Source organism: Streptomyces sp. NPDC048521 (assembly GCF_043199855.1).
Classification (GTDB): Bacteria; Actinomycetota; Actinomycetes; order Streptomycetales; family Streptomycetaceae; genus Streptomyces.
The window spans coordinates 1-47,810 of sequence record NZ_JBICWR010000035.1 but is presented as its reverse complement, the minus strand read 5'-3'; the positions used below and the strand labels follow the sequence as shown (position 1 = coordinate 47,810).

The 47,810-nt window shown below is 71.3% G+C and carries 47 protein-coding genes and 2 riboswitches; of the genes, 31 read left to right on the top strand and 16 right to left on the bottom strand.

Annotation, left to right across the window (positions count from 1 at the left end):
- From ACGFRF_RS40735 to ACGFRF_RS40725, 3 genes are all read left to right on the top strand, one after another.
- A partial coding sequence (locus ACGFRF_RS40735) for a cbb3-type cytochrome c oxidase subunit I (protein ID WP_393749055.1) occupies positions 1 to 1,275 on the top strand: 1,275 nt, incomplete at its 5' end.
- Positions 1,272 to 1,670, top strand: coding sequence for a cytochrome c oxidase subunit 4 (locus ACGFRF_RS40730; RefSeq protein ID WP_393749053.1), 399 nt, complete (start codon positions 1,272 to 1,274; stop codon positions 1,668 to 1,670). The genes ACGFRF_RS40735 and ACGFRF_RS40730, both read left to right, overlap by 4 nt.
- A gap of 162 nt (positions 1,671 to 1,832) precedes the next feature.
- Positions 1,833 to 3,095, top strand: coding sequence for an Ig-like domain-containing protein (locus ACGFRF_RS40725; protein WP_393749051.1), 1,263 nt, complete (start codon positions 1,833 to 1,835; stop codon positions 3,093 to 3,095).
- 80 nt (positions 3,096 to 3,175) lie between these two features.
- On the opposite strand, the gene ACGFRF_RS40720 is transcribed toward ACGFRF_RS40725, so the two are convergent.
- On the bottom strand, positions 3,176 to 3,577 hold the full coding sequence (locus tag ACGFRF_RS40720; RefSeq protein ID WP_393749049.1) for a hypothetical protein: 402 nt from the start codon (positions 3,575 to 3,577) through the stop codon (positions 3,176 to 3,178).
- Positions 3,578 to 3,731: 154 nt separating this feature from the next.
- Here ACGFRF_RS40720 and ACGFRF_RS40715 point away from each other — a divergent pair, with 154 nt between their 5' ends.
- From ACGFRF_RS40715 to ACGFRF_RS40690, 6 genes are all read left to right on the top strand, one after another.
- Positions 3,732 to 4,352 carry a heme-copper oxidase subunit III gene (locus tag ACGFRF_RS40715; RefSeq protein ID WP_393749047.1) on the top strand — a complete coding sequence of 207 codons (621 nt, stop codon included), beginning with the start codon at positions 3,732 to 3,734 and terminating at the stop codon, positions 4,350 to 4,352.
- Positions 4,353 to 4,411: 59 nt separating this feature from the next.
- Positions 4,412 to 5,224, top strand: coding sequence for a c-type cytochrome (locus ACGFRF_RS40710; RefSeq protein WP_393749045.1), 813 nt, complete (start codon positions 4,412 to 4,414; stop codon positions 5,222 to 5,224).
- Positions 5,221 to 6,279, top strand: coding sequence for a Rieske 2Fe-2S domain-containing protein (locus tag ACGFRF_RS40705; protein ID WP_393749043.1), 1,059 nt, complete (start codon positions 5,221 to 5,223; stop codon positions 6,277 to 6,279). The genes ACGFRF_RS40710 and ACGFRF_RS40705 overlap by 4 nt, the downstream gene beginning before the upstream one ends.
- The gene (locus tag ACGFRF_RS40700) at positions 6,276 to 7,937 is read left to right on the top strand and encodes a cytochrome bc complex cytochrome b subunit (RefSeq protein WP_393749041.1); all 1,662 of its coding nucleotides are present in this window, start codon (positions 6,276 to 6,278) and stop codon (positions 7,935 to 7,937) included. The genes ACGFRF_RS40705 and ACGFRF_RS40700 overlap by 4 nt, the downstream gene beginning before the upstream one ends.
- Positions 7,938 to 8,058: 121 nt before the next feature.
- Positions 8,059 to 9,123 carry an anthranilate phosphoribosyltransferase gene (gene trpD, locus ACGFRF_RS40695; protein ID WP_393749039.1) on the top strand — a complete coding sequence of 355 codons (1,065 nt, stop codon included), beginning with the start codon at positions 8,059 to 8,061 and terminating at the stop codon, positions 9,121 to 9,123.
- Between the two features lie 85 nt (positions 9,124 to 9,208).
- A riboswitch (SAM riboswitch) is annotated at positions 9,209 to 9,325 on the top strand.
- A gap of 182 nt (positions 9,326 to 9,507) precedes the next feature.
- Positions 9,508 to 10,884 (top strand): aminotransferase class V-fold PLP-dependent enzyme, encoded by a 1,377-nt coding sequence (locus ACGFRF_RS40690; RefSeq protein ID WP_393749037.1) that lies wholly within the window; start codon positions 9,508 to 9,510, stop codon positions 10,882 to 10,884.
- An 89-nt stretch (positions 10,885 to 10,973) separates the two neighbouring features.
- Here the strand turns inward: ACGFRF_RS40690 and ACGFRF_RS40685 are convergent, their stop codons facing one another.
- Positions 10,974 to 11,255 carry an Lrp/AsnC family transcriptional regulator gene (locus ACGFRF_RS40685; protein ID WP_393749035.1) on the bottom strand — a complete coding sequence of 94 codons (282 nt, stop codon included), beginning with the start codon at positions 11,253 to 11,255 and terminating at the stop codon, positions 10,974 to 10,976.
- The gene (locus ACGFRF_RS40680) at positions 11,252 to 12,043 is read right to left on the bottom strand and encodes a rhomboid family intramembrane serine protease (protein ID WP_393749033.1); all 792 of its coding nucleotides are present in this window, start codon (positions 12,041 to 12,043) and stop codon (positions 11,252 to 11,254) included. Before ACGFRF_RS40680 ends, ACGFRF_RS40685 begins: the two co-directional genes overlap by 4 nt.
- A gap of 152 nt (positions 12,044 to 12,195) precedes the next feature.
- Between ACGFRF_RS40680 and ACGFRF_RS40675 the strand changes: the two genes are divergently transcribed.
- From ACGFRF_RS40675 to ACGFRF_RS40655, 5 genes are all read left to right on the top strand, one after another.
- Positions 12,196 to 12,435, top strand: a complete 240-nt coding sequence (locus ACGFRF_RS40675) for a hypothetical protein (protein ID WP_029382693.1) — start codon at positions 12,196 to 12,198, stop codon at positions 12,433 to 12,435.
- Between the two features lie 45 nt (positions 12,436 to 12,480).
- Complete coding sequence (locus tag ACGFRF_RS40670) at positions 12,481 to 13,824, top strand: NYN domain-containing protein (RefSeq protein ID WP_393749031.1); 1,344 nt, start codon at positions 12,481 to 12,483, stop codon at positions 13,822 to 13,824.
- Positions 13,825 to 14,035: 211 nt separating this feature from the next.
- On the top strand, positions 14,036 to 15,076 hold the full coding sequence (locus tag ACGFRF_RS40665) for an NlpC/P60 family protein (RefSeq protein WP_393749029.1): 1,041 nt from the start codon (positions 14,036 to 14,038) through the stop codon (positions 15,074 to 15,076).
- Between the two features lie 245 nt (positions 15,077 to 15,321).
- Positions 15,322 to 16,332, top strand: a complete 1,011-nt coding sequence (locus tag ACGFRF_RS40660) for an NlpC/P60 family protein (RefSeq protein ID WP_393749027.1) — start codon at positions 15,322 to 15,324, stop codon at positions 16,330 to 16,332.
- A 26-nt stretch (positions 16,333 to 16,358) separates the two neighbouring features.
- The gene (locus ACGFRF_RS40655; RefSeq protein ID WP_393749025.1) at positions 16,359 to 17,546 is read left to right on the top strand and encodes a hypothetical protein; all 1,188 of its coding nucleotides are present in this window, start codon (positions 16,359 to 16,361) and stop codon (positions 17,544 to 17,546) included.
- A 521-nt stretch (positions 17,547 to 18,067) separates the two neighbouring features.
- On the opposite strand, the gene ACGFRF_RS40650 is transcribed toward ACGFRF_RS40655, so the two are convergent.
- Positions 18,068 to 19,303 (bottom strand): glycosyltransferase 87 family protein, encoded by a 1,236-nt coding sequence (locus tag ACGFRF_RS40650; protein ID WP_393749023.1) that lies wholly within the window; start codon positions 19,301 to 19,303, stop codon positions 18,068 to 18,070.
- A gap of 141 nt (positions 19,304 to 19,444) precedes the next feature.
- Here ACGFRF_RS40650 and ACGFRF_RS40645 point away from each other — a divergent pair, with 141 nt between their 5' ends.
- On the top strand, positions 19,445 to 20,587 hold the full coding sequence (locus tag ACGFRF_RS40645; protein ID WP_393749021.1) for a glycosyltransferase family 4 protein: 1,143 nt from the start codon (positions 19,445 to 19,447) through the stop codon (positions 20,585 to 20,587).
- A 240-nt stretch (positions 20,588 to 20,827) separates the two neighbouring features.
- Here the strand turns inward: ACGFRF_RS40645 and ACGFRF_RS40640 are convergent, their stop codons facing one another.
- Positions 20,828 to 22,624 carry an AMP-dependent synthetase/ligase gene (locus ACGFRF_RS40640; protein WP_393749019.1) on the bottom strand — a complete coding sequence of 599 codons (1,797 nt, stop codon included), beginning with the start codon at positions 22,622 to 22,624 and terminating at the stop codon, positions 20,828 to 20,830.
- Between the two features lie 296 nt (positions 22,625 to 22,920).
- Here ACGFRF_RS40640 and ACGFRF_RS40635 point away from each other — a divergent pair, with 296 nt between their 5' ends.
- From ACGFRF_RS40635 to ACGFRF_RS40610, 6 genes are all read left to right on the top strand, one after another.
- Positions 22,921 to 23,718 carry a metallophosphoesterase gene (locus ACGFRF_RS40635; RefSeq protein WP_393749017.1) on the top strand — a complete coding sequence of 266 codons (798 nt, stop codon included), beginning with the start codon at positions 22,921 to 22,923 and terminating at the stop codon, positions 23,716 to 23,718.
- Between the two features lie 122 nt (positions 23,719 to 23,840).
- Positions 23,841 to 24,281: an SRPBCC family protein gene (locus ACGFRF_RS40630; RefSeq protein ID WP_393749015.1), complete on the top strand. Its 441-nt coding sequence runs from the start codon at positions 23,841 to 23,843 to the stop codon at positions 24,279 to 24,281.
- A gap of 119 nt (positions 24,282 to 24,400) precedes the next feature.
- A complete protein-coding gene (locus ACGFRF_RS40625; RefSeq protein ID WP_393749013.1) occupies positions 24,401 to 25,576 on the top strand; it encodes an ArsA family ATPase in 1,176 nt (391 codons plus the stop codon).
- 57 nt (positions 25,577 to 25,633) lie between these two features.
- Positions 25,634 to 26,122 (top strand): DUF5304 domain-containing protein, encoded by a 489-nt coding sequence (locus ACGFRF_RS40620; RefSeq protein WP_393749011.1) that lies wholly within the window; start codon positions 25,634 to 25,636, stop codon positions 26,120 to 26,122.
- 67 nt (positions 26,123 to 26,189) lie between these two features.
- On the top strand, positions 26,190 to 27,143 hold the full coding sequence (locus ACGFRF_RS40615) for an ROK family glucokinase (RefSeq protein WP_391839096.1): 954 nt from the start codon (positions 26,190 to 26,192) through the stop codon (positions 27,141 to 27,143).
- Between the two features lie 127 nt (positions 27,144 to 27,270).
- Positions 27,271 to 28,020, top strand: coding sequence for an endonuclease/exonuclease/phosphatase family protein (locus ACGFRF_RS40610; protein WP_393749009.1), 750 nt, complete (start codon positions 27,271 to 27,273; stop codon positions 28,018 to 28,020).
- 8 nt (positions 28,021 to 28,028) lie between these two features.
- Here the strand turns inward: ACGFRF_RS40610 and ACGFRF_RS40605 are convergent, their stop codons facing one another.
- Complete coding sequence (locus ACGFRF_RS40605; RefSeq protein ID WP_393749007.1) at positions 28,029 to 28,595, bottom strand: hypothetical protein; 567 nt, start codon at positions 28,593 to 28,595, stop codon at positions 28,029 to 28,031.
- Entirely contained in the window at positions 28,588 to 29,367 is a 780-nt protein-coding gene (locus tag ACGFRF_RS40600; RefSeq protein WP_393749005.1) for an alpha/beta hydrolase, read from the bottom strand. The genes ACGFRF_RS40605 and ACGFRF_RS40600 overlap by 8 nt, the downstream gene beginning before the upstream one ends.
- 195 nt (positions 29,368 to 29,562) lie before the next feature.
- Between ACGFRF_RS40600 and ACGFRF_RS40595 the strand changes: the two genes are divergently transcribed.
- From ACGFRF_RS40595 to ACGFRF_RS40580, 4 genes are all read left to right on the top strand, one after another.
- Positions 29,563 to 30,297, top strand: a complete 735-nt coding sequence (locus tag ACGFRF_RS40595; protein WP_393749057.1) for a lysophospholipid acyltransferase family protein — start codon at positions 29,563 to 29,565, stop codon at positions 30,295 to 30,297.
- A gap of 27 nt (positions 30,298 to 30,324) precedes the next feature.
- On the top strand, positions 30,325 to 31,560 hold the full coding sequence (macS, locus tag ACGFRF_RS40590) for a MacS family sensor histidine kinase (RefSeq protein WP_393749003.1): 1,236 nt from the start codon (positions 30,325 to 30,327) through the stop codon (positions 31,558 to 31,560).
- Positions 31,557 to 32,234, top strand: coding sequence for a response regulator (locus tag ACGFRF_RS40585; RefSeq protein WP_393749001.1), 678 nt, complete (start codon positions 31,557 to 31,559; stop codon positions 32,232 to 32,234). Before macS ends, ACGFRF_RS40585 begins: the two co-directional genes overlap by 4 nt.
- 113 nt (positions 32,235 to 32,347) lie before the next feature.
- Positions 32,348 to 33,376, top strand: a complete 1,029-nt coding sequence (locus tag ACGFRF_RS40580) for a 6-phosphofructokinase (RefSeq protein ID WP_393749000.1) — start codon at positions 32,348 to 32,350, stop codon at positions 33,374 to 33,376.
- A gap of 51 nt (positions 33,377 to 33,427) precedes the next feature.
- Here ACGFRF_RS40580 and ACGFRF_RS40575 read toward each other — a convergent pair whose 3' ends face one another.
- Both ACGFRF_RS40575 and ACGFRF_RS40570 read right to left on the bottom strand, forming a co-directional pair.
- Positions 33,428 to 35,344 carry an anthranilate synthase family protein gene (locus ACGFRF_RS40575; protein ID WP_393748998.1) on the bottom strand — a complete coding sequence of 639 codons (1,917 nt, stop codon included), beginning with the start codon at positions 35,342 to 35,344 and terminating at the stop codon, positions 33,428 to 33,430.
- Positions 35,345 to 35,441: 97 nt separating this feature from the next.
- Entirely contained in the window at positions 35,442 to 35,498 is a 57-nt protein-coding gene (locus ACGFRF_RS40570) for a trp operon leader peptide (protein WP_078493144.1), read from the bottom strand.
- 84 nt (positions 35,499 to 35,582) lie between these two features.
- Between ACGFRF_RS40570 and ACGFRF_RS40565 the strand changes: the two genes are divergently transcribed.
- The 3 genes from ACGFRF_RS40565 to ACGFRF_RS40555 all read left to right on the top strand — a co-directional run bounded on the left by ACGFRF_RS40565 (position 35,583) and on the right by ACGFRF_RS40555 (position 38,892).
- On the top strand, positions 35,583 to 37,061 hold the full coding sequence (locus tag ACGFRF_RS40565) for a hypothetical protein (protein WP_393748996.1): 1,479 nt from the start codon (positions 35,583 to 35,585) through the stop codon (positions 37,059 to 37,061).
- Between the two features lie 119 nt (positions 37,062 to 37,180).
- A complete protein-coding gene (locus ACGFRF_RS40560) occupies positions 37,181 to 38,530 on the top strand; it encodes a class II 3-deoxy-7-phosphoheptulonate synthase (RefSeq protein WP_393748994.1) in 1,350 nt (449 codons plus the stop codon).
- A gap of 137 nt (positions 38,531 to 38,667) precedes the next feature.
- Positions 38,668 to 38,892, top strand: coding sequence for a bacterioferritin-associated ferredoxin (locus ACGFRF_RS40555; protein WP_393748992.1), 225 nt, complete (start codon positions 38,668 to 38,670; stop codon positions 38,890 to 38,892).
- Here ACGFRF_RS40555 and bfr read toward each other — a convergent pair.
- On the bottom strand, positions 38,889 to 39,368 hold the full coding sequence (bfr, locus tag ACGFRF_RS40550) for a bacterioferritin (protein ID WP_393748990.1): 480 nt from the start codon (positions 39,366 to 39,368) through the stop codon (positions 38,889 to 38,891). The two genes, ACGFRF_RS40555 and bfr, sit on opposite strands and share 4 nt — an antisense overlap.
- A gap of 175 nt (positions 39,369 to 39,543) precedes the next feature.
- Here bfr and ACGFRF_RS40545 point away from each other — a divergent pair, with 175 nt between their 5' ends.
- Positions 39,544 to 40,176, top strand: coding sequence for a sulfite oxidase-like oxidoreductase (locus ACGFRF_RS40545; protein ID WP_393748988.1), 633 nt, complete (start codon positions 39,544 to 39,546; stop codon positions 40,174 to 40,176).
- A gap of 19 nt (positions 40,177 to 40,195) precedes the next feature.
- Here ACGFRF_RS40545 and ACGFRF_RS40540 read toward each other — a convergent pair whose 3' ends face one another.
- From ACGFRF_RS40540 to thiO, 6 genes are all read right to left on the bottom strand, one after another.
- Positions 40,196 to 40,726, bottom strand: coding sequence for a DUF4396 domain-containing protein (locus ACGFRF_RS40540; RefSeq protein WP_393748986.1), 531 nt, complete (start codon positions 40,724 to 40,726; stop codon positions 40,196 to 40,198).
- A 76-nt stretch (positions 40,727 to 40,802) separates the two neighbouring features.
- A complete protein-coding gene (locus tag ACGFRF_RS40535; protein ID WP_393748984.1) occupies positions 40,803 to 41,681 on the bottom strand; it encodes a deoxyribonuclease IV in 879 nt (292 codons plus the stop codon).
- A 57-nt stretch (positions 41,682 to 41,738) separates the two neighbouring features.
- Positions 41,739 to 43,664 carry a Stk1 family PASTA domain-containing Ser/Thr kinase gene (gene pknB, locus ACGFRF_RS40530; RefSeq protein WP_393748982.1) on the bottom strand — a complete coding sequence of 642 codons (1,926 nt, stop codon included), beginning with the start codon at positions 43,662 to 43,664 and terminating at the stop codon, positions 41,739 to 41,741.
- Between the two features lie 88 nt (positions 43,665 to 43,752).
- Complete coding sequence (locus tag ACGFRF_RS40525) at positions 43,753 to 44,547, bottom strand: thiazole synthase (RefSeq protein ID WP_393748980.1); 795 nt, start codon at positions 44,545 to 44,547, stop codon at positions 43,753 to 43,755.
- Positions 44,548 to 44,550: 3 nt separating this feature from the next.
- A complete protein-coding gene (thiS, locus tag ACGFRF_RS40520) occupies positions 44,551 to 44,763 on the bottom strand; it encodes a sulfur carrier protein ThiS (protein ID WP_393748978.1) in 213 nt (70 codons plus the stop codon).
- Positions 44,760 to 45,941: a glycine oxidase ThiO gene (thiO, locus tag ACGFRF_RS40515; RefSeq protein ID WP_393748976.1), complete on the bottom strand. Its 1,182-nt coding sequence runs from the start codon at positions 45,939 to 45,941 to the stop codon at positions 44,760 to 44,762. Before thiO ends, thiS begins: the two co-directional genes overlap by 4 nt.
- Positions 45,939 to 46,050: riboswitch (TPP riboswitch) on the bottom strand. (Overlaps the previous gene by 3 nt.)
- Before the next feature lie 53 nt (positions 46,051 to 46,103).
- On the opposite strand from thiO, the gene ACGFRF_RS40510 reads away from it, so the two are divergent.
- Complete coding sequence (locus tag ACGFRF_RS40510; RefSeq protein ID WP_393748974.1) at positions 46,104 to 46,454, top strand: hypothetical protein; 351 nt, start codon at positions 46,104 to 46,106, stop codon at positions 46,452 to 46,454.
- A gap of 32 nt (positions 46,455 to 46,486) precedes the next feature.
- Positions 46,487 to 47,722 (top strand): NAD(P)/FAD-dependent oxidoreductase, encoded by a 1,236-nt coding sequence (locus ACGFRF_RS40505; protein ID WP_393748972.1) that lies wholly within the window; start codon positions 46,487 to 46,489, stop codon positions 47,720 to 47,722.
- Positions 47,723 to 47,810: the final 88 nt, after the last annotated feature.

Here is a 47,810-nt window from a genome sequence, read left to right as displayed (position 1 = left end):
GGCTGGTTCGCCTACTCCCCGCTGTCGGACGCGGTCCGCTCGCCGGGTATCGGCGCCGACATGTGGATCATGGGTCTGGCCTTCTCCGGCTTCGGCACCATCCTCGGCTCGGTCAACTTCATCACCACGATCATCTGCATGCGCGCGCCGGGCATGACCATGTTCCGCATGCCGATCTTCGTGTGGAACGTGCTGCTGACCGGTGTGCTGGTCCTGCTGGCCTTCCCGGTCCTGGCGGCCGCGCTGTTCGCACTGGAGGCGGACCGCAAGTTCGGCGCCCATGTCTTCGACGCCGCCAACGGCGGCGCCCTGCTGTGGCAACACCTCTTCTGGTTCTTCGGCCATCCAGAGGTGTACATCATCGCGTTGCCGTTCTTCGGCATCATCAGCGAAGTGATCCCGGTGTTCTCGCGCAAGCCGATGTTCGGCTACATGGGCCTGATCGCCGCGACCATCGCGATCGCCGGTCTGTCCGTGACGGTGTGGGCCCACCACATGTACGTCACCGGTGGTGTGCTGCTGCCGTTCTTCTCCTTCATGACCTTCCTGATCGCCGTCCCGACCGGTGTGAAGTTCTTCAACTGGATCGGCACGATGTGGAAGGGCAGTCTGTCCTTCGAGACACCCATGCTCTGGGCGACCGGCTTCCTGATCACCTTCACGTTCGGTGGTCTGACCGGTGTCATCCTGGCCTCGCCGCCGATGGACTTCCACGTCTCCGACTCGTACTTCGTGGTGGCCCACTTCCACTACGTGGTCTTCGGTACGGTCGTCTTCGCCATGTTCTCCGGCTTCCACTTCTGGTGGCCGAAGTGGACCGGCAAGATGCTCGACGAGCGCCTGGGCAAGATCACCTTCTGGACGCTGTTCATCGGCTTCCACGGCACCTTCCTGGTCCAGCACTGGCTGGGTGCCGAGGGCATGCCGCGCCGGTACGCCGACTACCTGGCGGCCGACGGCTTCACCGCCCTGAACACGGTCTCGACCATCAGCTCGTTCCTGCTCGGCCTGTCGATCCTGCCGTTCCTCTACAACGTGTGGAAGACGGCCAAGTACGGCAAGCCGGTCGGCGTGGACGACCCGTGGGGTTACGGCCGTTCGCTGGAGTGGGCGACCTCCTGCCCGCCGCCGCGGCACAACTTCCTCACCCTGCCGCGGATCCGCAGCGAATCCCCGGCGTTCGACCTGCACCACCCTGAGATCGCCGCGCTCGAGCAGCTCGAGCACGCCGGTCATGGCACCGCCATCGCGGGCAGCAAGGAGGCCGGCAAGTGAAGATCCAGGGTCGGATGTTCATCTGGCTGAGCGTCTTCATCCTGATCATGGCCATCGTGTATGGCGTGTGGTCGAAGGAGCCGGCCGGTACCACCGCACTCTTCCTGGCCTTCGGCCTGAGCGTCATGATCGGCTTCTACCTGGGCTTCACCGCCCGGCGGGTCGACGCGGGTGCCCAGGACGACAAGGAGGCCGACGTCGCGGACGACGCGGGCGAGCTGGGCTTCTTCAGCCCGCACAGCTGGCAGCCGCTCATGCTGGGCGTCGGCGGTGCGATCGCGTTCCTCAGCATCGCGGTCGGCTGGTGGCTGATCTACTTCGCGGCACCGATCATCATGATCGGCCTGTTCGGCTGGGTGTTCGAGTACTACCACGGTGAGAACCGCACCCAGTAGGCACGCGAGAACACGCGCCGGGAGCCCGGACCCTCCGTCAGGGGGTCCGGGCTCCCGTCTTTCTCCGGACGCACCCGGCGTGTCCGTCCTTTGCCGCAATGTGCATCGCTCGTACGGGTTACCCGCCATGCCGGTACGGTCAACAGCTCATAGCGTGATCGTATGAACCACACTCCGCGGACCCGCACCGTCGTCAGCTGCACCCTGCTGGTGACCGCCCTCGGCGCGGGCGTCACCGCTTGCGGTTCGGACGGCAACCCCCTGTCGGCCAGGCCGTACGACGCGGCGGACCTGATCTCCTTCAACGGCCCCACCGGTGCAGAGAAGCGGGCCGACCCGGACAAGCCCCTCGAGGTCACCGCCAAGAGCGGTGAGGGCCGCATCACCGACGTCACCGCCCAGGACTCCACAGGGCGCTATGTGGCGGGCGAACTCGCCGCCGACGGCAGCCGGTGGCACAGCACCTCACCGCTGGCCGCCAACGCCCACTACACGGTCGTGGTGAGCACCGAGGACGAGGACGGCGCGCCCGGCCGCAAGGTCCTCACGTTCGACACCAGCAAGCCCACCAGCAAGAAGCGCCTGAGCGTCACGTTCGGGCCGGTCGCGGGCGAGTACGGCGTCGGGCAGCCCGTCACGGCCCAACTCGACCAGGAGATCAAGGACAAGGCGCAGCGGGCCGTCGTGGAGCGTTCCCTCAGGGTGGACTCCGTACCGGCCGTGCAGGGCTCCTGGTACTGGGTGAGCGGCAAGGAACTCCACTACCGCCCCAAGGAGTACTGGCCCGCCCACGCCACCGTCCAGGTGCACAGCAACCTGGACGGCATCAAGATCAGCGACCGGCTGTGGGGCGGGAAGTCCAAGGCGCTGAAGATCACCACGGGCGACCGGGTCGAGGTCGTCACGGACGCCGCCGCGCACCAGCTCACGTACTACAAGAACGGCCGGCAGATCGAGCAGATCCCCGTCACCACCGGCAAGCCCGGCTTCGAGACCCGCAACGGCGTCAAGGTCGTACTGGAGAAGCAGTACTTCGTACGGATGCGCGGCACCACCGTCGGCATCGCCGAGGGCACCTCCGACTCCTACGACCTGCCGGTCTACTACGCCACCCGGGTCACCTGGTCCGGCGAGTACGTCCACGCCGCCCCCTGGTCCGTGGGCTCGCAGGGGTATGCGAACGTCAGCCACGGCTGCACCGGCATGAGCACGTCCAACGCCGAGTGGTTCTTCGACAACGTCCGCGAGGGCGACATCGTCAAGGTCGTCAACTCCGACGGCGACCCCATGGAGCCCTTCGGCAACGGCTTCGGCGACTGGAACCTCGACTGGAAGAAGTGGCGCACGGGCAGCGCGCTGGTCAACGCCACCCCGGACGGCCCGGCCCCCGGGGACGCCGTGCGCCTGCAGCCGACCGCCGTGTGAGCGCCCCTGAGGGGTGCGGGGAACGGCGCGACAGGCCACACCGGACCGGCAGCCGCGCACGAGCCCCGCACCCCACCCCGCTAGGCGCTCAGCAACCGCTTCCGACGCAGCAGAGAGGCCAGCGCCGAGGCGAACTCCACCGGATCCACCGGCAACGTCACAGCGGCGTCGGCCCGGCTCCACGTGGCCAGCCAGGCGTCCTGGGGCCGGCCCATGAGCAGCAGCACCGGCGGCGAGTCGAACACCTCGTCCTTGATCTGCCGGCACATCCCCATGCCCCCCATCGGCACGGCCTCGCCGTCGAACACGCAGACATCGATGCCGCCCTTGTCCAGCTCGCTCAGCACCGCCGCGGGCGTGGCGCACTCCACGAACTCGATCTGGGGGACGTCCGGGGCGGGCCGGCGCCCGGCGGCCAGCCGTACTTGTTCGCGGGTGTTGGAGTCGTCGCTGTAGACCAGCACCGTGGCGGTCGGCTGCATTGTTCCTCCGAGACGTCAGCGTCGTACGGACAGGACGGACGGGGCCGTTTGGGCGGATGTTACTCCCATGAACACCACGTCAGTACCGGTTCGACGGGCAGCAACACTCCGAACGGCACCCCCCGGAGTGAGGGCTGGATAAGCGACCGACATAATGTCGGTCGTGGCGACAGCAACGACAGTAGAAACCGGGCACGCGCACCCGTCGGTCAACCGGCCGAACCTCACCAGCGTCGGAACCATCATCTGGCTGAGTTCCGAGCTGATGTTCTTCGCGGCCCTCTTCGCGATGTACTTCACCCTCCGGTCGGTGACCGGACCGGCTCACTGGAAGGAGCAGGCGCACGCGCTCAACGTGCCCTTCTCCGCGACGAACACCACGATCCTGGTGCTCTCCTCCCTCACCTGCCAGCTCGGCGTGTTCGCTGCCGAGCGCGGCGACGTGAAGAAGCTCCGTGGCTGGTTCATCCTCACCTTCATCATGGGTGCGATCTTCATCGGCGGTCAGATCTACGAGTACACGGAGCTGGTGAAGAAGGACGGCATCTCGCTGTCCTCCGACCCGTACGGCTCGGTGTTCTACCTGACCACCGGCTTCCACGGCCTGCACGTGACAGGCGGTCTCATCGCCTTCCTGCTGGTCCTCGGCCGCACCTACGCGGCGAAGAGGTTCACGCACGAGCAGGCGACCGCCGCCATTGTCGTGTCCTACTACTGGCACTTCGTCGATGTGGTCTGGATCGGCCTCTTCGCCACGATCTACCTGATCAAGTAGCCGGGACCGCTCCCGCATCCGAAGCATCGACGCAGAAGATCCTGACACCGGGGTAATCCGTGAAAAAGCTCTCCGCACGACGACGCCATCCGCTGGCGGCGGTCGTCGTCCTACTCCTCGCGCTGGCGGCCACTGGGGGGCTGTACGCCGCGTTCGCGCCCGCGGGCAAGGCGCAGGCCGATGAGACCTCCCAGTCCCTGACCATCAAGGAGGGCAAGAAGCTCTACGAGGTAGGCTGCGCCAGCTGCCACGGCACCGGTGGCCAGGGCTCCTCCGACGGGCCGAGCCTGGTCGGCGTCGGCGCCGCGGCCGTCGACTTCCAGGTCGGCACCGGCCGTATGCCGGCCGCCACCTCGCAGGGCGCCCAGGTCCCGCGCAAGAAGCCCGTCTACACGCAGGCCCAGATCGACCAGCTCGCCGCGTACATCGCGTCGCTGGGCGCCGGCCCGAACGTGCCGACCGAGCAGCAGTACGGTCCGGCAGGCGCGGACATCGCCAAGGGCGGCGAGCTCTTCCGCACCAACTGTGCGCAGTGCCACAATTTCACCGGCAAGGGTGGTGCGCTCACCAAGGGCAAGTACGCCCCGAACCTCGAGGGCGTCTCTCCCAAGCACATCTACGAGGCCATGCAGACCGGCCCGCAGAACATGCCGTCCTTCCCCGACACCACTCTGTCGGAGAAGAACAAGAAGGACATCATCGCGTACCTGCACACGGTCAACAGTGACGAGACGGACAACCCGGGCGGTATGGAGCTGGGCGGCCTCGGGCCGGTCAGTGAGGGTCTGTTCGCCTGGATCTTCGGTCTGGGCGCGTTGATCGCGGTCGCCGTCTGGGTCGCCGCTCGGACCGCAAAGGCCAAGAAGTCATGAGTAGCCAAGACATTCCAGAAGAGAACCTGCCCGCTGAGCAGGGCCACGCGCACGGCGCCGTGAGCGTCGCGGACGAGGAGAACCCGTTCGCCGACCCGGGTCTGCCGCCGCACGAGCACCGGATCCAGGACATCGACGAGCGGGCCGCCAAGCGGTCCGAGCGTGTGGTCGCCCTGCTGTTCACGGTGTCGATGCTGGCCACCGTGGCCTTCATCGCCGCGTACGTCGCGATCCCGCACGACAAGACGATCTTCGTCTTCCCGATCGGGCACCTCAGCGCGCTGAACTTCGCGCTGGGTCTGACCCTCGGTGTGGCGCTGTTCTGCATCGGCGCGGGCGCGGTCCACTGGGCCCGCACCCTGATGTCCGACGTGGAGATCGCCGACGAGCGGCACGCCATCGAGGCTCCGGCCGATGTGCGCACGAAGGTCCACGACGACTTCCGTCAGGGCGCCAAGGAATCGGCGCTCGGCCGCCGCAAGCTGATCCGCAACACGATGCTCGGGGCGCTCACCCTGGTGCCGCTCTCCGGCGTCATGCTGCTGCGTGACCTCGGCCCGCTGCCCCACAGCACGCTGCGCCACACGCTGTGGGCCAAGGGCAAGCGTCTGGTCAACATGAACACGAACCAGCCGCTGCGTCCCGAGGACGTCGCCGTCGGCTCGCTCACCTTCGCCATGCCCGACGGCCTGGAGGAGAAGGACGAGGAGTTCCAGACGGAGATCGCCAAGGCGGCCCTGATGATCGTCCGGCTGCAGCCCGGCAACATCAAGGACAAGCGCGAGCTCGACTGGTCGCACGAGGGCATCGTCGCGTTCTCCAAGATCTGCACCCACGTCGGCTGCCCGATCTCGCTGTACGAGCAGCAGACGCACCACGTGCTGTGCCCGTGCCACCAGTCCACCTTCGACCTCTCCGACGGTGCCCGAGTGATCTTCGGCCCCGCCGGCCACGCCCTGCCGCAGCTGCGCATCGGTGTGGACAGTGAGGGTTACCTCCAGGCGCTCGGCGACTTCGAGGAGCCCGTCGGTCCTGCATTCTGGGAGCGCGGATGAGTACTGCACCGAACGAGAAGAGCTCGTCTGCCGCCGACGCGGCGGGCCGCTCTCGCGGAAAGGCACCGGCCGGCGAGCGGATCGCCGACTGGGCCGACGGCCGGCTCGGGATCTACTCCCTGGCCAAGGCCAACATGCGCAAGATCTTCCCCGACCACTGGTCGTTCATGTTGGGCGAGGTCTGCCTCTACAGCTTCATCATCATCATCCTCACGGGTGTCTACCTGACGCTGTTCTTCCACCCGTCGATGAACGAGGTGGAGTACCACGGCAGCTACGTCCCGCTCCAGGGACAGCTGATGTCCGAGGCGTTCAGCTCGACCCTGCACATCTCCTTCGACGTGCGCGGTGGTCTGCTGGTCCGGCAGATCCACCACTGGGCCGCGCTGATCTTCCTCGCCGGCATGTTCGTGCACATGATGCGCGTGTTCTTCACCGGCGCGTTCCGCAAGCCGCGTGAGATCAACTGGCTGTTCGGCTTCCTGCTGTTCGTCCTGGGCATGTTCACCGGCTTCACCGGTTACTCGCTCCCGGACGACCTGCTCTCCGGCACCGGTGTCCGCTTCATGGAGGGCGCGATCCTGTCCGTGCCGATCGTCGGCACGTACCTGTCGTTCTTCCTCTTCGGCGGGGAGTTCCCGGGCCACGACTTCGTGGCGCGGTTCTACTCGGTCCACATCCTGCTGCTGCCGGGCATCATGCTCGGTCTGGTGGTCGGCCACCTGATCCTGGTCTTCTACCACAAGCACACGCAGTTCGCGGGCCCCGGAAAGTCCGAGAAGAACGTCGTCGGCATGCCGCTGCTGCCGGTCTACATGGCCAAGGCCGGAGGCTTCTTCTTCCTGGTCTTCGGTGTCATCGCGATCATCGCGGCGGTCGCGCAGATCAACCCGATCTGGGCCATCGGTCCCTACCGCCCGGACCAGGTGTCCACCGGCGCCCAGCCCGACTGGTACATGGGCTTCGCCGAGGGCCTGATCCGCTTCATGCCGGGCTGGGAGATCAGCTTCTGGGGTCACACGCTCGTCCTGGGCGTGTTCATCCCGCTGGTGCTCTTCCCGCTGGTCCTCGCGTTGATCGCGGTCTACCCGTTCCTCGAGTCCTGGGTCACCGGCGACAAGCGCGAGCACCACATCCTGGACCGCCCGCGCAACGCCCCGACCCGCACCGCCTTCGGTGTCGCCTGGGTGACCGTCTACATGATCACCCTGGTCGGCGGCGGAAACGACCTGTGGGCCACGCACTTCCACCTGTCGATCAACGCCGTCACCTGGTTCGTCCGGATCGGGTTCTTCGTCGGACCGGTCGTCGCGTTCCTCGTGACCAAGCGGATCTGCCTGGGTCTGCAGCGCCGCGACCGCGACAAGGTGCTGCACGGTCGCGAGACCGGCATCATCAAGCGGCTGCCGCACGGTGAGTTCATCGAGGTGCACGAGCCGCTCAGCCAGGAGCAGCTGCACACGCTCACCGCGCACGAGCAGTACCAGCCGGCCGAGATCGGCCCGGCGGTGGACGAGAACGGTGTCCAGCGCAAGGTGACGGGCTCGGAGAAGCTGCGTGCGAAGCTCTCCAACGCCTACTACGGCGAGGACAACCAGATCCCGAAGCCGACCGTCGAGGAGTACAAGGAGATCACGAGCGGCCACGGCCACCACTGATCCCCGCGTCGCCACGCCACGCTGAAGGGCCCCGTCCGGGTTGCGGACGGGGCCCTTCGCCGTGTCCCGGGCTGGATAGGGTGGTGTACGACCTTGCAGGACTGTGTACCAGGAGCGGCTGATGAGCGCTGTGACCCCCGCTGGAGGCGACACCGCGGCGGGCCGTTCCTGGCCCGCCCTGCTGAACGGCCTGCTGGAGGGCCGTGATCTGTCCGCCGACGAGACCGCGTGGGCGATGGACCTGATCATGCGCGGCGAGGCGACCGACGCCCAGATCGCCGGCTTCATGGTGGCGCTGCGGGCCAAGGGCGAGACGGTCGCGGAGATCTCCGGACTCGTCCGGACGATGTACGAGCACGCCAACGTGATCGAAGTGCCCGGCCCGGCGGTCGACATCGTCGGCACCGGCGGCGACGGCGCCAAGACGGTGAACATCTCCACGATGTCCTCGATCGTCGTCGCGGGCACCGGCGCGAAGGTCGTCAAGCACGGCAACCGCGCCGCGTCCTCCGCCTCCGGGTCCTCCGACGTCCTGGAGCAACTCGGGATCAACCTGAACCTGACCCCGAAGCGGGTCGCCGAGGTCGCCGAAGAGGCCGGCATCACCATCTGCTTCGCGGTGAGGTTCCACCCGTCCCTGCGCCATGTGGCCGCGGCGCGCGGCCAGTTGGGTATCCGCACGACCTTCAACGTGCTCGGTCCGCTGACCAACCCGGCCAAGGTGCGCGCCCAGGCGGTCGGGGTGGCCGACCCGCGCATGGCGCCGATCGTGGCCGGTGTCCTCGCCGAGCGCGGCAACTCCGCGCTGGTCTTCCGGGGCGACGACGGCCTGGACGAGCTGACCGTCACCGCCACCTCCCAGGTGTGGGTGGTCCGCGACGGCAAGGTCACGCAGGAGACCTTCGACCCGCGGGACGTGGGCATCGACCTCGTCCCCGTGGAGGCCCTGCGCGGCGCCGACGCGGCCTACAACGCGGAGGTCGCCCGCCGCCTGCTGGACGGCGAGCAGGGTCCGGTGCGGGACGCGGTACTGCTGAACTCGGCGGCCGCGCTGGCCGCCCTGCGGCCGACGGACGCCCCACTCGCCGACCAGCTGCGCGCCGGTATGGCCGAGGCGCGGGAGTCGATCGACTCGGGCGCGGCCAAGCGGGCGCTGGAGCGGTGGGTGGCGGCGAGCAACGCCTGACCCCGGTGCGGTGCGACGTACGGCGCAGTCCGGATGGTGGACTGCGCCTTGCGCGCCGAAGATCGTATGGCAGGATGTTGGACCAGGTCATGAGCGACAGTCATGAGGCCCCGGCCGACTGTCCGGCAACCCTCCGTCCGTGGCGGGGTGCCCCGGGTGAAGACCAGGTCGCAGACAGCAAGGTCTGCGGCAAGCGCGGACCCCTCGCGCGCTTCTGACCGAGCGCGGGACCAGGGGTCCTGGTCATCGAGGGAGCCTTCCGTGAGCAAGCGAATGCGATAGGGCCGCAGAGCCCCGCCTCCGCACACCCCTTTTCACCTCATCCGCGCTCGAGCCCTGTCCGCTCGTGCGGTGAGTTCCGCCTGCTCACACGGGAGTTCACCCATGTCCGTCTCCACCGCTGCCACCGACCAGACCGTTTGCGCCCCGCTGCCCGTTCTGGGACGGGATGTCACCGTCCCGCTCGTGACGGGCGGCGAAGTCACCTACGCGGCCCTCGACTACGCGGCCAGCGCCCCCGCCCTCCAGCGAGTCTGGGACGACGTCGCCGCCTACGCCCCGTACTACGGCAGTGTCCATCGCGGCGCCGGCTACCTCTCCCAGCTCTCCACGGACCTGTTCGAGAACGCCCGCAAGGCCGTCGCCGAGTTCCTCGGCTGCCGGGAGAGCGACCAGGTGATCTTCACCCGGTCGACCACCGACTCCCTCAACCTCCTCGCCCGCACGCTCCCGGCCGACTGCCAGGTCTTCGTCTTCGAGACCGAGCACCACGCCTCCCTGCTGCCCTGGCAGGACGCGCAGGTCACCTACCTCGACGCCCCGCGCACCCCGCGGCAGGCCGTCGAGACCCTGGAGCGGGCCCTCGCCGACCGCACTGTCTCCATCGAAGGGGGCCACCGCCCGGCCCTGGTCTGCGTCACCGGAGCCTCCAATGTCACCGGCGAGCTGTGGCCGGTGCGCGAGCTGGCCGCCGCGGCCCACGCGCACGGCGCCCGGATCGTCCTGGACGCCGCCCAGCTCGCCCCGCACCACCCGGTGGACATCCGTGAGCTGGGCGTCGACTGGGTCGCCTTCTCCGGGCACAAGCTGTACGCCCCGTTCGGCTCCGGTGTCCTGGCCGGCCGCGCCGACTGGCTGCGGGCGGCCGAGCCGTACCTGGCGGGCGGCGGCGCCAGCCGCAAGGTCACCCGGCGCACCGACGGGGGAGTGGACGTGGAGTGGCACGAGAGTGCCGCCCGCCACGAGGCCGGCTCTCCGAACGTCATCGGCGCCTACTCCATCGCCTCCGCCTGCAAGGCGCTCACCGAGGCCGGCTGGGACAGCCTCGTCGCCCGTGAGCAGCACCTCGTCCGCACTGTCCGCGAAGGCCTGGCCGAGGTCCCGGAGGTCCGGATCCTCTCCCTCTTCGGCGACGAGGCCCCGCGCGTCGGTGTGATCTCCTTCGTCGTCGAGGGCTGGAACAGCTCCCACTTCGCCGCCGCCCTCTCCGCCGAGTACGGCATCGGCGTCCGCGACGGCCTCTTCTGCGCCCACCCGCTGGTCCGCACCCTGCTGGGCAGCGACCCGCAGAGCCAGGGCGAGTGCGGGGCACCGGAGGCGGCCCCGGGCGAGAAGTCCCTCAACGCCGTCCGGGTGAGCTTCGGCGCGGGCACGCCGGACGAGCACGTGGAGCGGTTCGTCACGGCGGTCAAGGAGCTGGTGGCCGAGGGCGCGAAGTGGACCTACCGCACCGAGGACGGCCGCTGCGTCCCGGCCGTGTGAGGCCGGCCGACCTGGGCCCTGTCGTCGAACTCCCGCCTGCCGCGTGACGCCGTGCGCGCACGCTCGTTCACGGCGGGAGCGCGCACCTGCTAGTTGTCGAGGCCGATCGCGAACGCGGCCTCCAGGTCGTGCTGGGAGTAGGTGCGGAACGCGACGTGCGTGTCGGTGCCCTCCACACCCGGGATCTTGCTGATCCGGCCGGGGATGACCTCGGCCAGGTCCTCGTGCTGCCGTACCCGGACCATGGCGATCAGGTCGTAGGTGCCGGTGACCGAGAAGACCTCGCTGACGCTCTCCAGCGAGGCGATCTGCTCCGCGATCTCGGGGATCCGGTCCACGCTGGTCTTGATGAGGACGATCGCGGTGATCACGGCTGGTTCTCTCCCTCGGACGCCGGGGCCGGTGCGGACTTCACTCTAGCCCGCCCGTCTCCCGCCACCGCCCTGTCCAGGCCGCCCTTCGGGCCCCTCCTGCTGCCGTAGCGCACCCATGCGTAGCCGAAGCCGAGCCCGAAGCCGACCAGGTGCGCGAGGTAGGCGACGCCCGGGCCGTCGGAGGCGCGGCCCGCCGCGAGCCACTGCAGGGCCGCCCAGAAGGGCAGCACCACCCAGGCCGGGAAGCGCATCGGCAGGAAGAACAGGAACGGCAGAAGACTGGTGACGCGGGCGCGGGGGAAAAGGTAGAGGAACGCTCCGAGGACCGCCGAGATCGCCCCGGAGGCGCCCACCAGCGACTGCTCGGAGGCGGCGTTGGCGGCCGCGTAGCCGAGCAGGGCCAGGTATCCGCAGCCGGCGTAGAAGAGGGTGAAGTGCACCCGGCCCATCCGCTCCTCTGTCATCGCTCCGAAGACGAAGAGGAAGAGCATGTTGCCGAGCAGATGCACCCAGCTGCCGTGCACGAACAGAGCGGTGGCCGGGGTGAGCGCCTCGCGGACGGCTCCGTCGAACAGCTCGGCCGGGACCACGCCCCAGTGGCGGAAGTACGCCCGCTGCGCGGCGAGCAGCGTGTCCCCGGCGCCGTACGCCGGAGTGAGCCCGGAGGCGGGACCCAGGACGAAGATCAGGCAGCACAGGGCGATCAGGCCGTGTGTCACCGGCGCCGAGGTCCCCCGGACCGCTCTGAATGTCCTGCCGACCGCCGTGCTCCAGGTGCTGATCATGACTACAGAGCATGACGTAACCGGACGCAAGCTGACAGACCGCCTCGCCGCCGTGAACGGACGGGCGGCGAGCACCCGCCAGGCCGTAGGGTTACGAGCCACACGCGTCGGCCGGCGGCGCGGCCCGAGACGAGAAGGAAGCGGACCACACGATGACGGTTCCCCTGCCGACCGCCACGACGCGATGGCGCTGCGCCCTGTGCGGCAATCTCACCCGGTTCGACGTGACCCGCTCGTCGAAGGTCGTCGAGTACGTTCACCTCGATCTGGCGGGCGAGCCGACGGTGGAGGAGCGCGAGGTGGTCAGTGAGACGATCGAATCGGTGCGCTGCCGCTGGTGCAACGCGGTGGACCAGGTGGAACTCGTGGACAGGCCGGGAGCCGGCTCCTGAGCGGAGCGGCCCCGAAGAGGCGGAAGAAGTAGTGGGGTGTGACGGATGGTGGAGACCGCAGGCGGGGGGCCGGGCGACGGCACCGCTGAGGTGCTTGACCGTCCGCTGCCCGACGGCGTGCGCCGGCGGGTCGTACAGATCGTCTCGGACGGCTTCGGCGGCCTGACCATGGCGGAACTGCCGGGGCAGCTGAGGCAGTATGCCCGGTTCACCCCTAATCGCCGGGCGAAGTTCGCCGGGAACGCGATGGCGGCGGCCCTGGAGACCGATCCACTGTTCCGGCAGCGGATCGGGGAGAAGTTCAGAGAGGCGCAGCCGGAACTCGCCGGCGCCCTCGACTCCGGCTCCCCGCCCCCGGCCGCGGACCCGCTCGACGTGGCGGCCGCGGCATACGTACTGCGCCCGGCGGGCTGGGTGAAGCTGGTCACCGCGGCCGGCGAGGAGGCGCAGCGCGCGGACGCCGAGCGGGCGGACGAGGAGAACCGGGCCGAACTGGAGCGGCTGCGCGCCGAACTGGCCCAGGCCCGCGACCACACCCGGGCCGAGACCGAGCGGCTGCGCACGGAACTGGAGTCGGCGAAGAGGGAAGCGGAAGCGCTTCACCGTAAGCTGCGTGCCGCGCTCAGCGACGTCAAGCGGGGCGAGGCCGCCATCCGCAAGGCGCAGGGCGAGATGGACGCCGTGCGCGCCGAGGCGCAGGCGCAGGTGTCGGCCGCGGAGAGTGAGTCCCGGCGGCTCAAGGCCCGCCTGGGTGAGGCCGAGGCCGCGCTGGAGGCCACCCGGCGGGCCGCCCGCGAGGGCCGCAGCGTGGAGGACATGCGGGTGCGGCTGCTGCTCGACACCCTGCTGGACGCGACCCAGGGGCTGCGGCGCGAACTGGCCCTGCCCCCGGTGTCCGTGCGCCCGGCCGAGACCGTGGACGCGGTCGAACCGGGACGGATGACGCCGAAGGACATCGCGGCGCGCGCCCTGTCCGAGAACGACCCGGCGATCCTCGACCAGTTGCTCGCGCTGCCGCAGGCGCACCTGGTGGTCGACGGCTACAACGTCACCAAGACCGGCTATCCGCAGATGCCGCTGGAGAAGCAGCGTCTCAGGCTGCTCGGCCAGCTCTCGGCGCTCGCCGCGCAGACCGGCGCCGAGGTGACGTGTGTCTTCGACGGTGCCGAACTGGCCGCGCCGGTGCTGCTCGCGCCGCCGCGCGGGGTGCGGGTGCTGTTCTCCAAGCCGGGCGTCACGGCCGACGAGCTGATCCGCCAGCTCGTGCGCGCGGAGCCGCCGGGCCGTCCGGTCATCGTCGCCTCCACCGACCGGGAGGTGGCCGACGGGGTCGCCAGGGCGGGTGCCCGGCCGGTGGCCTCCGCGGTGCTTCTGAAGCGACTGTCCTGAAGGTCCAACGGACATAGGGAATGCCCGAATTGGCCGTATCGTCACGCAGCGCATTGTCAATCAGGTGTCACTGCAGGTGAGTTGTGTGCAAAGAATGCATTGCGTGGCAGGTTTTTTGCTGTGAGGATTTGAACTGATCACAACTGGGTCACTAGGGTCTGGGCTCGAACCTCCGAACAGGTGATCACTCACAAGAAGGAGTTCGTCCTCCGTGGCGTCCCACCGTCGACCCAAGCAGCCGAGCCGCACGCGTGTCACCGTGCTGACCACCGCAGCCGCCGCTGCCGTCGCGCTGAGCGCGAACGCCGCCAACGCCGCTCCCAGCGAGAAGCTGAGCAAGGACGAGGTGAAGGCGAAGGTCGACAAGCTCTACGAGCAGGCCGAGCAGGCCACCGAGAAGTACAACGGCGCCAAGGAGAAGCAGCAGAAGCTGCAGAAGGAAATCTCCACCATCCAGGACAACGTCGCCCGCGGGCAGCAGGAGCTCAACAAGCTCCGTGACGGCCTGGGTTCGCTGGCCACCGCCCAGTACCGCTCCGGTGGCATCGACCCCTCGGTGCAGCTCTTCCTGTCCTCCGACCCGGACGACTACCTCGACAAGGCCTCCACGCTCGACCAGTTGAGCAGCCAGCAGGTCGACGCGCTGAAGAAGATTCAGGACAAACAGCGCGAACTCGCCCAGGAGCGGGCCGAGGCCAGCGAGAAGCTCAAGGACCTGTCCTCCACGCGCACCCAGCTGGAGCAGCGGAAGAAGGAGGTCCAGGGCAAGCTCGCCGAGGCGCAGAAGCTCCTCAACTCCCTGACCGCCAAGGAGAAGGCCGCGCTCGCCGCAGAACAGGAGCGCGCCAACCGCTCCTCCAACGAGCGCGTGGACCTCGGCGACACCCCGCCCGCCTCCAACTGGGCCGCGGCGGCCTTCTCCGCCGCCCAGAGCAAGATCGGCTCGCCCTATGTCTACGGCGCCACCGGCCCGTCCTCCTTCGACTGCTCGGGCCTGACCTCCTGGGCCTACGCCCAGGCCGGCGTCGCCATACCCCGGACCTCGCAGGCCCAGGCCAACATCGGCACGCGCATCTACTCGCAGAGCGACCTCCAGGTCGGCGACCTGGTCTTCTTCTTCAGCGACATCCACCACGTGGGCCTCTACGCGGGCAACGGCCGGGTCCTGCACGCCCCGCGCACCGGCACGGTCGTCCGGTACGAGTCCATGAGCACCATCGGTGGCCCGTTCATGTTCGGTGTCCGGGTCTGAGGCGTCCCAACCCTCGCCCCGCGCACACCTGGTGGCGCCCGAACGGGCGAATCCCGTGAACCGGAACTGACTCCACGCCCCGCCGCTGACCTGCGTCAGCGGCGGGGCGTCACCGTGTGTTGACTCCGCGGTCTTTGGCCGGGGCCGTCCCGCACGGCTACTGTCTGCCGCGTTTCCCCGGTGCCGGGCCTCCCCGTCCCCAGGCGCCGGGGGAGCGGTCTCTGTCCGCCAGCAGAAGGACTGTCGTGGGGTCCCATCGCCGCCTTGCATCCTCCGGATTCGACCGGGGCGCGACCGCCCTGTGCGTGCTGTCGGCCACGGCCGCCGCGTTCGGCGCCGTACCGGCGCAGGCGGAGCCGCACGGCGCCACCCGTGCCGAGGTGGACCGGCTCTACCAGGAGGCCGAGCGGGCGACCCAGGCCTTCGACAAGGCCGCGGAGCGGGCGGACACGCTGCGCCGCCAGGTCCGCGACGCGCAGGACCACGTCGCCCGGCAGCAGCAGCGCATCAACACCCTGCGCGAGCGGCTCGGTTCGCTGGCCGGCGCCCAGTACCGCTCCGGCGGCATCGACCCGGCCGTCGCCCTGCTCTTCTCCGACGACCCCGACGACTACCTCGACAAGGCCGCCACCCTCGACCGCATCGGCGCCCGGCAGGCCGGTCAGCTCCGGGAGTTGCGGTCCGCGATGCGCGAGCTGACCCAGGAGCGCGCGGAGGCGGCCGGCAAGCTCGCCGAGCTGGAGAAGAGCCGCAAGGCCGTCGCCGCCCACAAGCGGACCGTGGAGAAGAAGCTCGCCAAGGCACGGCAGCTGCTGAACTCCCTGTCCGCCGCCGACCGCGCCGCCTTCGACCGCGCCTCCCGGGGCGGCCGTACCGACCTGCCCGACCTGACCGGCGCCGCAGCCCCCGACGCCCGCGCCGCCGCGGCCCTGGCCGCCGCCCGCGCCGCACTCGGCCGTCCCTACGTGTGGGGCGCCAGCGGCCCCTTCGGGTTCGACTGCTCGGGCCTGATGCAGTGGGCGTACGCCCGTGCCGGCGTCCATCTGCCGCGTACCTCGCAGGAGCAGCGCTTCGCCGGCCGGCAGGTCCCGCTCTCCCAGGCCCGCCCCGGCGACCTGGTCGTCTACCGTTCCGACGCCAGCCATGTGGGGATGTACGCCGGCAACGGCCAGGTGATCCACGCGCCCTATCCGGGAGCCCCGGTGCGCTACGACCCGGTCGGCATGATGCCCGTCGCCTCGGTCACCCGGCCCTGACGCGCTCCGCGCCGTACGATCGGCAAGTGGCTGGTCGTGGACGGGTGTGGCGCAGCGGAGCCGTGGGGCTCAGCCTGCTGCTGCCGCTGACCGGCTGCGGCGGGCGGACCACGGCCGACTCCGCCCGGGCCGAGGTGCAGCATGTGCTCGACCGGCGCGCGGCCGCCCTCCTCGGCCATGACGAGACGGCGTACGGCGCGACGGGCACCCGCGCCGAGTACACCCGGCTGCGGGCCCTCCCGCTGGCCTCCTGGAGCTACCGGGTCACCGGCGTGCACCGCACCTCCTCCGGCGCCACCGCCGACGCCGAGCTGCGCTACCGCGTCGTCGGCTACGACAAGGCGCCCGTCGACGCCCGCCGCACCCTGACCCTCGCCCGCACCGCCGGCGGACAGTGGTACGTCAGCGCCGACCGTCCCGCCGGGCAGGCCGGGCAGCAGCTGTGGGACCAGGGGACGGTGACCGCCGTCCAGGGCGCGCGCAGCCTGGTCCTGGGCGCCGGTCAACCGGCCGCCGCTCTGCGGCCCTTCGCCCGGCTGGCCGACCGCGCGGTCCCGGCCGTCTCCGGGAAGTGGGGAACGGACTGGAGCCGGCGGGTCGTCGTCCTCGTGCCGCGCTCCCTGGCGGGCATGGCCGGCCTGCTCGGCTCGCCCGCCGCGAACTACCGGGGCATCGCGGCCGTCACCACCGGTGAGACGGGAGGCTCGGGCACGGCGCCCGCGGACCGGGTGGTCGTCAACCCCGAGGCGTACGCCGGGCTCGGTGACATCGGCAAGCAGGTCGTGCTCACCCACGAGACCACCCATGTGGCGACCCGCGCGCACACCACCGCCGCCACCCCGCTGTGGCTCTCCGAGGGGTACGCCGACTGGACCGGCTACCTCGGTACCGGCCGCACCCCGGCGCAGATCGCGCCGGAACTCGCCCGCGCCGTCCAGGACGGCCGGGTGCCCGACGCGCTGCCCGCCGACAAGGACTTCGGCTTCACCGGTGACCCGACCGAGCTGGCGCGGGCCTACGAGGGCGGCTGGCTGGCCTGCCGGATGATCGCCGACCACTGGGGCACGGCCCGGCTCGGCGCCTTCTACCGGGCCGTCGGCGCCCACGGGAAGCGGGCGGGCGCGGTCGAGCAGGCACTGGAGAAGGTGCTCGGCACGACCCCGAAGGAGTTCACCGCGCGCTGGCGGGAGTACGTCGGGGCGCAGCTCGGCTGAGGGTGTCGATCGCCTCGCGCCGCCATTCCCGTTCGGCCTTCCCGGTGGCCGGGGCGACCCGCGGCATGCCCTCCCGGAACACGCCGCCGGCCTCCTCCGCGCGCACCGGCTGACCCTGCCGGTGGCAGAAGCTCGCCGGGGCCCGGAGGAAGTCCGGCACGGCGGCCTGCCCGGCCGGGTCGTCCAGGTGCCGCAGGAAGGCCAGGACCGTTGGAGCGCAGATGGTCGCTGGTCTCCGCCTGCTTGGGGGCGCGCAGCCGCTCCCGCACGCGATGAAGCAGGTCGGCAGCAGGTACGGGCCGACGCGGCGCAGGAACAGCACGGCCTGGTGGGCGACTTCGGGTCCGGCGGGGTGTTCGGGGGCGGTGGGGGAGCGCCCGTGCTGCTCCGGGTCACCCTGCTCGGCCCCCGCGTCCGGCTGCCCCTGGCGTACGCCCTGTCCGGCCTCGGTCCGCCCGGTGTCTGCCTCGCGCCGGCCGTGCCGTGCGGGGGGTCGCGCTGCCGCCGCGGCGGGCCCGGCGTCAGGAGGAGACCGGGGTCTCCGTCGCCCGGGTGGCCTGGGGCGGGAACGGGACGGTCACCGCGGGCGGCACGGTCGAGCGCCACAGCCGACGGGCCGCCGTGAGCGTGGCGGCGACCAGCAGGCCGTTGCGCAGCACCAGCAGCGTGATGCCGTACCAGTCGCTGACCACCACGTGCGAGAAGCCGAGCGGGAACTCCAGGACCGTCACGAGGGAGGCGAGCACGACCATCAGCGCGGGCGCAGCCATGCGGCTCGCCCGGTGGGTCAGGCAGACGGCGGCCAGCCCGATCAGCCACACGAGGTACTGCGGGCTGATCACCCGACTGGTGACCGTGAACAGCAGCACCGCAGTGAAGGCCGCGTCGGCGAGGGTGTGCGGCGCGAACCGGGTCGCGCGCAGCCGCCACAGCAGCAGCCAGCCGAACGCGGCCCCGGTCAGCGCCAGCGCCGCCGTGCTGACCTGGTCCACGTACGGGCCGAGAAACTCGATCGAGCCGTAGTTCAGCAGCACCTCGCCGTTCCAGCCGAAGTGCCGGGCCACATGGAAGACCAGGGAACCCAGCGACTCCACCTCGGTGCCCCGGTCCCGCTGGAAGGTCAGGAAGGCGAAGGCGCCGGGCATGGACACCGCGAACAGCGCCGCGACGCCCGCCGCGGTCACCGCCGCCGACGCCCACGCCCGGCGCCGCACGGCCCCGACCAGCAGCAGGGCGGGCCACACCTTCAGCAGCGCCGCGAAGGCCGTCAGCGCGCCCATCACCCGCGGGCGCCGGACCCCGGCGAGCAGCGCCGCCACGGCCACCGCGGTCACCATCACGTCGTAGCGGGCGTACACCGTCGGCCCGAGCAGCGGCACCCCCGCCACCCACACCCAGGCCCCGCGCGTGGACCGGCCCGGCCGACCGCCCGGACACCGCAGCAGGACGAGGACGGCGAGGTCGGCGAGGAACGCGAGCACGAAGAAGGCGTGCGCGTAGGACAGGAACGGCAGGGTGTCGGGGGAGAGGATCGCGAGGGCGGCGGCGGGCGGGTACTGCCAGGTCACGTCGTCCAGCGGAAACGTTCCGTGCCGCAGGACCTCGTACCAGCCGCGGTAGATGACCGACACGTCGGAGGTGACGTCCGGGCCCGGGAAGACGTACACCCGGAAGACGAACAGCAGCAGCACCGCACGGGTGACGCCCCAGGTCACGAGCAGCCGGGCCAGGGACCGCCAAGCGGCCTTCGTCTCCACGCGCTCCCCTGTCGTTCGATTCCCGCTTCGCCTGCCGTGCCGTTCGATTCCCCCTGCCCATGATGTCGTGCGCACCTGTGCGCATGCCACAGACCCGGCCGCACCCGGTCCCCGGGGGCGGATTCGGTAGGGTCGGCGGCGATGCACCAGACCCTGATCGTCACCAACGACTTCCCGCCCCGACCGGGCGGCATCCAGGCCTTCCTGCACAACATGGCCCTGCGCCTGGACCCCGGCCGGCTGGTCGTCTACGCCTCCACCTGGAAGCGCGGCCGGGAGGGCGCCGAGGCCACGGCCGCCTTCGACGCCGAGCAGCCCTTCACCGTCGTACGCGACCGTACGACCATGCTGCTGCCCACCCCGCAGGCCACCCGGCGGGCGGTCGGGCTGCTGCGGGAGCACGGGTGCACCTCGGTGTGGTTCGGGGCGGCCGCGCCGCTCGGCCTGATGGCGCCCGCGCTGCGCAGGGCCGGCGCCGAGCGGCTGGTGGCCACCACCCACGGGCACGAGGCCGGCTGGGCCCAGCTGCCCGGCGCCCGGCGGCTGCTGCGCCGGATCGGGGAGTCCACCGACACGATCACCTACCTCGGCGAGTACACCCGCTCCCGGATAGCGACCGCGCTCACGCCCGCGGCGGCCCGGCGGATGGTGCAGCTGCCGCCCGGCGTCGACGAGAAGACCTTCCACCCCGCCTCCGGCGGCGACGAGGTGCGGGCGCGGCTCGGCCTCACCGACCGGCCGGTCGTGGTCTGCGTCTCCCGGCTGGTGCCGCGCAAGGGCCAGGACACCCTCATCCGGGCCATGCCCCGCATCCTGGCCGCCGAGCCGGACACCGTGCTGCTCGTCGTGGGCGGCGGCCCCTACGAGCGGGACCTGCGCCGGCTGGCCCGCGACACGGGCGTCGCCGCCTCGGTCCGCTTCACCGGAGCCGTGCCCTGGTCCGAACTGCCCGCGCACTACGGCGCCGGGGACGTCTTCGCGATGCCGTGCCGCACCCGGCGCGGCGGCCTGGACGTCGAAGGTCTCGGCATCGTCTACCTGGAGGCGTCCGCCACCGGCCTCCCGGTCGTCGCCGGCGACTCGGGCGGCGCACCGGACGCGGTACTGGACGGGGAGACCGGCTGGGTGGTCCGGGGCGGCTCGGCCGACGAGACCGCCGAACGCATCGTCGCCCTGCTGGGCGACCCCGAACTGCGCCGCCGCATGGGCGAGCGCGGCCGGCGGTGGGTCGAGGAGAAGTGGCGCTGGGACCTGCTGGCGGAGAGGTTGAAAGACTTGCTCTGAACCGCGCCGACGCTCTGGGGGGAGCCGGAAGATCCGCCATGCCGCGTGCGGGACGGCGGAACTGATAGGACGTCAGCCGACGAGACGTCACATCCTCGGTGTGACCGTGCTACGTCACCGACGGCTCGCTCGTGCGCGGCTCGATCGGCGTCGAACCGTTCGTCACCGTCACCGCGCTCGCCGAACGCACGACGGCGCGGGTCCTCGCCGAGGACACCGCGCCATGAGCGAACGCGTCGGTCACTTGGCGTAGATCGCCTCGATCTCGCCCGCGTAGTCCTTCGCCACCACGTTCCGCTTGAGCTTCAGCGACGGGGTGAGGTGGCCCGACTCCTCCGAGAACTGGGAGGACAGGATGCGGAACTTCCGCACCGATTCCGCCTTCGACACCGCGGCGTTGCCGTCGTCGATCGCCGTCTGGATCGCGGCGATGAGATCCGGGTCCTCGCGCAGCGACGCCGCGGTGGAGCCCGCCGGCTTGCCGTGCTCGGTGGCCCACCGGCCCAGGAACTCCTCGTCGATGGTGACCAGCGCGCCCACGAACGGCCGCCCGTCGCCCACCACCATGCACTCCGCGACCAGCGCGTGCGCCCGGATCCGGTCCTCTATCACGGCCGGCGCCACGTTCTTGCCGCCCGCCGTGACGATGATCTCCTTCTTGCGGCCGGTGATCTTCAGGTAGCCGTCCTCGTCGAGGGTGCCGATGTCACCGGTGTGGAACCAGCCGTCCGCCAGCGCCTCCGCGGTCGCGCCCGGGTTGTTCCAGTACTCCTTGAACAGGTGCTCGCCGTGCAGCAGCACCTCGCCGTCGTCCGCGATCCGCACCACCGAGCCCGGCAGCGGCTGACCGACCGTGCCGATCTTCTGCCGGTCCCACGGGTTGAACGCGGTCGCCGCGCAGGACTCGGTCAGACCGTAGCCCTCCAGCACGGTGAAGCCGATGCCCCGGAAGAAGTGGCCGAGCCGCTCGCCCAGCGGGGCGCCGCCGGAGATCGCGTACTCGCCCCGGCCGCCGAGGACCGCGCGCAGCTTGCTGTAGACCAGCTTGTCGAAGACCTTGTGCTTGACCTTCAGGCCGAACGACGGGCCCGAGGGGCTGTCCAGCGCCTTGCTGTAGGCGATCGCGGCGTCCGCGGCCTTGTCGAAGATCGCGCCCTTGCCGTCCGCCTGCGCCTTGGCTCGCGCCGAGTTGTAGACCTTCTCGAAGACACGCGGGACACCCAGGATCAGCGTCGGCCGGAACGCGGCCAGCTCGTCCGTGAGGTTCTTGATGTCCGGGACACAGCCCAGCTTGATCGGCGCCATCATCGGCGCGACCTGCACCAGCCGACCGAAGACATGGGCGAGCGGGAGGAAGAGCAGCACCGAGCACTCACCGGTGCGGAACAGCGGGCGCAGCCGCTCCACCACGTTCCCGCACTCGGCGAAGAAGCTGCGGTGGGTGAGGACACAGCCCTTGGGCCGCCCGGTCGTACCGCTCGTGTACACGATGGTCGCCGGGTCGTCGGCCTTGGCGAGCGAGCTGCGCTCCTCGACCGTCTCGTCCGACACGTCCTGCCCGAGCCGCCCCAGCTCCTCCACACCGCCGGCCTCGATCTGCCAGACGTTCTTCAGGGCGGGCAGCGCGTCGCGCACCGCCTCCACGGCGGCCGTGTGGTTGTCCAGCTCCACGACACACGCGGTCGCGCCCGAGTCCGACAGGATCCACCGCACCTGCTCCGGCGAGCTGGTCTCGTACACCGGCACGGTGATCGCGCCCGCGCTCCAGATCGCGAAGTCCAGCAGGGTCCACTCGTAGCGGGTGCGGGACATCAGGCCCACCCGGTCGCCCGGCTGCACCCCGGCCGCGATGAGCCCCTTGGCGGCGGTGCGCACCTCGGCCAGGAACTGCCGGGCCGTCACGTCCTGCCAGACACCGCCCACCTTTCGGGCGATGACGGCGACGTCGGGATGCTGCGCGGCGTTTCTGCGGACGATGTCGGTCAGATTGCCGTCCGCAGGGACCTCGTACAAAGCCGGAAGGCTGAACTCGCGCAAGACTGCTGCTCCTCATAGGGCGCCGACGCCACGACACTGTGTGATGCGACGGTGCGGTCCAAGGCTCGGGCAAGTGCTCAGGAATTCACATGTTGAAATCCTGAGCACGACTGGACTGCCCGGACGTTACCCGCCGGTATGGCGTCTACGACAGGGGGTCCCGGTGAGATGTTCGCTGCGTCACACAGGTGGGCGTTCCTTCGCGCACAGTAGTCCACGGCTGAACCGACCGGCGAGTAACCGCAGGCCGGGCCGACACTGTTCACGCGGACCGCACACGCCTACGCTTGATCACCATGGCATCCACACCCTCCGGCAACCGAAGGACGCGCGTCCACGTGGTGAGCGACGTGCACGGCAACGCCCGCGACCTGGCCCGGGCCGCAGAGGGTGCCGACGCCCTGATCTGTCTGGGTGACCTCGTCCTCTTCCTCGACTACGCCGACCACTCGCGCGGGATCTTCCCGGACCTGTTCGGCAAGGAGAACGCCGACCGCATCGTCGAGCTGCGCACCGCCCGCCGCTTCACCGAGGCCCGCGAGTTCGGCGCCCGGCTGTGGGCCGGCATCGGCACCGACCGGGCCGCGGCCATCGAGCAGGCGGTGCGCAAGCAGTACGCCGAGCTGTTCGCCGCGTTTCCCACCCCGACGTACGCCACCTACGGCAACGTCGACATGCCGCCGTTGTGGCGGGAGTACGCCCGGCCCGGCACCACCGTCCTCGACGGCCAGCGGGTGGAGATCGGCGGCCGGACCTTCGGCTTCGTCGGCGGGGGCCTGCGCACCCCGATGCGCACGCCGTACGAGATCAGTGACGAGGAGTACGCGGCCAAGATCGAGGCCGTCGGCGAGGTCGACGTGCTGTGCACGCACATCCCGCCGGAGGTACCCGAACTGGTCTACGACACGGTCGCACGCCGCTTCGAGCGGGGCAGCCGTGCCCTGCTGGACGCCATCCGCCGCACGAAACCCCGTTATTCCCTGTTCGGGCACGTCCACCAGCCGCTGGTACGCCGGATGCGGATCGGCGCGACGGAGTGCGTCAACGTCGGCCACTTCGCCGGGACCGGGAAGCCCTGGGCGCTCGAATGGTGACCGGCGGGACCTGGGATGAAGGCGGCAGGGCGGCGGCGCGGTAGCCTTCACGCTGCACACACGTGCGCAGCCCGGCGCACACAGACTTCTCAATACGGCCCGCATCTGGAGGAGCCACGGCGATGGCGGAACACACCAGTTCGAGCATCACGATCGAGGCCGCTCCGGCCGACGTCATGGCGGTGATCGCCGACTTCGCGCGCTACCCGGACTGGACCGGCGAGGTGAAGGAGGCGGAGGTCCTCGCGACCGACGAGCGGGGCCGCGCCGAGCAGGTCCGCCTCGTCATGGACGCCGGCGCCATCAAGGACGACCAGACCCTGGCCTACACCTGGACCGGTGACCACGAGGTCTCCTGGACGCTGGTGAAGTCCCAGATGCTGCGCACCCTGGACGGCTCCTACCTGCTGAAGCCGGCCACCGCGGGCGCCACCGAGGTCACCTACCAGCTCACGGTGGACGTCAAGATCCCCATGCTCGGCATGATCAAGCGCAAGGCGGAGAAGGTCATCATCGACCGCGCCCTGGCGGGCCTGAAGAAGCGGGTGGAGTCGGCCCCCTAGCGTTCCCACCCGGCCACCCGGCCACCCGTCCGGTCGGCCGAGAGACGGTCCGCCCGGGCCACTGCCGCCGGGCGAGACCGAGTCGGCGCGGCCCGCGCCGTCCGTTACGGTTCACCCTCATGCGCACCCTCCTGATCACGGGCCCCGGCGGCAGCGGTCGTACCACGATCGCCGCCGCGACCGCACTGCGCGCCGCGGCCGACGGCACCCGGACGCTGCTGCTGAGCGCGGACCGCACGGACACCCCGGGTGTGGCGCTGGGTACCGGAACAGGGCCCACCCCGATCGAAGCCGCCCCGCTCCTCACCGTGTGGCGGCCCGACGCGGTCGACCGCTTCCGCCAGGACCTCACCGCCTTCCAGACCCGCGCCGCGAACGTCCTCGACCTCCTCGGCGCCGCCCGCCTGGACGCCGAGGAGGTCACCCCGCTGCCCGGTGCCGAGGAACTGTCCTTCCTGCGCGCCCTGCGGGACGCGGCCCTCTCCGAGCGCTACGACCTGCTCGTCGTCGACCTCCCGCCCCTCCCGCAGGCCCTCGCCCTGCTCGCCCTGCCCGAGGAGCTGCGCCGCTATCTGCGCCGCCTGCTCCCGCCCGAGCGGCAGGCGGCCCGCGCCCTGCGCCCGGTCCTCGGCCGGCTGGCCGGCGTTCCCATGCCCGCCGACTGGCTGTACGAGACGGCAGCCCGCTGGGACGTCGAACTGGCCGCCGTCGAGGCCGTACTCACCGACCGCAGGACCGCCGTACGGCTGGTCGCCGAACCCGGTCCGGCCGGTGCCGACGCCGTCCGTACCGCCGGCCTCGGCCTGGCCCTGCGCGGCCTGCGCATCGAGGCCCTGATCGCCAACCGGGTGCTGCCCGACGCCGACGGTGACACCTGGCTCGCCGGACTCCTCGCCCAGCAGGGCAAGGCCCTCGCCGAGTGGCAGGAGCAGCCGTACGCCGTCCGCACCGTCCCCCACCTCGGCCGCGACCCGCACGGCACCGACGACCTGCGCGCCCTCGCCGTGCCGCTCGTCAACCCGGCGCCCGACCCGGTCGAGTGGCCCGTCGCCGACCGGATCACCGAGGACGGCGTGCTCGTCTGGCACATCCCGCTGCCCGGCGCGATACGGGACGAGCTGGACCTGATCCGGCGCGGCGACGAACTCCTGATCGCCGCGGGCCCCTTCCGCCGGATCGTTCCGCTGCCGTCCGCCCTGCGCCGCTGCACCGTGGCCGGAGCCGCGCTGCGCGAGGCCGAACTCCGCATCCGCTTCGCTCCGGACCCCGGCCTGTGGCCCACCGGCGGACGGTGAACCCGCTACCCCCGTTCGGGTAACGTCGGAAGGGCGAACCGTCGTCAGGAGTCCGTCATGAGCGAAGAGCCCCCCGCATCCGGACCTTCCGAGCAGGAGCAGGCGCGGGCGACCGACGCCGACGCCTGGGCCACGGCCTGCGCCGAGGACCTCGCCGCCGAGAAGGCCCGCCTCCGCACCGAGTACGGCCCGCCGCCGGGCTCGGCCGCCGAGGAACTGAAGAAGCTCGTGGACACGGTGGCCGACAAGCTGTCCGGCCTGCAGTCACCGCTCCTCGGAGCCCTCGCCGGACCCGCCGCCCAGCAGGTGGTGCGGCAGGTCGTCCAACAGGCGAAGTCTGCCGTGGAGCCCGTGATAGAGCGCAACCCGGACGTGTTCGACCACCTCGCCGCGGCCGGCACCGAGCTGCTGGCCGCCTACCGCTCCGCCGTCCAGGCCCAGGAGCACCGCTGGACCACCGGCGCGGCCGACCTGAAGGACGACCGCCCCGGCCGTCCCGACCGGGGCGAGGGCACCGGTCCGGGGGAACGCATCGACCTGGACTGAAGCCTTCCCACGGCAGGGCCTCGGGTACGGTTGGCCGTAGCGGGGCTCGACCGAAACTGAGGGATTCATGGGACTCACCATCGGCGTCGACATCGGCGGCACGAAGATCGCGGCCGGCGTGGTCGACGAGGAAGGCAACATCCTCTCGACCTTCAAGGTGCCGACCCCCACCACGCCCGAGGCCATCGTGGACGCCATCGCCTCGGCGGTGGAGGGTGCGCGCGCCGGGCACGAGATCGTCGGCGTGGGCATCGGCGCTGCCGGTTACGTCAACCGGCAGCGCTCCACGGTGTACTTCGCGCCCAACATCGACTGGCGCAACGAGCCGCTGAAGGAGAAGGTCGAGGCGCGCACCGGCCTGCCGGTCGTGGTGGAGAACGACGCCAACGCGGCCGCCTGGGGCGAGTACAGGTTCGGCGCCGGCAAGGGCCACCGCAACGTCATCTGCATCACGCTCGGCACCGGTCTCGGCGGCGGCATCATCATCGGCAACAAGCTGCGCCGCGGCCACTTCGGCGTGGCCGCCGAGTTCGGCCACATCCGGATGGTGCCGGACGGCCTGCTGTGCGGCTGCGGCTCGCAGGGCTGCTGGGAGCAGTACGCCTCCGGCCGCGCCCTGGTCCGCTACGCCAAGCAGCGCGCCAACGCCACCCCGGAGCGCGCCGAGGTCCTGCTGGCGCTCGGCGACGGCACCCCCGACGGCATCGAGGGCAAGCACATCTCCATGGCCGCCCGCCAGGGCGACCCGGTGGCCGTGGACTCCTACCGTGAGCTGGCCCGCTGGGCCGGCGCGGGCCTCGCCGACCTGGCCTCCCTCTTCGACCCGTCCGCCTTCATCGTCGGCGGCGGCCTCTCCGACGAGGGCGACCTGGTCCTCGACCCGATCCGCAAGTCGTACAAGCGCTGGCTGGTGGGCGGCAACTGGCGCCCGGTCGCCGACGTGATCGCGGCCCAGCTCGGCAACAAGGCGGGCATGGTGGGCGCGGCCGACCTGGCCCGGGAGCCCGACCCGATCATGTGACGGTCACGGCGCCGACCGAAGGGGCGCGGGGACCTGCGCGACCAGCCACGACGAACCGGCGGTCGCACAGGACCCCGCGCCCCGAGTCGTCGGGCGCCCCCACCGCGCAGCGGCGTACATTGACGGCATGGCAACCCCGCTGCTCCCCAACTCCCGTACCGAGGCGGACGGTTCCGCGGTCATCAGGGTCCTGAGCTACAACATCCGCTCGATGCGGGACGACACCGACGCCCTCGCCCGAGTGATCGCCGCCTGCGCCCCCGACCTGGTCCTCGTCCAGGAAGCCCCCCGTTTCTTCCGCTGGCGCAAGAAGCTCGCCCGCCTGGCCGCCGCCTCCGGGCAGGTCGTCCTCACCGGCGGAGCCACCGCCGCGGGCCCCGCGATCCTCTGCTCGCTGCGGGCCACCGTCGAGCGGACCGAGGACGTCCTCCTCCCGCTCACCCCGGGCCTGCACCGGCGCGGCTTCGCCACAGCCGTCGTACGGTTCGGCGGCATCCGCCTCGGCGTGATCAGCTGCCACCTCAGCCTCCACGACGACGAGCGCCACGAGCAGGGCGGCATGCTCCTGGACCGGCTGGCCGGGATGGGCCTGGAGCACGTCGTAGCGGGTGGCGATCTCAACGAACGACCCGACGGCCGCACCTTCGGCCGGCTCGCCGCCGCCCTCCAGGACTGCCGGACCACCACGCCCTGGGGCGGCGAGTTCACCTCGACCCCCGCCGACCCCCACCAGCGCATCGACGCCGTCTTCGCGACGAAGGGCATCGAGGTGCTGGGCTGCGGGGTGCCCCACGGGCACCCCGGTGTCACGGAGACAGACCTGAGGGCGGCGACGGACCACCTTCCCGTTCTCGCCGCCCTCAGAATCCCCGCCTGAGGCGTCGCTCAGACGACGGCCCCGCGCCCGGGGTCGTCCTCGTCGTCGTCCGTCCGCATCCGCATCACCAGCGTCGCGAAGCCGCCGAGGAAGCCGCCGATGCCGAGGGTGGTCAGCCACCAGGTCATGTCCCAGCCCAGCAGCACCGCGAGCAGCAGCAGGACCGGGCCGCCCACGACACCCAGCCAGGCGAACTTGGCGGTCGTGTCGGCGGCCGGCAGCGGCGGCGGCTCGGGCGGCACGAAGTGGCCCTCGTCGTCCTCGTCGAAGTCGTCCTCGGACGGCTCGGGCGGGGTGTGGTCGCGGGGGCCGACGCCGGGCGCGAAGGAGACCGAGCTGCCCAGCGGCCGGGCGGGTTGCGGATCGGCGGAGTCGCCCTTGTCGGCCTCCGCGTCCTTCTCGAGCAACGCGAGATCCTCCACCGACTTGTAGGGCTTGGTGCCCGGCGGGTCCGGCGGTTCCTCGCCGTACCCGGCGACGATGGCCCGCCAGGCGGCGTCCTCGTCGAAGGGCACCCCCTGCTCGTCCGGCTCTCGCTCCTCGCGGTTGTCGCGGTCGGAGTCGTGCTCAGCCAACTGCGGCCGTCCCTTCCTTGCCGACACTGGGTGCGAGCCGGCCGATGAAGGCGAGGCTCTCCTCGAAGATCCGGTCCGCGTCCAGGTCCAACGTCGCCACGTGGTAGCTGTGTTCCAGCACCAGCTCCGTCACGTCCATGGACGACACCCGGCTCAGCACCCGGGCCGGGTCCGCCGCCGGGACGACATGGTCCTGGGCGCTGCGCAGCAGCAGCAACGGCTGGGTGACCTGGGGCAGCTCGCCGTCCAGCCGACGCAGGAACACCCGCAGCGAGTGCGCCGCGTGCAACGGCACCCGGTCGTACCCCAGCTCCGCCGCCCCCTCCTTCGCGATGTCGCTGGCGATGCCCCGCGTCGTCCGTACGAGATGCCGGGCGGCCGGCAGGGCGTACGCCGACAGGCCGTGCACCTTGTTCGCCGGGTTGACGACCACCACGCCCGTGACCCGCTCGCCGTGCCGCGCGGCCAGGCGCAGCGCCAGCGCCCCGCCCATCGACAGCCCCGCGACGAACACCTGGGAACAGCGGTCGGCGAGCAGGCGCAGCTCGCGGTCCACCTCCGCGTACCAGTCCTGCCAGCCGGTGACCTGCATGTCCTCCCAGCGGGTGCCGTGGCCGGGCAGCAGCGGAAGCGACACGGTCAGGCCATGGGCCGCGTGGTGCTCCGCCCAGGGGCGCAGCGACTGGGGGGAGCCGGTGAAGCCGTGACAGAGGAGGACGCCCACCTCCCCGCCCTCGTGGCGGTACGGCTCGGCTCCGGGGAGAACCGGCACCTTTCGACACTCCTGTTCCTGGGCGGGCCTCCTCGGGTGACCGGCAGAACTCGTCCGGTGACCGGCAGAGGCGGGAAGAAACGCGCGGATGTGCTTCACCGTACGCGACCGCACTGACACCGACCAGGGTCGTCGGGTCCTTTGGCGGTCCTGCGGGTTAAGGTCTGTTCGACGGAAACAGGAGGCACACGGGTGTTGTACGGCACGATGAAGGTCGCCATCGGCGGGCCGCTGAAGGTCGCCTTCAGGCCCTGGGTGGAAGGCCTCGAGAACATTCCGGCCGAGGGCCCCGCCATCCTGGCCAGCAACCACCTGTCCTTCTCGGACTCGTTCTTCCTGCCGGTCGTCCTCGACCGCAAGGTCACCTTCATCGCGAAGGCCGAGTACTTCACCACCCCCGGGGTGAAGGGCCGGCTGACCGCGGCCTTCTTCAAGGGTGTCGGCCAGCTCCCGGTGGACCGCTCCGGCGCGCGCGGCGCCGGCGAGGCCGCCATCAAGAGCGGCATAGAGGTGCTGCAGCGCGGCGAGTTGTTCGGCATCTACCCGGAGGGCACCCGCTCGCCCGACGGCCGGCTGTACCGGGGCAAGCCCGGCGGCCTCGCGCGCGTGGCGCTCGCCACCGGCGCGCCGGTCATCCCGGTCGCCATGATCGACACCGAGAAGATCCAGCCGCCCGGCAAGGTCGTGCCCAAGCTGATGCGGCCCGGCATCCGCATCGGCAAGCCCATGGACTTCAGCCGGTACCAGGGCATGGAGCACGACCGCTTCGTGCTGCGCGCCCTGACGGACGAGGTCATGTACGAGATCATGAAGCTCTCCGGCCAGGAGTACGTCGACATCTACGCGACCGCCGCCAAGCGGCAGATCGCGGAGGCGGCGAAGGCGGCCAAGGAGGCGGAGAAGGCCGAGAAGAAGCAGGCCGACTCCTAGACGGGGAAACACGGGGGGCCGGGGGACATGCCCGAACGCGAGCGCGTCATGAGGATGTCGGTCGAGTTGCCGCTGTGGCGTGCGCTGGCCGGATACCGCCTGCTGACCATGCTGTACGCCATCGGCCTGTGCGCCACCGCGTACTCCCACTTCGTACGCCCCTGGCTGGCCGTCGCCTACTACGCCGTCCTGGTCGTGTGGACCCTCGTCACCCTGCCGAAGGTGGCGAGCGAGGCCGCCTGCACCAAGCGCTTCCTGGCCGCCGACCTGACCATCGCCCTGGCCGGCATCCTGCTCACCCCGCTCGCCGACAACCACGAGCGGATCGCGGGCGGCGGCCCCACCCTGCCGTCGATATGGACCGCCGGTTCCGTGCTGGCCTTCGCCGTCAAGGGCGGCTGGCGCTGGGCGGCCGTCGCCTCCACGGCCGTGGCCGCCGTCAATCTGGTCGAGCGCGGCCGTCCCGCCCGGGACACCGTGCACAACGTGATCCTCGTGTGGGTGGCCTCCATCGCCATCGGCTACGTCGTGGAGGTGGCTCGCGCCTCCGAGCGCACCCTCGCCCGCGCCCTGGAGATCGAGGCCGCGACCCGGGAGCGGGAGCGACTGGCCCGGGACATCCACGACAGCGTGCTGCAGGTCCTGGCCATGGTGAAACGCCGGGGCGCGGCCCTCGGCGGCGAGGCGGCCGAGCTGGGCCGGCTGGCCGGCGAGCAGGAGGTGGCCCTGCGCACCCTGGTTGCCGGAGGTCTGCTGCCGGTGTCCCGGGTGTCTCAGGACGCGGCCGCCGGAGCCGTCGTCCGTGCCGTCGAGGAGCCGTACGAGGACGAACCGGGCGGGCCGGTCGATCTGCGCTCCCTGCTCGCCCCCTACGCGTGCGCCCGGGTCAGCCTGGCCGAGCCCGGCGCCCCGGTGCGGTTGCCGTCCGCCGCGGCCCGGGAGGTGGCGGCGGCGGTCGGAGCCGCCCTGGACAACGTCCGTGAGCATGCCGGTGACCAGGCCCGGGCCTGGATCCTGGTCGAGGACGAGCCGGACGAGATCGTCGTGACCGTCCGGGACGACGGCCCCGGCATCCCCGAGGGCCGGCTCGCCCAGGCCGAGGGCGAGGGCCGGCTCGGGGTGGCCCAGTCGATCCGCGGGCGGCTGCGGGACCTCGGCGGCAGCGCCGAGCTGATCTCCGTCCCCGGGCAGGGCACGGAAGTCGAACTGAAGGTACCGAAGGGCGCCGAACGGGCGCGGGGGAAGAAGGCGGAACAGCGATGACACAGCAGCAGGACCCGATCAGGGTCATGGTGGTCGACGATCACCCCATGTGGCGCGACGCGGTCGCCCGGGACCTGAGCGAGTCCGGCTTCGAGGTGGTCGCCACCGCCGGCGACGGCGAGCAGGCGGTGCGCCGGGCCAAGGCCGCCGCCCCCGACGTCCTCGTGCTGGACCTCAACCTGCCCGCCAAGCCGGGCGTGCAGGTGTGCAAGGAACTGGTCGCCCACAACCCGGCGCTGCGCGTCCTGGTGCTCTCGGCCAGCGGCGAGCACGCCGACGTCCTGGAGGCGGTCAAGTCCGGCGCGACCGGCTATCTGCTGAAGTCGGCCTCCACCGAGGAACTGCTGGACGCGGTGCGCCGTACCGCCGTCGGCGACCCGGTGTTCACGCCGGGCCTGGCCGGACTGGTGCTCGGCGAGTACCGCCGGCTGGCCTCCGAGCCCGCGCCCGCCCCCGACGCCGACCAGCCCGGGGCGCCGCGGCTGACCGACCGGGAGACGGAGGTGCTGCGGCTGGTCGCCAAGGGCCTGAGCTACAAGCAGATCGCCGAACGCCTCGTCATCTCCCACCGCACCGTCCAGAACCACGTCCAGAACACCCTCGGCAAGCTCCAGTTGCACAACCGGGTCGAGTTGGTGCGGTACGCGATAGAGCGCGGACTGGACGACGAATAGAGCAGACACGTCCGGCAACGCGCCGGAATCACCCTTCCCGCCTCTCCCGATGTGACGCGAATCACCATTAGCGTGACTGAGCGTCAGGCAAGCGCGGCGAAGGGACATTTTCCATGCGGGTCGGAGTACTGACCGGAGGCGGCGACTGCCCCGGGCTCAACGCCGTCATCCGGGGCATCGTGCGCAAGGGCGTGCAGGAGTACGGCTACGACTTCGTCGGCTACCGGGACGGCTGGCGGGGCCCACTCGAGAACGACACGGTCCGCCTCGACATCCCCGCGGTGCGCGGCATCCTGCCCCGCGGCGGCACCATCCTCGGCTCCTCCCGGACCAACCCCCTGAAGCTGGAGGGTGGCATCCGCCGCATCAAGGAGAACCTGGCCAAGCAGGAGGTCGAGGCCCTCATCGCGATCGGCGGCGAGGACACCCTGGGTGTCGCCGCGCGGCTGTCCGACGAGTACGGCGTGCCCTGCGTGGGCGTGCCGAAGACCATCGACAACGACCTGTCCGCCACCGACTACACCTTCGGCTTCGACACGGCCGTCAACATCGCCACCGAGGCCATCGACCGCCTGCACACCACGGCCGAGTCGCACATGCGGGTCCTGGTCTGCGAGGTGATGGGCCGCCATGCGGGCTGGATCGCCCTCCACTCGGGCCTCGCCGGCGGCGCCAACGTCATCCTCATCCCCGAGCAGCGCTTCGACCTCGACCAGGTGTGCGCCTGGATCACCTCCCGCTTCAAGGCGTCGTACGCCCCGATCGTCGTCGTCGCCGAGGGCGCCATGCCGAAGGACGGCGACGTGGTCCTCAAGGACGAGTCGCTGGACTCCTTCGGGCACGTCCGCCTCTCCGGGGTCGGCGAGTGGCTGGCCAAGGAGATCGAGAAGCGCACCGGCAAGGAGGCCCGCACCACGGTCCTCGGGCACATCCAGCGCGGTGGCACCCCCAGCGCCTTCGACCGCTGGCTCGCCACCCGCTTCGGTCTGCACGCCATCGAGGCCGTCCGCGACGGCGACTTCGGCCGGATGGTCGCCCTGCGCGGTACCGACATCGTCCGCGTCCCGATCGCCGAGGCCACGGCCAAGCTGAAGACGGTGGACCCGAAGCTGTACGAGGAGGTCGGGGTCTTCTTCGGCTGAACCACGGGGTCCGGGGCCCGGGGATCGCGCGGATCCCCGGGCCCCCGACCCTCACCTCGCCCTGCTCGCCCCGTGCAGCTGCCCGATCAGCTCCCGCACCACCGCGGCCCCGTTCAGGGTGAGGACCGACTCCGGGTGGAACTGCACGCCCGCGAATCCCGGCCCTCGCACGGCGTGCACCTCCCCGTTCGCCGCACGGCTCACCTCGACCCCGTGCGCGGCCAGTTCCCGGGCCTCCTCCTCGTCGCAGCGGGCCACGAAGCTGTTGTAGAAGCCGACCGTCTCCGGCCGCCCGAACAGGTCGATCGTGGTCTGAGCCCCCTGGTACGGGACCTCCTTGCGGACGATGTCCAGGCCCAGCTCGGCCGCGATCAGCTCGTGCCCGAGGCAGACCCCGAGCACGCCGTACCGGTGCCCCCGGATCACCGTGGCGGCGAGCCGGCGCAGGAAGCGCATCTTCGGGTCGGCGAGATCCGAGGGGTCACCCGGACCCGGGCCGAGCACCACCGGCCCCTCGTGCGCGAGCACGGCCTCCCGCAGCCCCGGCTCGTCGTACCGCCGTACGGTGACCTCGAGCCCGCCCGAGCGCAGCACGTGCGCCAGCATCGCGGTGAAGGTGTCCTCGCCGTCGACGACGAGGGCGTGGCCGGTCAGCTCCGGGGCCTGCTCCTGCATCCGCAGCCAGAACGGCGCGAGCGACGAACGGCGCCCGTCCAGCGCCGCCCGCACCCGCGGGTCGTCGGCCAGCCGGGGGCGTACGGCCTCCTCGCGGGGCCTTCCCCGGCGTACGCCGAGGGCGGCCAGCACTCCCGCCGCCTTCGCGTGCGTCTCCGCCACCTCGCCCGCCGGGTCCGAGCCACGCACGAGGGTCGCGCCGACCGGGACCCGCAGCCGGCCGTCGCGGGAGATGTCGGCGGTGCGGATCAGGATGGGGGAGTCCAGGGTCTGGGCGCCGCCCGAGTCCCGCCCGAGCAGGGCCAGCGCGCCCGCGTAGTAACCCCGGCCACCGACCTCGTGCCGTTCGATCACCCGGCACGCGTTCTGCACCGGCGAGCCGGTGACGGTCGCCGCGAACATGGTCTCCTTCAGCACCTCCCGCACGTCCAGCGAGGACTTCCCGCGCAGCTCGTACTCGGTGTGCGCGAGGTGCGCCATCTCCTTCAGCCGCGGCCCGACGACCACCCCGCCCATGTCGCCGACGGTGCACATCATCTTCAGTTCCTCGTCGACGACCATCGACAGCTCCTCGATCTCCTTGCCGTCGGCGAGGAAGTCCAGGAGGCGTTCCGGTGTCGGCCCCCCGGCGGGGTAGCGGTACGTGCCGCTGATCGGGTTCATCACGACGGTCCCGCCGGACATCCGGACGTGCACCTCTGGGCTGGCCCCGACCAGCGTCCGCCCAGCCGTCTGCCACCCCAGCCCTTCCGAGGAAGGCCCTTCGGGCCCCTTCCGGTCTCCGGTGTGCACGACGAACGTCCAGTACGCGCCCCGCTCGCCCTCCAGCAGCCGCCGGAACAGCGCGAGCGCGTCCGCCCGGCCGAATCCGGGGATCTCGCCCTCGTACGTCCGCCGGATCACGAAGTTCGCGCCCTCGCCCCGGCCGATCTCCTCGCGCAGCACCCGGCCGACGATCTCGCCGTACTCCTCGTCGCCGACGTCGAAGCCGCCGCCCTCGACCCGCACCTCGTGCGCGGGCAGCTGGGCGAGGGCGTCCTCGAGGGGCAGTGTGTGCGACTCCTCGGGGACCAGTACCGCCAGGGGGGTGCCGTCGTCGCGGACGTCGAAGCCGCGCTCACGGATCTGGCGGAAGGGGACGAGGGCGAGGCACTCGTCGGGCAGGTCGGCGAGCCGTCGGTACTCCGTGACCGGGCCGATCAGCAGCTCGACCTCGTCCGGGGTGTGGCCGGGCGTGCGGCGGCGCAGCAGGGCGAACGGGCGGGGATCGTCGAGCAGGTCGCGCAGATGCATGGGTCCGTCTCCTTCTCACTGGGAGGAACGGCCCGGACCCGGAAAACACCGAAGGCCGCCCCTCGGGCGGCCTTCGCGAAGTCGTGCGTACGCGCAGTCAGTGGGCCGCCGGATGAGCGGTCCACCACCAGGTGCGGGTCGAATGCGCGAACATGTCCGGCACCCTACCCGATGCCGCGGAAGGTTACGATCGCTCCCTGTTATTGACATGTCCCGCTCGACTCCACGGAAGGTGTGCATGGGACGCATACGGGGATCCAGGCTGCTGGCCTGGATGGCTGCCACCGCGGCGCTGCTGACCGGCTTCACGGCGCAGCCCGCCTCGGCCGCCGACACGCCGACGATGAGGAAACTCTCGCTCGGCGCCGACCAGTTCGAGCTGACCGACACCAGCTACGTCTCGGCCACGGACAACCTCTACGACAACTACCTCACCAGCCACGCGAACCTGACCGACGTCGTCACCACCGACTACACGAAGAACTCCTCCGGTGCGACCGACGGCTGGCTGAACCTGCGCTCGATGCGCTCGTGCACCGGCACCGAGACCGAGGCGCTGCCCCCGGTGGGCACCGGGACCGCCTGGTGCTGGTCGCACGCCCACACCGACGACACCACCCCGCACTGGTGGCCGCAGGGCATGAGCACCACCGGCACCGCCGACGGGACCGACGGCGCGATCCAGGGCCGGCGCGTCGCGGCGGTCGCCTGGCACTACCGGACGCTCAGCCACGAGACCTCCGCGGGTTGCAGGACCGACAACCTGCTCAAGCTGACCTTCCTCGACCGGGACACCGGCAAGTACCGCCACGTCCTGCTCGCCGAGCCCACCGGCTCGGGCACGAACTTCACGTTCGTGACCGGCCACGGCGGGGGCATCGTCTGGTACGGCAACTACCTCTACGTCACGGACACCGCGCACGGCATCCGGGTCTTCGACGTCGACAAGCTCGCCAAGGTCGACACCTACGGCTCCGGCGTCAGCACCTACGGCATCGACGGCGCCGGCCGGTCCAGCGCCTGCGGCTATCCGTACGTCCTGCCGGAGGTCCACTACTACAAGCAGGCCGGCACGCCGTCCGACTGCTCGGGCCACACCATCGACCCCGAACAGCTGTGCTTCTCCTGGCTCTCGCTGGACAAGACCGGCGGCGGCCCGTTCAAGCTGGTCGCCGGTGAGTGGCAGGGCTACGTCGACGGCGGCCGCGTGGTGCGCTACCAGCTGAACCCGGCCGGCTCCGCGTCGTACCCCGGCCTGCTCACCATGTCCGGCGGCAGGACCGTGATCCAGGACGCCTACGCCGCCTCCCGGTACCGGGGCCTGCAGGGCGGCATGACCTGGACCGACGGCCAGGGCGTGCTGAACTTCGGCTTCCACAAGGGGTGCGGCACGGTGCCCGGTGTGTACTCGCACACCTGGGTGGGCGACACCCGGGCCGCGACGAGCTGCGCGGCCGGCGGCAACTGGGCGGCGGGCCCGCCCCAGGCCCTCAGCTACTGGCCGAAGCTCGGCGCCGCCCAGGTCGACGAGCTGTGGGGGCTGACCGAGGGCATCTGCGCGGGCACCGACCTGAAGGCGGCCCACGAGGAGTTCGTGCCCGCCGACCCGGTGAGCGTGCACGACGTGTGCAAGGACCACAAGGGCGCGGACAACCTCTCCCTGCGCGCCGTCTTCTCCGTCGGTTTCACCGATCCCGCGGTGCAGAACCTGCACTGACGGCCGGCGGGTGACGGACCGGAGCGGGTCCGCCGTGCGCAGGCCGCGCGGCGGACCCGTGCGTCTCATCTTTTGAGCCACGGCATGGACGCATGCGGCCACCCCGTAATGTGGAGGGTGTGACCGTGAACGCAACCAGCCCCAGCGCTGGCAACACCTGGCGAAACCTGCCCGCGGCGCAGCAGCCCGAGTACCCCGACCCCGAGGCTCTGCGCGCAGTGATCGCGGACCTCGAGTCGTATCCGCCGCTCGTCTTCGCGGGCGAGTGCGACCAGCTGCGCGCCCGGATGGCGGCCGTCGCCAAGGGAGAGGCGTTCCTCCTCCAGGGCGGCGACTGCGCCGAGGCCTTCGACGCGGTGTCCGCCGACCACATCCGCAACAAGCTCAAGACGCTCCTCCAGATGGGTGCCGTCCTGACCTACGCGGCCTCCGTGCCCGTGGTGAAGGTCGGCCGGATCGCGGGGCAGTACTCCAAGCCGCGCTCCAAGCCGACCGAGACCCGTGACGGCGTGACGCTCCCGGTGTACCGGGGCGACTCGGTCAACGGCTTCGACTTCACCGAGGCCAGCCGCATCCCGGACCCGGAGCGGCTGAAGCGCATGTACCACGCCTCGGCCTCCACGCTGAACCTGGTGCGCGCCTTCACCACCGGCGGCTACGCCGACCTGCGCCAGGTGCACGCCTGGAACCAGGACTTCGTGCGGACCTCCCCGTCGGGCCAGCGCTACGAGCAGCTGGCGCGCGAGATCGACAACGCGCTGAACTTCATGCGGGCCTGCGGCACCGACCCGGAAGAGTTCAAGACCGTCGAGTTCTATTCCTCGCACGAGGCGCTGCTGCTGGACTACGAGTCGGCCCTGACCCGCGTCGACTCCCGCACCGGCAAGCTGTACGACGTCTCCGGGCACATGGTGTGGATCGGTGAGCGCACCCGGCAGCTGGACCACGCGCACATCGAGTTCGCCTCGAAGATCCGCAACCCGATCGGCATCAAGCTCGGCCCGACCACGACGGCCGAGGAGGCGCTGCGGTACATCGACCGCCTCGACCCCGAGCGGGAGCCGGGCCGGCTGACCTTCATCGTCCGCATGGGCGCCGGCAAGATCCGCGACAGGCTCCCCGAGCTGGTCGAGAAGGTCACGGCGTCGGGTGCGACGGTCGCCTGGGTGACCGACCCGATGCACGGCAACACCTTCGAGGCGGCCTCCGGGCACAAGACCCGCCGTTTCGACGACGTGCTCGACGAGGTCAAGGGCTTCTTCGAGGTGCACAAGGCGCTCGGTACCCACCCGGGCGGCATCCACGTGGAGCTGACCGGCGACGACGTCACCGAGTGCGTGGGCGGCGGCGACGAGATCTTCGTCGACGACCTGCACCAGCGCTACGAGACGGCCTGCGACCCGCGCCTGAACCGCAGCCAGTCGCTGGACCTGGCGTTCCTCGTGGCCGAGATGTACCGGGACCAGTAGTCGCACCTGGGGCGCGGATCACATCCGATCCGCGCCCCACCCACTTTTGCGGCCGCTGCGGGTTGGGTAAGGTTAGGTTTGCCTCACCGAGATACGGGATGGCAGTAGGACAGCGATCCCGTCGGGAGGTGAACCGCGTGTACGTCTGCAGTTGCTTCGGCATCACCGAGCAGCAGGTCCAGCAGCACGCGGAGAACGGCGCCTGCACCCCGCGCCAGATCGCCTCCGCCTGCAAGGCCGGCACGGACTGCGGATCCTGCGTACGCCGCATCCAGGCCATCCTCGGCCGTGGCGCCTGCCCGCGCCGGGAACTGGCCGAGCAGGGCCGGTCCGTCCTGACGCCGCTGGACGAGGCCGCCTAGCTCTCCGGCTGCTCAATCACCTGCGCCAGGTAGAGCGCCTCGCCGAGCTTCTCCAGCAGCTCCAGCTGGGTGTCGAGGTAGTCGATGTGGTGCTCCTCGTCGGCGAGGATGTCCTCGAAGATGTTCGCCGACGTGATGTCGCCCTTCTCCCGCATCACCTTGATGCCCCGCCGGAGCCGGTCGATCGCCTCCACCTCGACCTGCCGGTCCGCCTCGAACATCTCCCGGACCGTCTGCCCCACCCGCACGTGGAACAGCCGCTGGTAGTTGGGCAGCCCCTCCAGGAACAGGATGCGGTCGGTGAGCACCTCGGCGTGCTTCATCTCGTCGAACGACTCGCGCCGCGTGTAGGCGGCGAGCTTCGTCCAGCCGAAGTTCTCCTGCATCTTCGCGTGCAGGAAGTACTGGTTGATCGCGGTCAGCTCGCCGGTGAGCTGCTCGTTGAGGAACTCGATGACCTCGGGGTCGCCCTGCATCGCAGCGGGCTCCTTCCACACGGAGGGACGGGGAGGCGTGCGGCGGCATGATTGCACCGGTGGAGAAGATCGTCCAGTAAGTGCGTACTTAGTAAGTACGTGCTGAGTTAGTACCTCTTGTCCGGTTCGGGGTGGGTGGTCAAGGGCACCGCCCGAGGTCTGTCAGGATGGATACATGGGTCATCCGGTGGAGCGAGAGTCTGGAGCAGCGGCAGGGACCGAGCTTCCGCCGGGTCAGCGGCTCCAGCGCGGCTGGCCGGTCACGCACTACGGGCCCGTGCCGAAGTTCCGGTCCGAGCGCTGGGAGTTCCGGGTCTTCGGCGCCACCGCCGACGGCGACAAGCGCACCTGGAACCACGAGGAGTTCACGGCCCTGCCGTACACCACCGTGGTGGCCGATCTGCACTGCGTGACGAAGTTCAGCATGGTCGGCGCGGAGTGGGGCGGGATCCCGGCTCGCGCGATCCTGGACCTGGCCCCGCCGGCGCCGGACGTCACCCATGTGATGGTCTGGGCGGAGTACGGCTTCAGCTCGAACCTGCGCCTGGCGGACTTCGTCTCGGACCGTACGATCTTCGCCACCCACAAGGACGGTGAACTGCTCACCGCCGAGCACGGCTTCCCGGTCCGTCTGATCGTGCCCCATCTGTACGCCTGGAAGGGCCCGAAGTGGGTCCGCGGCGTGGAGTACATGACCACCGACCGCCGCGGTTTCTGGGAGGAGCGCGGCTACCACAACATCGGCGACCCCTGGAAGGAACAGCGCTACTCCTACCAGGAGGAGCCCGGGGACGGCCCCGAGCTCTGACCCCCGGTCGCCGGAGACGTCAGTGGTGGTACCGGTGCACCACGGCGTGCCCCTTGCCCCGCCCGATCGTCCACTTGTTGACCGGGGTGGTCACCGCGAAGGCGATCACGAGCGAGATCGCCAGCGAGGTCCAGAACAGGGCGTCGCTCGGCATGGCGTCCCTCGCGGACGGCCAGACGAGGATCACGCCGTTGTCGATCAGCTCCATCACCGCGATGGACAGCGTGTCCGCGGCCAGTGCCACGCGGAAGGCCGTACGGAAGCCGACGCCGGCTCGCAGCACCCCGCGCAGGGTGAGCGAGTAGCCGAAGACGAAGGCCAGGGCGATCGCCAGCACCATGGTCGGCAGGTTGCCCCACCCGAGCGCCGTGCCGACGACCATGCCGAGCACCTCGCCGATGGCGCAGCCGGTGAGGCAGTGCAGGGTCGCCTGGGCGGCCATGGACCAGGTGGCAGCGGGGGCGTGGCCGTGGTGGCCGGAATGGTCGTGATGGTCGGCATGGGCGGTGTGGGCGGTGTGGTCCCGGTGTTCGTGGGCCGTGTGCTCCATGAGGTCCCCCAAGGCTGAGCGACGGTTCCTGCGACTCATCGGAACCGTATACCCCCCAGGGGTATTCCGGAACGGCTCAGGAATCCCGAAGTCCCTTCAGCCGATCCACATCCGCCGCATGTCCCTCCTTGCCGCCCGGCGTCTCGATGATCAGCGGGACGCCCGCGGTCGCCGGGTGGGTCATCAGGGCGCGGAAGGGGTCCTCGCCGATGTGGCCGGCGCCGATGTTCTCGTGCCGGTCCTTGTGCGCGCCGACCACGTCCTTGGAGTCGTTGGCGTGGATCAGCCTCAGCCGTCCCTCGCCGACCGTGTCCACCAGCAGGTCCAGGGTCTGGTGCATGCCGCTCGGCCCGGTCAGGTCGTGACCGGCGGCGAAGATGTGACAGGTGTCGAGGCACACGCCCAGCTTCGGATGGGCGTCCAGCGCCTCGAAGTACGGCCCGAAGTCCCAGGTGCGCGAGCACAGCGAGGCGCCCTGCCCGGCGGTCGACTCCAGCAGCAGGAACGGGTCGTCGTCGTGGCTCAGCTCGTCCAGCAGCGGCAACAGATGCTCGCGCACCTGCTTCAGCGCCACCTCCCGCGCCCGCCCGCCGGTCGCGCTGCCCGTGTGCACGACCACACCCAGCGCGCCGATCTCCCGCCCGCGCCGCAGCGAATGACGCAGGGACTCCACGGACCGCTCCACGGTCGCCTCGGTGTGCGAGCCGAAGTTGATCAGATACGGCGCGTGGACGTACGCCGGGATGGACTCCTCGGCGCACGCCGCGCGGAACGCCTCGTCCTGCCGCGGGTTCCCGGCGGGCGTGGCCCAGCCACGCGGGTTGGCGACGAAGACCTGCACGGTCTCGGCCTTCAGGTCGCGGGCGTACGACAGCCCCACGGAGTGCAGGCCGCCGGCCACGGGGACATGACCGCCGACGGGGTTGCGGGGGAGGAAGGACTGCTCAGGACTCACCCGTTCAGGGTGTCATGCCGGCCCCGCCCCCCCGGCCACGGTCCCCGGTGACCCCCGTCACCGGATGGTGATCGTGATCGTCGACCCCTTGGGCGCCTTGTCGCCGCCCTCCACCGACTGCTTCTTCACGGTGTCGCCGAACAGCCCCAGCAGTCCGCGGTCCTCGTCCACCTCGAAGCCGCGGGCCTCCAGCCGCTCCGTCGCGTCGTCCACGCTGGAACCCACCACGTCCGGGACCTCGATCATCTCCGGGCCCTTGGACAGCGTCAGCGTCACCGTGTCGCCCTCGGCGGCCCGGGTGCCGTCATCCGGGCTCTGCGCGGCGACCTTGCCCTTGTCCTGGTCCGAGTGGACCCGTTCGGGGGCGACCTTCACCTTCAGCCCCGCGTCCGTCAGCTTCTGGCGGGCCTCGTCCAGGTCCTTGCCGGTCACGTCCGGTACGTCGATCGGGCTGCCCTTGCTGACGGTCAGCGCGATCGCCGAGCCGGCGTGCCGCCTGGTGCCCGCCTGCGGCGTCGTGGCGATCACCGAGCCCCTGGGGATGTCCTCGCTGAACTCCCGGGTGACCATGCCCGGCTCGAGACCGTCCGCCTTCAGCCGCGCCTGCGCCTCGGCGAGCGGCTGTCCCGCCAGATCCGGCACGTTCACCGTCTCCGGGCCGAGCGAGACGGTCAGCGTCACCGAGTCGTGGTCCCGGATGCGGGCGCCGGGCGCCGGGTCGGTGCTGATGATGGTGCCCCGCTTGACGGTGTCGTTGTACGCCCGCTCGACCTGCCCGACGTCCAGCCCGGCCGCCCTCAGCCGGTCCTTCGCCTGCGCCTCCGTCTTCGACAGCAGCGGCGGGACCTTCGTGAACTGGCCGGAGTTGATGTACCAGATCCCCGCGCCGACGCCGAACACCGCCAGCACTGCGGCGACGACCGTCAGCACCAGCCGTCTGGGCCGGCGGGACGGCACGGGCGGCACGGGCGGTGCCTGGAGCCGGCTGGTGTGCTGGACGCCACCCCCGGCGGGAAGCTCCTCGTGCGCGGGCAGCGGCCGGGGCACGGTCAGCGAGCGGGGTATCACGCTCGTCCGGTCCTCGGCGTTGTCGTGCTCCGCGGTCAGCGCCTGCGGCGGCAGCGCGTCCAGCTGCTCCTCGGTCAGCGCCCGGCGCGCCTCGCGCACCTGGCCGAGCAGCGCCACGGCGTCGTGCGGGCGGACGTCGGGGTTGCGCGCGGTGGCCGACGCCACCAGCTCGTCCAGCGCGTACGGCAGCCCCGGCACGAGCGCCGAGGGCGGCGGCACGTCCTCGTGGAGGTGCTTGTAGAGCACCTGGGCGGGGGAGTCCCCGGAGTGCGGTTTCTCGCCCGTCAGCATCTCGTGGAGGACGACACCGCACGCGTACACGTCGACGCGCGGGTCGGTGGTGCCCTGCTCGATCTGCTCGGGCGCGAGGTACGACACGGTCCCGAGCACGGCACCCGTCGTGCTGGTCACGGTGTCCACCGACCGCACGAGCCCGAAGTCGGCGACCTTGACCCGCCCGTCGTCCCCTATCAGGACGTTCTCGGGCTTCATGTCACGGTGCACGAACCCGGCCCGGTGCGCGGCGCCGAGCGCGGCCAGCACCGGTTCGAGGATGTCCAGCGCGGCCCGCGGCTGCACCGCGCCCCGCTCGCGCAGCACGTCCCGTAGGGTGCACCCGGCGACGTACTCCATCGCCAGGTACACGTACGACCCGTCGGTGCCCTGGTCGAAGACCTGCACCACGTTGGGGTGGTCGAGCCGGGCGACGGACTTCGCCTCCCGGATGAACCGCTCGACGAAGGACCCGTCGACCGCGAGCGTCGGGTGCATCACCTTCAACGCGAGGACGCGGTCCAGGCGGGTGTCCAGGGCCCGGTAGACCGTGGCCATCCCACCCGCCGCGATCCGCGCGTCGACGCGATACCGGCCGTCGAGCACCTGCCCGACGAGGGGGTCCTGAAGGGTCGTATCCACGCAGGGGAGTCTACGAGGGACGACCGACACCCCCGCCCCTGCGCCGTCGCGGGGGGCGGAATGCAGCACAGCTGTGACTGTCGCGCGACTAGAAGGCGGGGCGCTCGGGGTCCAGGTGCGCGCGCCCCTCGGTGGGGGAGGACGCCTCGGCGAAGTGGCGGCGCGGGATCCGCCCCGCCAGCCGGGCCAGCCGGCCCGCCTCCACGGCGTGCTTCATCGCCGTGGCCATCGTCTCCGGCTCCTGTGCCCGGGTCACCGCGGAGGCCAGCATCACCCCCGCGCACCCCAGCTCCATCGCCAGCGCCACGTCGGACGCCGTACCGGCGCCCGCGTCCAGGATCACCGGCACGCGCGCGTGCTCCACGATCAGCTGGAAGTTGTGCGGGTTGCGGATCCCGAGCCCGGACCCGATCGGCGAACCCAGCGGCATCACCGCCGCACAGCCGACGTCCTCCAGCTTCCGCGCGAGCACCGGATCGTCGTTGGTGTACGGCAGCACCGTGAAGCCGTCGTCGACCAGCGTCTCCGCCGCCTCCAGCAGCTCCACCGGATCCGGCAGCAGCGTCCGCTCGTCGGCGATGACCTCCAGCTTGATCAGGTCCGTGCCGAGGGCCTCCCGGGCCAGCCGGGCGGTCAGCACGGCCTCCCCGGCGGTGAAACAGCCCGCCGTGTTCGGCAGTACCCGGATGCCCAGCTTCTCCAGCACCGACAGCACCGAGCCGTGCACGGAGGGGTCCACCCGCCGCATCGCGACCGTGGTCAGCTCCGTGCCGGAGGCGGTCAGCGCCCGCTCCAGCACCTCCAGGCTGGGCGCACCGCCCGTACCCATGATCAGCCGGGAGCCGAAGGGCACACCGCCGAGGACGAAGGGATCGTCGGCCATGGGTCAGCCTCCTTGGACGGCGGTGAGGACTTCGACGCGGTCGCCCTCGGCGAGCGCGGTGGTCGCCCACCGCGTGCGCGGGACGACGGTCTCGTTGACGGCGGCGGCCACCCCGGAGGGCGCCGCGGTGAGGGTCCGGACCAGGGAGTCGAGAGCGGTGCCCGGGGCGATCTCCCGGCGCTCCCCGTTGACGGAGATGGTGACGGACATGGTCATGCGGGCTGCTCCAGGAGGCGTGCGGACTGCTCGGGCGGTACGGCACCGAAGCGCTGCGGAGTGAACGGGCGGGCTTCCTCGGGGAGTTCACCGGTGACCAGCGCGTGCGCCAGCACGTCCCCGGTGACCGGGGTGAGCAGCACCCCGTTGCGGTAGTGCCCGGTGGCCAGCAGCAGCCCCTCCAGGCCGGACGGGCCGAGCAGCGGCGCGTTGTCGGGGGAGCCGGGCCGCAGCCCGGCCCGGGTCTCGGTGAGCGGCAGCTCGGTGATCCCCGGCACCAGCTCGTGCGCGTCGCGCAGCAGCTCGTACACGCCGCCCGCCGTGACCGTCGTGTCCCAGCCCAGTTCCTCGCTGGTCGCGCCGACGACCAGTTCCCCGTTCTCACGGGGCACCAGATAGACGTGGCTGCCGCGGACCACGGCCCGCACGGTCCGGCTCAGGAACGGCGCGAACCTGCGGGGCACGGTCAGCCGCAGCACCTGCCCCTTCACCGGCCGTACCGGCGGCAGCAGCGCGTCCGGCACGCCCGCGAGCCGCCCGCTCATGCTCCCGGCGGCCAGCACGACCTGCTCCGCGCGCAGCTCGATGCCGTCCGCCGTGGTGACGCCGGCGGCCCGGTCCCGTACGACATCGAGGCGTTCGGCCCACGCGCGGTGGAACACCACTCCGGCGCGCTCGCACGCCGTCACCAGGGCCGCGGCCAGCCGCCGCGGGTCGATCTGGTGGTCGCCGTCGACCCGCAGTCCACCGCGCACCCCGGGCGCCAGCATCGGCTCCAGGCGCCGGCACTCCCGCCCCGACAGCCACTCCGACGCCAGGCCCGAGCGCTGCTGGAGGGCGTGCAGTTCCCGCAGGTCGGCGCGGTCGTCGGCGTCGAGCGCCACCGCGAGGGTGCCGCAGCGGCGGTAGCCGAGGTCGTGGCCGGTCAGCTCGGCCAGCTCGGCCGCGAAGTCCGGATAGCGGCGGGCCGATTCCAGGTTCAGGGCGAGCAGCGTCTCCTCGCCGTAGTGCAGTTCGGTGACCGCGGCCAGCATCCCGGCCGCCACCCGCGCGGCCCCGCCGCCGGGCTCGGGGTCCACCACGGCCGTGGCGAGCCCGCGCTGCGCCGCGCGCCAGGCCGTGACCAGGCCGATGATTCCGCCCCCGATGACGAGGACGTCGGACGTACGTGACGACATGGGCGTCCAGCCCCTCCCTTCGCCGGCATGACCCGGATCAGGTTCGTACGGTCGGAGGCCGCCAGCCTCCCTCTCAGCCCGGTGCGTCCGGGCTCCCGCGAGTGCTTGTACGGTGGCCACCCTAGCTCGCAGCGCTCGTCACTCGTAAGGGAGCCTCCGTCCATGGCCCGCTCGCTCGACGGACTGATCCTCGCCCCCGTCGCCGACCAAGCCCCAGGTCAGGTGGGCACCCGCACCCGGTTCACCTACCACGAGGAAGACGGCGAGATCTGGGCCGACTACGCGGGCGGCGACGTCGTGCGCGGCCACCTCGTCGGCACCCGGGAGGGTGACCGGCTGGACTTCCGGTACGTGCAGCTGAAGACCGACGGGACGACCGCCTCCGGGCACTGCGTGTCCACGGTCGTGACGCTGCCCGACGGGCGGGTGCGGCTGGAGGAGACCTGGGAGTGGGAGTCGTGGCCGGGCTCCGGCACGAGCGTTGTGGAAGAGGTCACCGAGCACGCCCGCTGACTGACGATCGATCAGTTGTCTATGGTGATCGGGTGAGCGAGCACACAGCGGAACAGAGCCCGTCACCGGGGCGGCGCGTGGTCGTCGTGGGCGCGGGCATGGCCGGGGTGCAGACCGCGGTCGCCCTCCGGGAACAGGGCTTCAAGGGCGCCGTGACCGTCATCGGCGCCGAGCCGCACCAGCCCTACGACCGGCCGCCGCTGTCGAAGGCCGTGCTGCTCGGCAAGGCCGAGGACTCCGCGTTCGACGTGGACTTCGAGTCGCTCGGCGTCGAGCTGCGGCTCGGCTGCGAGGTGCTGGGCCTGCGCCCCGCCGACCACGAGCTGGACACCGAGGCGGGTCCGGTGCCGTACGACGTCCTGGTCCTCGCCACCGGCGCCGAACCGATCACCCTGCCCGGCACCGAGGGCGTGCCCGGCGTGCACCTGCTGCGCACCCTGGACGACGCCGAACGGCTGCGGCCCGTGCTCGCCCGGCAGCACGACATCGTGGTCGTCGGCGCCGGCTGGATCGGCGCCGAGTTCGCCACCGCGGCCCGGGAGGCGGGCTGCGCCGTCACCGTCGTCGAGGCCGCCGACCGGCCGCTCGCGGGCGCCCTGCCCGCCGAGGTGGCCGCGCCCATGGCCGCCTGGTACGCCGACAGCGGCGCCGAACTGCGCACGGACGCGCGCGTGGAGCACGTCGAGCCCGGCGCGGTGGTGCTCGCCGACGGCACGCGGCTGCCCGCGGGCGCCGTCGTCGTCGGCATCGGCGCCCGCCCCGCCACCGGCTGGCTGACCGGCTCCGGCATCGAGCTGGGCGCGCACGCCGAGGTCCTCGCCGACGCCCAGCTGCGCACCAGCGCCGAGGACGTGTACGCCGTCGGCGACTGCGCCTCCTTCCCCTCGGCCCGCTACGGCGAACGGCTGCTCGTCCACCACTGGGACAACGCCCTCCAGGGCCCGCGCACGGTCGCCGCGAACATCCTCGGCGAGACCCGGGCGGTCTACGACCCGGTGCCGTATTTCTGGTCGGAGCAGTTCGGCCGCTTCGTCCAGTACGCCGGCCACCACGCCGGGGCCGACCGCCTGGTGTGGCGCGGCGACCCCGCGGGCCCGTCCTGGACGGTGTGCTGGCTGCGCGAGGACCGGCTGGTGGCCCTGCTGGCCGTGGGCCGCCCACGCGACCTGGCGCAGGGCCGGCGGCTGATCGAGGGGGGCCGGCTGATGGATCCCGAGGCGCTGGCCGACCCGAGCCGCCCACTGAAGGACGCCACGGCCGACTACTGATCTTTTCGTAAGTTCGGTGGGTTTGGTGGCCGTGTGAGTGGGAGGCTGTCGGGGTGGCATATCAACCTTCCCCTTCGGTTGCCGGCTC

Coding starts and splice junctions, on each gene's coding strand:
- ACGFRF_RS40725 (WP_393749051.1), top strand. CDS start 1,833: ATGAACCACACTCCGCGGACCCGCACCGTCGTCAGCTGCACCCTGCTG.
- ACGFRF_RS40720 (WP_393749049.1), bottom strand. CDS start 3,577: ATGCAGCCGACCGCCACGGTGCTGGTCTACAGCGACGACTCCAACACC.
- ACGFRF_RS40715 (WP_393749047.1), top strand. CDS start 3,732: ATGTCGGTCGTGGCGACAGCAACGACAGTAGAAACCGGGCACGCGCAC.
- ACGFRF_RS40705 (WP_393749043.1), top strand. CDS start 5,221: ATGAGTAGCCAAGACATTCCAGAAGAGAACCTGCCCGCTGAGCAGGGC.
- ACGFRF_RS40700 (WP_393749041.1), top strand. CDS start 6,276: ATGAGTACTGCACCGAACGAGAAGAGCTCGTCTGCCGCCGACGCGGCG.
- trpD (WP_393749039.1), top strand. CDS start 8,059: ATGAGCGCTGTGACCCCCGCTGGAGGCGACACCGCGGCGGGCCGTTCC.
- ACGFRF_RS40690 (WP_393749037.1), top strand. CDS start 9,508: ATGTCCGTCTCCACCGCTGCCACCGACCAGACCGTTTGCGCCCCGCTG.
- ACGFRF_RS40680 (WP_393749033.1), bottom strand. CDS start 12,043: ATGATCAGCACCTGGAGCACGGCGGTCGGCAGGACATTCAGAGCGGTC.
- ACGFRF_RS40675 (WP_029382693.1), top strand. CDS start 12,196: ATGACGGTTCCCCTGCCGACCGCCACGACGCGATGGCGCTGCGCCCTG.
- ACGFRF_RS40670 (WP_393749031.1), top strand. CDS start 12,481: ATGGTGGAGACCGCAGGCGGGGGGCCGGGCGACGGCACCGCTGAGGTG.
- ACGFRF_RS40645 (WP_393749021.1), top strand. CDS start 19,445: ATGCACCAGACCCTGATCGTCACCAACGACTTCCCGCCCCGACCGGGC.
- ACGFRF_RS40635 (WP_393749017.1), top strand. CDS start 22,921: ATGGCATCCACACCCTCCGGCAACCGAAGGACGCGCGTCCACGTGGTG.
- ACGFRF_RS40630 (WP_393749015.1), top strand. CDS start 23,841: ATGGCGGAACACACCAGTTCGAGCATCACGATCGAGGCCGCTCCGGCC.
- ACGFRF_RS40625 (WP_393749013.1), top strand. CDS start 24,401: ATGCGCACCCTCCTGATCACGGGCCCCGGCGGCAGCGGTCGTACCACG.
- ACGFRF_RS40620 (WP_393749011.1), top strand. CDS start 25,634: ATGAGCGAAGAGCCCCCCGCATCCGGACCTTCCGAGCAGGAGCAGGCG.
- ACGFRF_RS40615 (WP_391839096.1), top strand. CDS start 26,190: ATGGGACTCACCATCGGCGTCGACATCGGCGGCACGAAGATCGCGGCC.
- ACGFRF_RS40610 (WP_393749009.1), top strand. CDS start 27,271: ATGGCAACCCCGCTGCTCCCCAACTCCCGTACCGAGGCGGACGGTTCC.
- macS (WP_393749003.1), top strand. CDS start 30,325: ATGCCCGAACGCGAGCGCGTCATGAGGATGTCGGTCGAGTTGCCGCTG.
- ACGFRF_RS40585 (WP_393749001.1), top strand. CDS start 31,557: ATGACACAGCAGCAGGACCCGATCAGGGTCATGGTGGTCGACGATCAC.
- ACGFRF_RS40580 (WP_393749000.1), top strand. CDS start 32,348: ATGCGGGTCGGAGTACTGACCGGAGGCGGCGACTGCCCCGGGCTCAAC.
- ACGFRF_RS40575 (WP_393748998.1), bottom strand. CDS start 35,344: ATGCATCTGCGCGACCTGCTCGACGATCCCCGCCCGTTCGCCCTGCTG.
- ACGFRF_RS40565 (WP_393748996.1), top strand. CDS start 35,583: ATGGGACGCATACGGGGATCCAGGCTGCTGGCCTGGATGGCTGCCACC.
- bfr (WP_393748990.1), bottom strand. CDS start 39,368: ATGCAGGGCGACCCCGAGGTCATCGAGTTCCTCAACGAGCAGCTCACC.
- ACGFRF_RS40545 (WP_393748988.1), top strand. CDS start 39,544: ATGGGTCATCCGGTGGAGCGAGAGTCTGGAGCAGCGGCAGGGACCGAG.
- ACGFRF_RS40540 (WP_393748986.1), bottom strand. CDS start 40,726: ATGGAGCACACGGCCCACGAACACCGGGACCACACCGCCCACACCGCC.
- ACGFRF_RS40525 (WP_393748980.1), bottom strand. CDS start 44,547: ATGGCCGACGATCCCTTCGTCCTCGGCGGTGTGCCCTTCGGCTCCCGG.
- thiS (WP_393748978.1), bottom strand. CDS start 44,763: ATGACCATGTCCGTCACCATCTCCGTCAACGGGGAGCGCCGGGAGATC.
- thiO (WP_393748976.1), bottom strand. CDS start 45,941: ATGTCGTCACGTACGTCCGACGTCCTCGTCATCGGGGGCGGAATCATC.
- ACGFRF_RS40510 (WP_393748974.1), top strand. CDS start 46,104: ATGGCCCGCTCGCTCGACGGACTGATCCTCGCCCCCGTCGCCGACCAA.